49 protein-coding genes (2 of these 49 only partly in view) are annotated in these 57,671 nt (G+C 62.3%); 11 read left to right on the forward strand and 38 right to left on the reverse strand.

The features are described from left to right. Positions 1–2,066, forward strand: the 3' portion of a protein-coding gene (locus GR212_RS13075) for a translocation/assembly module TamB domain-containing protein (RefSeq protein ID WP_163987003.1). Its footprint begins 2,125 nt before the window's first position; only the last 2,066 of its 4,191 coding nucleotides appear in the window; its start codon lies beyond the left edge, outside the window; its stop codon occupies positions 2,064–2,066. Positions 2,067–2,069: 3 nt separating this feature from the next. Here GR212_RS13075 and GR212_RS13080 read toward each other — a convergent pair whose 3' ends face one another. Further along, positions 2,070–2,498: an Lrp/AsnC family transcriptional regulator gene (locus GR212_RS13080; protein WP_112804040.1), complete on the reverse strand. Its 429-nt coding sequence runs from the start codon at positions 2,496–2,498 to the stop codon at positions 2,070–2,072. A gap of 241 nt (positions 2,499–2,739) precedes the next feature. Here GR212_RS13080 and rocF point away from each other — a divergent pair, with 241 nt between their 5' ends. The 3 genes from rocF (at position 2,740) to GR212_RS13095 (ending at position 6,473) form a co-directional block, all read left to right on the forward strand. Continuing rightward, on the forward strand, positions 2,740–3,675 hold the full coding sequence (gene rocF, locus GR212_RS13085) for an arginase (RefSeq protein WP_163987004.1): 936 nt from the start codon (positions 2,740–2,742) through the stop codon (positions 3,673–3,675). 351 nt (positions 3,676–4,026) lie between these two features. Continuing rightward, complete coding sequence (locus GR212_RS13090; protein ID WP_163987005.1) at positions 4,027–4,503, forward strand: chemotaxis protein CheW; 477 nt, start codon at positions 4,027–4,029, stop codon at positions 4,501–4,503. A gap of 296 nt (positions 4,504–4,799) precedes the next feature. Next, a complete protein-coding gene (locus GR212_RS13095) occupies positions 4,800–6,473 on the forward strand; it encodes a methyl-accepting chemotaxis protein (protein ID WP_163987006.1) in 1,674 nt (557 codons plus the stop codon). Between the two features lie 171 nt (positions 6,474–6,644). Here the strand turns inward: GR212_RS13095 and GR212_RS13100 are convergent, their stop codons facing one another. The 8 genes from GR212_RS13100 to GR212_RS13135 form a co-directional block, all read right to left on the reverse strand. Next, positions 6,645–6,911 (reverse strand): formate dehydrogenase subunit delta, encoded by a 267-nt coding sequence (locus tag GR212_RS13100; protein WP_163987007.1) that lies wholly within the window; start codon positions 6,909–6,911, stop codon positions 6,645–6,647. After that, positions 6,901–7,728: a formate dehydrogenase accessory sulfurtransferase FdhD gene (fdhD, locus tag GR212_RS13105; RefSeq protein WP_163987008.1), complete on the reverse strand. Its 828-nt coding sequence runs from the start codon at positions 7,726–7,728 to the stop codon at positions 6,901–6,903. Before fdhD ends, GR212_RS13100 begins: the two co-directional genes overlap by 11 nt. A gap of 187 nt (positions 7,729–7,915) precedes the next feature. After that, on the reverse strand, positions 7,916–10,795 hold the full coding sequence (gene fdhF / locus GR212_RS13110; RefSeq protein ID WP_163987009.1) for a formate dehydrogenase subunit alpha: 2,880 nt from the start codon (positions 10,793–10,795) through the stop codon (positions 7,916–7,918). A 5-nt stretch (positions 10,796–10,800) separates the two neighbouring features. Next, positions 10,801–12,357, reverse strand: coding sequence for an NADH-ubiquinone oxidoreductase-F iron-sulfur binding region domain-containing protein (locus GR212_RS13115; protein ID WP_163987010.1), 1,557 nt, complete (start codon positions 12,355–12,357; stop codon positions 10,801–10,803). Then, on the reverse strand, positions 12,354–12,833 hold the full coding sequence (locus tag GR212_RS13120; protein WP_163987011.1) for a formate dehydrogenase subunit gamma: 480 nt from the start codon (positions 12,831–12,833) through the stop codon (positions 12,354–12,356). The genes GR212_RS13115 and GR212_RS13120 overlap by 4 nt, the downstream gene beginning before the upstream one ends. Before the next feature lie 164 nt (positions 12,834–12,997). Further along, a complete protein-coding gene (locus tag GR212_RS13125; protein WP_163987012.1) occupies positions 12,998–13,891 on the reverse strand; it encodes a LysR family transcriptional regulator in 894 nt (297 codons plus the stop codon). A 70-nt stretch (positions 13,892–13,961) separates the two neighbouring features. Continuing rightward, a complete protein-coding gene (locus GR212_RS13130) occupies positions 13,962–14,300 on the reverse strand; it encodes an ArsR/SmtB family transcription factor (RefSeq protein WP_163987013.1) in 339 nt (112 codons plus the stop codon). 103 nt (positions 14,301–14,403) lie between these two features. Beyond that, complete coding sequence (locus GR212_RS13135; RefSeq protein ID WP_163987014.1) at positions 14,404–15,174, reverse strand: SDR family oxidoreductase; 771 nt, start codon at positions 15,172–15,174, stop codon at positions 14,404–14,406. Between the two features lie 96 nt (positions 15,175–15,270). On the opposite strand from GR212_RS13135, the gene GR212_RS13140 reads away from it, so the two are divergent. Together GR212_RS13140 and glpD are read left to right on the forward strand one after the other, a co-directional pair. Beyond that, complete coding sequence (locus GR212_RS13140) at positions 15,271–16,044, forward strand: DeoR/GlpR family DNA-binding transcription regulator (RefSeq protein WP_163987015.1); 774 nt, start codon at positions 15,271–15,273, stop codon at positions 16,042–16,044. 113 nt (positions 16,045–16,157) lie between these two features. After that, positions 16,158–17,669, forward strand: coding sequence for a glycerol-3-phosphate dehydrogenase (gene glpD, locus GR212_RS13145; protein WP_163987016.1), 1,512 nt, complete (start codon positions 16,158–16,160; stop codon positions 17,667–17,669). Positions 17,670–17,678: 9 nt separating this feature from the next. Here the strand turns inward: glpD and soxR are convergent, their stop codons facing one another. Beyond that, the gene (soxR, locus tag GR212_RS13150; RefSeq protein ID WP_163987017.1) at positions 17,679–18,143 is read right to left on the reverse strand and encodes a redox-sensitive transcriptional activator SoxR; all 465 of its coding nucleotides are present in this window, start codon (positions 18,141–18,143) and stop codon (positions 17,679–17,681) included. A gap of 74 nt (positions 18,144–18,217) precedes the next feature. Here soxR and GR212_RS13155 point away from each other — a divergent pair, with 74 nt between their 5' ends. Continuing rightward, positions 18,218–18,793, forward strand: coding sequence for an NADPH-dependent FMN reductase (locus tag GR212_RS13155; protein WP_163987018.1), 576 nt, complete (start codon positions 18,218–18,220; stop codon positions 18,791–18,793). A gap of 192 nt (positions 18,794–18,985) precedes the next feature. Continuing rightward, the gene (locus GR212_RS13160) at positions 18,986–20,197 is read left to right on the forward strand and encodes an acyltransferase family protein (protein WP_163987019.1); all 1,212 of its coding nucleotides are present in this window, start codon (positions 18,986–18,988) and stop codon (positions 20,195–20,197) included. Positions 20,198–20,336: 139 nt separating this feature from the next. Here the strand turns inward: GR212_RS13160 and GR212_RS13165 are convergent, their stop codons facing one another. The 3 genes from GR212_RS13165 to GR212_RS13175 form a co-directional block, all read right to left on the reverse strand. Then, the gene (locus tag GR212_RS13165; protein ID WP_163987020.1) at positions 20,337–21,458 is read right to left on the reverse strand and encodes a mandelate racemase/muconate lactonizing enzyme family protein; all 1,122 of its coding nucleotides are present in this window, start codon (positions 21,456–21,458) and stop codon (positions 20,337–20,339) included. 62 nt (positions 21,459–21,520) lie between these two features. After that, the gene (locus GR212_RS13170) at positions 21,521–23,020 is read right to left on the reverse strand and encodes an aldehyde dehydrogenase (protein WP_163987021.1); all 1,500 of its coding nucleotides are present in this window, start codon (positions 23,018–23,020) and stop codon (positions 21,521–21,523) included. 1 nt (position 23,021) lies between these two features. Continuing rightward, positions 23,022–24,167 carry an iron-containing alcohol dehydrogenase gene (locus tag GR212_RS13175; RefSeq protein ID WP_163987022.1) on the reverse strand — a complete coding sequence of 382 codons (1,146 nt, stop codon included), beginning with the start codon at positions 24,165–24,167 and terminating at the stop codon, positions 23,022–23,024. Between the two features lie 116 nt (positions 24,168–24,283). On the opposite strand from GR212_RS13175, the gene GR212_RS13180 reads away from it, so the two are divergent. Beyond that, complete coding sequence (locus tag GR212_RS13180) at positions 24,284–25,189, forward strand: LysR substrate-binding domain-containing protein (RefSeq protein WP_163987023.1); 906 nt, start codon at positions 24,284–24,286, stop codon at positions 25,187–25,189. Between the two features lie 410 nt (positions 25,190–25,599). On the opposite strand, the gene GR212_RS13185 is transcribed toward GR212_RS13180, so the two are convergent. From GR212_RS13185 to GR212_RS13230, 10 genes are all read right to left on the reverse strand, one after another. Further along, positions 25,600–26,007, reverse strand: a complete 408-nt coding sequence (locus tag GR212_RS13185; RefSeq protein WP_163987024.1) for a F0F1 ATP synthase subunit epsilon — start codon at positions 26,005–26,007, stop codon at positions 25,600–25,602. A gap of 77 nt (positions 26,008–26,084) precedes the next feature. Then, on the reverse strand, positions 26,085–27,515 hold the full coding sequence (gene atpD, locus GR212_RS13190; protein ID WP_163987025.1) for a F0F1 ATP synthase subunit beta: 1,431 nt from the start codon (positions 27,513–27,515) through the stop codon (positions 26,085–26,087). Positions 27,516–27,538: 23 nt separating this feature from the next. Further along, complete coding sequence (locus tag GR212_RS13195) at positions 27,539–28,423, reverse strand: F0F1 ATP synthase subunit gamma (RefSeq protein ID WP_163987026.1); 885 nt, start codon at positions 28,421–28,423, stop codon at positions 27,539–27,541. A 28-nt stretch (positions 28,424–28,451) separates the two neighbouring features. Continuing rightward, a complete protein-coding gene (gene atpA, locus GR212_RS13200; RefSeq protein ID WP_163987027.1) occupies positions 28,452–29,981 on the reverse strand; it encodes a F0F1 ATP synthase subunit alpha in 1,530 nt (509 codons plus the stop codon). Further along, the gene (locus tag GR212_RS13205; protein ID WP_163987028.1) at positions 29,981–30,547 is read right to left on the reverse strand and encodes a F0F1 ATP synthase subunit delta; all 567 of its coding nucleotides are present in this window, start codon (positions 30,545–30,547) and stop codon (positions 29,981–29,983) included. Before GR212_RS13205 ends, atpA begins: the two co-directional genes overlap by 1 nt. Before the next feature lie 262 nt (positions 30,548–30,809). Further along, positions 30,810–31,193: a DUF4345 domain-containing protein gene (locus GR212_RS13210; protein ID WP_163987029.1), complete on the reverse strand. Its 384-nt coding sequence runs from the start codon at positions 31,191–31,193 to the stop codon at positions 30,810–30,812. A gap of 110 nt (positions 31,194–31,303) precedes the next feature. After that, on the reverse strand, positions 31,304–33,535 hold the full coding sequence (locus tag GR212_RS13215) for a primosomal protein N' (protein WP_163987030.1): 2,232 nt from the start codon (positions 33,533–33,535) through the stop codon (positions 31,304–31,306). A gap of 656 nt (positions 33,536–34,191) precedes the next feature. Further along, positions 34,192–34,899 (reverse strand): uridylate kinase, encoded by a 708-nt coding sequence (locus GR212_RS13220; protein WP_163987031.1) that lies wholly within the window; start codon positions 34,897–34,899, stop codon positions 34,192–34,194. Between the two features lie 59 nt (positions 34,900–34,958). Then, positions 34,959–36,095 (reverse strand): AAA family ATPase, encoded by a 1,137-nt coding sequence (locus GR212_RS13225; RefSeq protein ID WP_163987032.1) that lies wholly within the window; start codon positions 36,093–36,095, stop codon positions 34,959–34,961. Between the two features lie 26 nt (positions 36,096–36,121). After that, a complete protein-coding gene (locus tag GR212_RS13230) occupies positions 36,122–37,066 on the reverse strand; it encodes a GNAT family N-acetyltransferase (protein WP_163987033.1) in 945 nt (314 codons plus the stop codon). Positions 37,067–37,312: 246 nt separating this feature from the next. Between GR212_RS13230 and GR212_RS13235 the strand changes: the two genes are divergently transcribed. Together GR212_RS13235 and GR212_RS13240 are read left to right on the forward strand one after the other, a co-directional pair. Further along, positions 37,313–38,248 (forward strand): tyrosine recombinase XerC, encoded by a 936-nt coding sequence (locus GR212_RS13235; RefSeq protein WP_163987358.1) that lies wholly within the window; start codon positions 37,313–37,315, stop codon positions 38,246–38,248. A 130-nt stretch (positions 38,249–38,378) separates the two neighbouring features. Continuing rightward, positions 38,379–39,470 (forward strand): TraB/GumN family protein, encoded by a 1,092-nt coding sequence (locus GR212_RS13240; RefSeq protein ID WP_163987034.1) that lies wholly within the window; start codon positions 38,379–38,381, stop codon positions 39,468–39,470. Here the strand turns inward: GR212_RS13240 and GR212_RS13245 are convergent. The 15 genes from GR212_RS13245 to GR212_RS13315 form a co-directional block, all read right to left on the reverse strand. Continuing rightward, positions 39,448–39,960 carry a DUF2867 domain-containing protein gene (locus tag GR212_RS13245; RefSeq protein ID WP_163987035.1) on the reverse strand — a complete coding sequence of 171 codons (513 nt, stop codon included), beginning with the start codon at positions 39,958–39,960 and terminating at the stop codon, positions 39,448–39,450. The genes GR212_RS13240 and GR212_RS13245 overlap by 23 nt on opposite strands. Positions 39,961–40,162: 202 nt before the next feature. After that, positions 40,163–43,024: a M16 family metallopeptidase gene (locus GR212_RS13250; protein ID WP_163987036.1), complete on the reverse strand. Its 2,862-nt coding sequence runs from the start codon at positions 43,022–43,024 to the stop codon at positions 40,163–40,165. 114 nt (positions 43,025–43,138) lie between these two features. Further along, a complete protein-coding gene (gene lpdA, locus GR212_RS13255; RefSeq protein ID WP_163987037.1) occupies positions 43,139–44,545 on the reverse strand; it encodes a dihydrolipoyl dehydrogenase in 1,407 nt (468 codons plus the stop codon). A gap of 27 nt (positions 44,546–44,572) precedes the next feature. Beyond that, the gene (locus GR212_RS13260) at positions 44,573–45,211 is read right to left on the reverse strand and encodes a LysE family translocator (RefSeq protein ID WP_163987038.1); all 639 of its coding nucleotides are present in this window, start codon (positions 45,209–45,211) and stop codon (positions 44,573–44,575) included. An 18-nt stretch (positions 45,212–45,229) separates the two neighbouring features. Then, entirely contained in the window at positions 45,230–45,985 is a 756-nt protein-coding gene (locus GR212_RS13265) for an SDR family oxidoreductase (protein WP_163987039.1), read from the reverse strand. Next, on the reverse strand, positions 45,982–46,503 hold the full coding sequence (locus tag GR212_RS13270; protein WP_432444364.1) for a hypothetical protein: 522 nt from the start codon (positions 46,501–46,503) through the stop codon (positions 45,982–45,984). Before GR212_RS13270 ends, GR212_RS13265 begins: the two co-directional genes overlap by 4 nt. 2 nt (positions 46,504–46,505) lie before the next feature. After that, a complete protein-coding gene (locus GR212_RS13275) occupies positions 46,506–47,255 on the reverse strand; it encodes a DUF4241 domain-containing protein (RefSeq protein WP_163987040.1) in 750 nt (249 codons plus the stop codon). Positions 47,256–47,269: 14 nt separating this feature from the next. After that, positions 47,270–48,496: a 2-oxoglutarate dehydrogenase complex dihydrolipoyllysine-residue succinyltransferase gene (gene odhB / locus GR212_RS13280; RefSeq protein ID WP_163987041.1), complete on the reverse strand. Its 1,227-nt coding sequence runs from the start codon at positions 48,494–48,496 to the stop codon at positions 47,270–47,272. A gap of 245 nt (positions 48,497–48,741) precedes the next feature. Further along, positions 48,742–51,726 (reverse strand): 2-oxoglutarate dehydrogenase E1 component, encoded by a 2,985-nt coding sequence (locus tag GR212_RS13285; protein WP_163987042.1) that lies wholly within the window; start codon positions 51,724–51,726, stop codon positions 48,742–48,744. A gap of 175 nt (positions 51,727–51,901) precedes the next feature. Next, positions 51,902–52,804 (reverse strand): succinate--CoA ligase subunit alpha, encoded by a 903-nt coding sequence (gene sucD, locus GR212_RS13290; RefSeq protein ID WP_163987043.1) that lies wholly within the window; start codon positions 52,802–52,804, stop codon positions 51,902–51,904. Positions 52,805–52,810: 6 nt separating this feature from the next. Next, complete coding sequence (sucC, locus tag GR212_RS13295) at positions 52,811–54,007, reverse strand: ADP-forming succinate--CoA ligase subunit beta (protein WP_163987044.1); 1,197 nt, start codon at positions 54,005–54,007, stop codon at positions 52,811–52,813. Between the two features lie 27 nt (positions 54,008–54,034). Further along, complete coding sequence (gene mdh / locus GR212_RS13300) at positions 54,035–54,997, reverse strand: malate dehydrogenase (RefSeq protein WP_163987045.1); 963 nt, start codon at positions 54,995–54,997, stop codon at positions 54,035–54,037. A 180-nt stretch (positions 54,998–55,177) separates the two neighbouring features. Continuing rightward, positions 55,178–56,341 carry a cell division protein ZapE gene (gene zapE / locus GR212_RS13305; protein WP_163987046.1) on the reverse strand — a complete coding sequence of 388 codons (1,164 nt, stop codon included), beginning with the start codon at positions 56,339–56,341 and terminating at the stop codon, positions 55,178–55,180. A 63-nt stretch (positions 56,342–56,404) separates the two neighbouring features. Then, positions 56,405–56,932 (reverse strand): protease inhibitor Inh/omp19 family protein, encoded by a 528-nt coding sequence (locus GR212_RS13310; protein ID WP_163987360.1) that lies wholly within the window; start codon positions 56,930–56,932, stop codon positions 56,405–56,407. Positions 56,933–57,207: 275 nt separating this feature from the next. After that, positions 57,208–57,671 carry the 3' portion of a succinate dehydrogenase iron-sulfur subunit gene (locus GR212_RS13315; protein ID WP_047630647.1) on the reverse strand. 316 nt of this gene lie beyond the right edge of the window, so only the last 464 of its 780 coding nucleotides appear in the window; its start codon lies beyond the right edge, outside the window — the gene reads right to left on this strand; its stop codon occupies positions 57,208–57,210.

The following is a 57,671-nucleotide window of genomic DNA, read 5'->3' on the forward strand; positions in this document are numbered from 1 at the left end:
TCGCCAGCGCCAATGGCAAGATCGGCCTCAAGGTCAACGCCGGCGGCAGCGGCATCCGCCGCGACGATCTCGTGATCAGCAAGCCGGCCGTTGCCCTCACCGTCGACGATCTCAAGGCTTTCTCGGCAAACGGCAGCATCCGCGCCGACGCCATCGCCTCCGGGGCCAACCGCATCGCCGATCTCGGCCTGACCTTCACCCAGCAGGGCAGCCGCACGGATTTCGATCTGAAATCGACCTATGACAACGCGCCGCTGACAACGCGCGGCAGCGTCGAAACATCAGGCGGGCAGACGACCGTCAGCCTCGACTCCTTTGCGGGCGCGCCGCGCACGATCCCGGTGAAGCTCGCCTCTCCGACCAAGATCGTGATCAAGGACGGCATCGCATCGCTGAACGGCTTGACCCTGCAGACCGGGGGCGGTTCGGTTACGGTCGACGGCACCGCCGGCCAGACCCTGAACATCAATGCCAGGATCGCCAACCTGCCGGCCAGCCTCGCCAATGTCTTCGCGCCGACGCTTGCCGCCGAAGGCGTCATCTCCGGAACGGTAGCCGTCACCGGCAAGGCGACCTCGCCCGCCGTCGTATTCCAGACCAATTGGTCGGGGGCAGCAACGAGCCAGACGAAATCCGCCGGGCTTACGCCGCTCGGCATCAAGGCGGACGGCAAGTTTGCCGACAATGTCGTCACGATCAACACCAACCTGACCGGCCAGAGCGGCCTGGCGCTCAATGGCGGCGGCACAGTCGCCATCGCCGGCAGCAAGGCCATGGCACTCAAATTTTCCGGCAATCTGCCCTTCGATGCCCTTGCCGGCCAGCTTGCGGCACAGGGCCTCGTCATGACGGGCACGGCCAGGATCGACATGCAGATCGGGGGCACCACGGCCGCACCCGCCATCAGCGGTTCCATTTCCACCGACGGCGCCAAGCTGGTCGATGTCCGCCGCAACCTGACCCTCAACGGGCTCGCCGTGACGGTGACGCTCGACGGCAAGCAGGCCGTCATATCGCGCCTCAGCGGCAATCTGGCCAGCGGCGGCAGCATATCGGGCAGCGGCACGGTCGGCATTACCCCGGAAAGCGGCTTCCCCGCCGATATCCAGGTGAAGTTCAACAACGCGACCTATGTCGACGGCACGCTGGTGGCCGCGACCGTCAACGGCACGCTCGGCGTCAAGGGCCCGCTGATGACCGCGCCGATGCTGACGGGCAACCTGCGGATCAACAAGGCGTCGATCACCGTGCCCGAAAAGCTGCCGGCGTCGCTCTCCGAAATCAACATCAAGCACAAGAATGCGCCGGCCGCCGTCAGCGCCCAGTTCAAGGATCAGAAGCCGGAAGGGCCAAGGAGCAAATCGACGACGCTCGGCATCGACCTGCAGCTCCAGGCGCCCTCGCAGATCTTCGTGCGCGGCCGAGGCATCGACGCCGAACTCGGCGGCAACATCACCGTGCGCGGCACGGCGGCGGAGCCGGTCGTCTCCGGCGGCTTCACCATGCGTCGTGGACGCCTGACCATCCTCAGCCGCCGGCTCGATTTCACCGACACCAGCAAGATCACCTTCGGCGGTGACCTGACGCCGGCGCTCAACATGGAAGCGACATCGTCGGCCGGTTCCACCACGATCACGGTCGATGTCACCGGTCTCGCGACCGACCCGCAGATCGGCTTCTCCTCTTCCCCTGCCTTGCCGCAGGACGAGGTGTTGGCGCAGCTGATCTTTGGCCAATCCATGTCGAAACTGTCGGCCATGCAGATCGCCCAGCTCGCCGATGCCGCAAGCCAGCTCGCAGGCGGCCGCTCGACCTCGCTGTTCGAGGGCCTGCGCAGCCATCTCGGCGTCGATGACCTCGACATCTCGACGGATGCGAACGGTCAGGCGCAGGTCGGCGCCGGCAAGTACATCAACAAGCGCACCTATATCGAGCTGCAGCAGGGCGCGTCCAACAACACCAAGGCGATCATCAACCTCAATGTCGGGCGCGGCGTGAAGCTGCGTGGCGCGGCGGGCTCGGATGGCGCAGGCGAAGCCGGCATCGTCTACGAGCACGAATATTAAGCCTCAGAATCCCATCTTGCTGGTCTTCAGCAGGATATTGGATTCGGTGATGTTGATGCCATTGATCAGCCTGATCCGCCTGAGCGTTTCGTCGAACGAGGCCAGATCGCGATCTTCCAGTTCGGCAATGAAATCCCATTTGCCGTTGGTGCTGTGCAGGGCCCTGACCTGCGGCAAGCCTCGAAGCTGATCGGCAACCTTGTCGGCCAGCTTGCCGAGCACCTCGATCAGAACGATGGCCCTGACGCCGGCCGCACGGGTTTCATGGCCGGTGCGAATGGTGAAGGCAGCAATGGTGCCGTTCTCCACGAGCCGCTCTATGCGCGCGGCGACGGTCGCGCGCGACGCGCCGGTGGCCGCCGCCAGGGAGGAAACGGAGATGCGCGCATTGTTGCGCAGCGCACTGAGGAGATCGCGGTCGAGGTCGTCCATATGGCTTGTCATTCTGCTAAATCGAATTGATCAATCTGTCGAAACCTAATCGATTTTCGACACTTTTCCATCTTTTTGCTGTCATGCAGACAATCAATAATGCGACTCGACAGCCTCCAGGGCGGTTCGGCACTTCATGGAAACGCCGAACTGCTCTATCTCATTGTTTTATGCAATTCCGCACGGAAAGCCGCCGCGCAGTTCTCCGTCCGGAATTTCTCCAACCCTCGGAGCAATGCCGATGAACACGCAATCCACTCCCGTTACCTTGATCGGCGTTCCCCTGGAGGAAGGCTCCGGCCGCCGCGGCGCCGCAATGGGCCCGACCGCGCTGCGCATCGCCGGCATCGAAACGACGTTGATCGAACTCGGCCACCGTGTCACCGACAGCGGCGATCTGCATCCGGTTCCGGCAGCCGACCTTCCGGAGCATCCCCACGCCCACAATCTGAAAATCGTCGGCGCGTTCACCCGGGCGCTGGAAGCGAAAGTCTACGATGTCGCATCGTCGGGTGGCTTCCCGCTGATCCTTGGCGGCGATCACAGCCTGTCCATGGGCAGCGTTTCCGGCATGGCCCGCCATGCAGCCGAGGTCGGCCGGCCGCTTTTCGTGCTCTGGCTCGACGCGCACTCGGATTTCAATTCGCCCGCGACCTCTCCGTCGGGCAACATTCACGGCATGCCGGTTGCCTACTACTGCGGCGAGGCCGAGATTGAAGGCGTTCTGCCGGCCGGCCGGCCGCTGGTCGACCCGACGAAGGTCTTCCAGGTCGGCATCCGCTCCGTCGATCCGCGCGAGCGCGAGGAGATCCGCGAGCATGGCGTCAACGTCTTCGACATGCGCTCGCTCGACGAACAGGGTGTGGCCGCCATCATGCGCAAGGTGCTCGATACCGTCAGCGCCGCCAACGGCCTTCTGCATGTCAGCTTCGACGTCGATTTCCTCGATCCGGATATTGCGCCGGGCGTGGGAACCACGGTGCCGGGTGGCGCGACCTATCGCGAAGCCCATCTCATCATGGAGATGCTCTCCGACAGCAGTCTCGTCTCCTCGCTCGATCTCGTCGAGCTCAATCCTTTCCTCGACGACCGCGGCAAGAGCGCCCGCGTTCTGGTGGAAATGGCGGCAAGCCTCTTCGGCCGGCGCATCTTCGACCGTCCGACACGGGCCGCCTGAGGGCGTATCCCACCGGCAGAAGGAATCCGGCCGAGAGAGCAGCCTTCCTCTCACGGGGGCCATCCTCGCCCTTCGAGGCTTTGGCCCCTTCGACAAGCTCAGGAGCCTCCGCGCCTCAGGGTGAGGATGGGACGGCTTGGCCCCCGATACGGCTTGCCTCCTGGGGGCCGCGGAACGACAAGATCAGTCCTCATGGTGAGGTGGCGCGCAAGCGCCCTCGAACCACGAGAACGGGTGGCCAGCCCCCTTACTCGAAATCCCTTGTATGGATTTAGGTTTGAGCAATGTTCTTACTCTATCGTGACCTCAACGCGCCGCATTTGGCGTCACGGTTCAATGGGAAGAACGTTCATGGCCACGATCAATTCCACCAGCTTCAGCGGCGAAACTCTGGAGATCATTGCCTTCCGGCTACATGACCAGGAATTCTGCGTCAAGACGACCACGATCCGCGAAATTCGCGGATGGGCGCCGTCTACGCCGATCCCGCACGCACCGGCCGACGTCATCGGCGTCATGAACCTGCGCGGCTCGGTCATCCCGATCATCGACCTCGCCTACAAGCTCGGCATGCAGAGCACGGTTGCCAACGAGCGCAGCGCCATCGTCGTCGCCGAAGTGCACAACATGGTCATCGGCATGCTGGTCGACCGGGTCTCCGACATCCTGACAATCGCCTCCAGCCAGGTCCAGCCGGTGCCGGAAGTCACGGCTTCCTTCGACCGCGCCTATTGCGAAGGTATCATCGCCACGGAGAATGGAATGATCTGCTTCCTGAACCTCGCCAAGATGTTCAAGGAAAACGAAGTAGAAGAACTGGCCGCGTAACTTCGCGCTATAGCCTTTTTGAAAGCCGCCGCCTTATCAGTGGCGGCTTTTTTATTGGAGTAAATTTTAGATAATTATATTTTATTTAAGTTGTAATTTCTAATACACTTAATTTTACTTAAAATTAAGGGGTTTTAATCATCATCGTTTCCGAAGCGAGGAAAGAAGAAACGATCTCAACATTCCGACCATCCCGTGCGGAGCGCCGTCTTTCGGCGTACCGACGAGCGCGGCCGCCCGCTTCGATGCCATGGATCGACGCCCGTCAAGCGTGAGCCTTCTGAGAGGGAATAGGAATGTTCAGTCTTTCATCGGATACCAGCCGCATTCTTTCCGCCGTTTCCAAATCGCAAGCCATCATCGAATTCGACCTTCAAGGCAAAGTGCTGACCGCAAACGAGAACTTCTGTCGCGCGCTTGGCTATGAGCTGAAGGAAATCGTCGGCAACCACCACCGGATGTTCTGCGAACCGGCCTATGTCGCAACATCGGCCTATCAGGATTTCTGGGCGCGCCTCGGCCGTGGCGAATATGAAGCCGGCACCTACAAGCGGCTCGCAAAAGGCAATCGGGAAATCTGGATCCAGGCATCCTACAACCCCGTTTTCCGCAACGGAAAACCGGTGAAGGTTGTAAAATTCGCCGTCGACGTCACCGAAGCCAAAAGAAAGGCGATCGACGATGCCGGCAAGCTTGACGCCATCTCCCGCTCGCAGGCCGTTATCGAATTCCTGCCGACCGGCGAGATCCTGACGGCGAACGAGAACTTCTGCAACGCCATGGGCTATACGCTCGGCGAGATCGTCGGCAAGCATCACAGCATCTTCTGCGAACCGGCCTATGCCCGCACCGAGGAATACAAGCGCTTCTGGCAGCGCCTGGCGCAGGGCGAGTTCATCGCCAACGAATTCGTCCGATACGGCAAGGGCGGCAAGGAAATCTGGATCCAGGCCGCCTACAATCCCATCGTCGGCGCCGACGGCCAGGTCTACAAGGTCGTCAAGTTCGCGACCGACGTGACCTCGCGCATGAGCGCCATCGGCGAACTCGGCGGGGCGCTCCGCAGCCTGTCGGAAGGCGACCTGACCAAGACGCTCGAACATGCCTTCGTGCCGTCCATGGAGCAGCTCCGCCACGATTTCAACGCAACGATCCACAGGCTCTCCGAGACGCTGACCACGGTCGGCGACAATGCCAGCGCCATCGCTGCCGGATCCCGCGAGCTCGGCGATTCGGCGGAAGCCTTCTCGAGGCGCACCGAGCAGCAGGCAGCCTCCGTGGAGGAAACCGCCGCCGCCCTGGAAGAGATCACCACCACGGTTGCCGATTCCAGCCAGCGTGCCGAGGAGGCCGGGCGTCTCGTTGCCGAGACCAAGCGCGGTGCCGAGCAATCCGGCACGGTGGTTCGCAGCGCCGTCGCCGCCATGGACCAGATCGAGAAATCCTCGCGCGAGATCACCAACATCATCGGCGTCATCGACGACATCGCCTTCCAGACCAACCTCCTGGCATTGAATGCCGGCGTGGAGGCGGCACGCGCAGGCGAAGCCGGCAAGGGCTTCGCCGTCGTGGCGCAGGAAGTGCGCGAGCTGGCGCAACGCTCGGCGAGTGCCGCCAAGGAGATCAAGGCGCTGATCACCGCCTCCAGCGAACATGTGAAGAGCGGCGTCGGCCTTGTCGGCCAGACGGGCAAGGCACTGGAGCAGATCGTCACCCAGGTTGGCGATATCAACACCAATGTCGCCGCCATCGTGAAGGCATCGAAGGAGCAGACGATCGGCCTCCGGGAAATCAACTCCGCGATCAATTCGCTGGATCAGACCACGCAGCAGAATGCCGCCATGGTCGAGGAGAGCACCGCGGCAAGCCTCAGGCTCGCCAATGAGGCGGACGCTCTGCACACGCTGCTCGCACAGTTCCGCCTGGCGGACTCGATGATCCGCGGTATGGTGATGCGCCGCGCGGCGTGAACTCCGTCACCATTGCTTGTGCTACAGGAAGCCGCCGCGACCGCCGAGGCGGCTTCTCCATTTCTTGCACGCGCAGTCAGCCGAACTACGCAAGCGCCATCCAACTCGCCCGAGAATGAGACTACCTCTGTGAATTGGCAATAAGCCCAAAAGCCCTTGCGGACTTCGATACTAAGCCGGCTTAACTTCCTCGACCGGTGCCGGCTTATGAATGAGTGGGGCCGCCTCCAGCACCAACGGACTCAACCCGCTGTCCCCATGATCGATGATGGCAAACAGCTGCCGCCGCATGCGCGGCTCCCAGAATTTGTTGATGTGCGTCGCCACGCCCTCCACCGCCTCGTCCGCCGGCTGCGTCTTGAAGAAGGTGGCGATCTGGTTCGCCATGTAGACGAGTTTGGCTTCGGTCTTGCCGTGCGGCGTTTCGTCAGGCGACATCGGCGATGCTCTCCAGAGTGATGCGATGCGGGTGGGTAAAAATCTCGAAGTCATCGCCACGCACCAGCGCCACCAGCGTCATGCCGGCTTCATCGGCGGTGCGGATGGCAAGCGCGGTCGGCGCGGAGATGGCGACGAGCACGGCGCTGCCCAGTATCGCCGCTTTCTGCACCATCTCGACCGACAGCCGGCTGGTGACGGCAACCACGCCTTCGGCTCCTTTGCGACCGGAGCCGATGACCGCGCCGCAGAGCTTGTCCAGCGCATTGTGCCGGCCCACATCCTCGCGCACCGCAAGCAATCCCTCGGCCGGAATATAGAACCCGGCGCCATGAACGGCGCGTGTCTCGCGATGCAGTGGCTGGGCGTCGTTGAGGAGAGCGATCGCGCTGACAATATCCTTCTGCGTCAAGGCGAGTTCGACCTTGGAGACATCCGGCACCTTGCGCACGGCCTGCTCGATCGATTCGATGCCGCACAGGCCGCAGCCGACCGGCCCCGCCATATGGCGGCGGCGCAACCGCAACGCATCGGCCACTTCGTCGACCAGAATGATCTGAACGTCGATCCCCTGCTCGTCTTCGATCGGCTCGATCGCCGCGATCTGACCGATATCGGTGATGATGCCCTCGGTCAGACTGAAACCGATGGCGAAATCCTCGATGTCGGCGGGCGTTCCCATCATGACGGCGTGCGACGTGCCGCCATAGGAAAAGGCGATCGGCACTTCCTCGGGAACGATGCGCGAACCAGAGCGCAGCAGGCCGTTACGGCGGGCAGTCTCGGGGACGGTGGTCGTGGGGGTGAACCTGGTCATTGTCCGAACTCCCCTTCTCCCCGCCGGGGAGAAGGTGGCTCAAAGCGTCGGATGAGGGGGGCAAGGCGCGGCAGTTCCGCGCGTCCGGAGCGCAAGCGAAGAATATTTCCTTTTGCGAGAAAATACCCCCTCATCCGCCCTTCGGGCACCTTCTCCCCGAGGGGAGAAGGGGAAAATCCACCCAGCCTCACTCCGCAGCCTCCATCTTCCCGAGTATCCGACGAGACTGCTTGGCCTGTTCGTCGTACTCGACCTGCCACTGCGACGGACCGTTCGACGGCGAGACCTGCACCGCCGTCACCTTGTATTCCGGGCAGTTCGTCGCCCAGTCGGTATAGTCCGTCGTGATGACGTTAGCCTGCGTGTCCGGGTGATGGAAGGTCGTGTAGACTACGCCGGGAGCGACGCGGTCGGTAATCAATGCCCTGAGCGTCGTGTCGCCGGAGCGGCTGCTGAGCCTGATCCAATCGCCTTCGCGGATGCCGCGCTGCTCCGCATCGTGCGGATGGATCTCCAGGCGGTCCTCCGCATGCCAGACGACGTTTTCGGTGCGCCGCGTCTGGGCGCCGACATTGTACTGGCTGAGAATGCGCCCGGTGGTCAGCAGCAGCGGGAAGCGCGGGCCTGTTCGTTCGTCGGTCGGTACATATTCCGTGCGGATGAACTTGCCCTTGCCGCGCACGAAGCCATCGATATGCATGATCGGCGAGCCGAGCGGCGTCTTCTCGTTGCAGGGCCACTGCACCGAGCCCATCTTCTCCAGATAGTCGTAGGAGACCATGGCGAAGCTCGGCGTCGTCGCGGCGATCTCGTCCATGATCTCGGACGGATGCGTGTAGTGCCAGTCAAGCCCCATGGCCTGCGCCATCTTCTGCGTCACTTCCCAATCGGCATAGCCGTTGCGCGGGGTCATGACCTTGCGCACGCGGTTGATGCGGCGCTCGGCATTGGTGAAGGTGCCGTCCTTTTCGAGGAAAGTCGAACCGGGCAGGAAGACATGGGCGTAATTGGCGGTCTCGTTCAGGAAGAGATCGTGGACGACGACGCATTCCATCGCCGCGAGGCCGGCGGCGACATGCTTGGTGTCCGGATCGGACTGGAGAATATCCTCGCCCTGGATGTAGAGGCCCTTGAAGCTGCCGTCGACGGCGGCATCGAGCATGTTCGGGATGCGCAGGCCGGGCTCGTTGTTGAGCTTCACGCCCCAGAGCTTTTCGAAGATATCGCGGGTCGCGTCGTCGGAGACATGGCGATAGCCAGGCAGCTCGTGCGGGAAGGAGCCCATGTCGCAGGAGCCCTGCACGTTGTTCTGCCCGCGCAACGGGTTCACGCCGACGCCCGGACGGCCGATATTGCCCGTTACCATGGCGAGATTGGCGATTGCCATGACCGTGGTCGAGCCCTGGCTATGCTCGGTGACGCCGAGGCCGTAATAGATCGCGCCATTGCCGCCCGTGGCAAAGAGACGAGCCGCACCGCGCACGAGATCGGCGGGAACGCCGGTGTATTTCTCCGTCTCCTCCGGGCTGTGCTGCGGTTCGGCAACGAAGGCTGCCCAATCCTCGAATTCAGACCAGTCGCAGCGTTCGCGGATGAACTTCTCGTCGAACAGGCCTTCGGTGACGATGACATGGGCGAGCGCCGTCATCATCGCGACGTTGGTGCCCGGCTTCAGCGGCAGATGATAGCTGGCCTCGACATGCGGCGTGCGCACCAGATCGATCCGGCGCGGGTCGATGACGATGAGCTTGGCGCCCTGGCGCAGCCGCTTCTTCAGCCGCGAGCCGAACACCGGATGGCCGTCCGTCGGATTGGCGCCGATGACCAGAACCACATCGGAATGCTCGACACTGTCGAAATTCTGCGTGCCGGCCGAGGTACCGAAGGCCTGCCCGAGCCCGTAACCGGTCGGCGAATGACAGACGCGGGCGCAGGTATCGACATTGTTGTTGCCGAAGCCGGCGCGCACCAGCTTCTGCACGAGGAAGGTTTCCTCGTTGGTGCAGCGCGACGAGGTGATGCCGCCGACGGATTCGCGGCCATACTGATATTGCAGACGCTTGAACTCGGTGGCGATATGGGCAAAGGCCTCGTCCCAGGTCACCTCGCGCCAGGGGTCGGTGATCTTTTCGCGCACCATCGGGTTGAGGATGCGGTCCTTGTGGGTCGAATAACCATAGGCGAAGCGGCCCTTGACGCAGGAATGGCCGCGATTGGCCTGGCCATCCTTCCACGGCACCATGCGCACCAGTTCCTCGCCGCGCATCTCGGCCTTGAAGGAACAGCCGACGCCGCAATAGGCGCAGGTGGTGACGAGCGAATGCTCGGGCTGGCCGATCTCTATCACCGACTTCTCCGTCAGCGTCGCGGTCGGGCAAGCCTGCACGCAGGCGCCGCAGGAGACGCATTCCGAGTCGATGAAATGCTCGTGCATGCCGGGCGAGACGCGCGAGCCGAAGCCACGACCCTCGATGGTCAGCGCGAAGGTGCCCTGCACTTCCTCGCAGGCGCGCACGCAGCGCGAGCAGACGATGCACTTCGAAGGATCATAGGTGAAATAGGGATTGGACTCGTCCTTCGGCATCCATTTCAGATTGATGTCGCCGTTGTTGCGCGCCTTGACGTGATTGTCGCCCTCATAGCCGTAGCGAACGTCGCGCAGGCCGACGGCACCGGCCATGTCCTGCAGCTCGCAATCGCCGTTGGCGCCACAGGTCAGACAATCGAGCGGGTGGTCGGAGATGTAGAGCTCCATGACGCCGCGACGGATGTCCTTCAACCGGCCGGTCTGTGTATGGACGACGATGCCCGGTGCGACCGGTGTCGTGCACGAGGCCGGCGTGCCGTTGCGGCCTTCGATCTCGACGAGACAGAGCCGGCAGGAGCCGAAGGCATCCACCATGTCGGTAGCGCAGAGCTTCGGCACCTGAATGCCTGCTTCCATCGAGGCCCGCATGATCGACGTTCCCTCGGGCACGCTGATCTGGCGGCCGTCGATGGTCAGCGTCACCATGGTTTCGGAGAGGGAGGCGGGCGTGCCGTAATCGATTTCTGGAACGAGGGACATGGCTCTTACTCCGCCGCTTCAATCAAGGGAGCCGGAGAAAAATCCTCCGGGAAATGGGTCATCGCGCTCAGGACGGGATAGGGCGTGAAACCGCCGAGCGCGCAGAGCGAACCGAACTTCATCGTGTTGCAGAGATCGGCGAGCAGCACCCTGTTCTTCTCAGGCTCGATGCCGCGCGCGATCTTGTCGGCCGTTTCGACGCCGCGCGTCGAGCCGATGCGGCAAGGCGTGCACTTGCCGCAGCTCTCGACCGCGCAGAATTCCATCGCAAAGCGCGCCTGCTTCAGCATGTCGGCGGTATCGTCGAAGACGACGAGGCCGGCATGGCCGATGAGACCGTCCTTGGCCGCAAAGGATTCGTAGTCGAACGGCGTATCGAACAGAGCGCGCGGGAAATAGGCCCCGAGCGGCCCGCCGACCTGCACCGCCTTGACCGGCCGCCCCGTTGCGGTGCCGCCGCCGATCCTGTCGACGATATCGCCAAGCGACAGGCCGAAGGCCGTCTCGTAGAGGCCGCCATGCTTGACGTTGCCGGCGATCTGCAGCGGGATCGTGCCCCGCGAACGGCCCATGCCGAAATCACGATAGAAGGCAGCGCCCTTGTCCATGATGACGGGCACGGAAGCGAGAGAAATGACGTTGTTGATGACGGTGGGACAGTTGAACAGCCCCTTGTGCGCCGGCAGCGGCGGCTTGGCCCGCACGATGCCGCGCTTGCCCTCAAGGCTGTTAACCAGCGCCGTTTCCTCGCCGCAGACATAGGCGCCGGCGCCGGTACGGATCTCCATATCGAACACCTTGCCGGAACCCAGAACCGAAGCCCCGAGAATGCCGGCCTTGCGGGCGATCTCGACGGCTGCGGTCATCGCGGCGATCGCATGCGGATATTCCGAACGCGTATAGACGAAGCCCTTGGTCGCGCCGGTCGCAAGACCGGCGATCGCCATGCCCTCGATCAGCACGAAGGGATCGCCTTCCATAATCATCCGGTCGGCGAAGGTGCCGCTGTCGCCCTCGTCGGCGTTGCAGACGATATACTTACGGTCGCCCGGCGCATCGAGCACCGTCTTCCATTTGATGCCGGTCGGAAAGCCGGCGCCACCACGGCCGCGCAGGCCGGAATCGGTGACGTCCTTAACGATATCGCCAGCCGCCATGCCGATGGCGCGGCGGAGCCCCTTGAGGCCGCCATGGGCTTCATAATCCTGCAGCGAAAGCGGATCGGTGATGCCGCAGCGGGCAAAGGTCAGGCGGGTCTGTTCTTTCAGGAATGGGAGGCTTTCGACCTCCCCAAGACAGAGCGGATGCTCGCCGCCTTCTGCGAGCCCGGCGTCGAAGAGATCAGGCACATCCCCGGCCTTCACCGGCCCATAGCCGATGCGCTTGCCGTCGATCTCGACTTCGACCAGGGGTTCGAGCCAGAACATGCCGCGCGAGCCGTTGCGCACGATGCGCGCATCGAGACCGCACTTGGCAACTTCCTGAGCTACCGCCTTCGCCACTTTCTCCGCACCAAGCGATAGGGCAGCGGCATCGCGGGGGATATAGATGGTGAGCGTCACTGGCGCGCCTCCTTCACGAGGTCGGCGGCGCTCTCGTCGTCGAGCCTGCCGTGAAGTTCGCCATCCAGCATCGCCGCCGGCGCGCAGGCGCAGAGCCCGAGACAGTAGACCGGCTCAAGCGTCACGCTGCCATCCAGCGTCGTCTGATGAAAATCGATACCGAGCAGGCTTTTGATATGTTCGGCAACGTCATCGCCGCCCATGGACTGACAGGCTTCGGCGCGACAGAGCTTGAGGACATGGCGTCCGGCAGGATGGTCGCGATAGTCATGATAGAAAGTCATGACGCCGTGCACTTCGGCGCGCGAAAGGTTCAGGGCCTTGGCGATCAGCGGCAGCGCATCCTGCGGCACATAGCCGAACTCCTCCTGAATCCCGTGCAGGATCGGCAAAAGCGGCCCCTCCATCGATTTCATGCTATCGATGATGGTCCCGGCGCGGTTTGCGACATCGCCCGCGGCCTGATTCAAACTCATTGGCAGCCTCCCACGCATAGCTCCGAAAAATTGAAGGCGAATCTTCGGAAAGGGCTTATGCGGCATTTCCTCCGTGGCGCGCGATCGACACGCCCGAAGATAAGGTCGCAGGGAGATGATAAAGGATCAATAAGGCAGTCTCGTTGCTTGATAGAAAATTTCTATCAAGCTTCGCTACCTTCCGCGAGCAATCTTGCCTCATGCAACAGAGCGGAAACCAGCGGCGTGAAGGGTTCGCGATGCGTGGCGACCAGGCCGACAAGATGCTCGGCATCAGGTTCCGTGATCGGAATCTTGTGAATATCGACGGGGAAACCGAAGGAATCGGCGATATTCTTCGGCATGATGCTCGCCCAACGCCCGGTCTGCACATGCGAGAACAGCACGATCATCGAATTGGATTCGAGCGTCGGCTTGGCCGTAACGCCTGCTTCGGCCAGGTGCCGGTTGATGATGCGGCGGTTCTGCATGTCGGCGGTCAATAGACAAAGCCTAAGATCGCCGACCTCTTTCCACGTCACGGTTTTGCGTTCGGCGAACGGGCTGCCCGCCGCCGTGATCAGGTGGTAGCGTTCGGCATAGAGCGGGACGCTGGTGACGCGACCGAGCGGCTCGTTTTCCAGATAGGTGATGCCGGCATCGATCTCGAGATTTTCGAGCAGGCTCAGAACCTGCAGCGAGTTGCGCGACAAGATGGAGAAGGTGACGTCCGGGTGCCTTTCCTGGAAAGGCGTGGTGATTTTCTGCACCATGGCGAGCGCCGTCGGAATGGCCGCGATCCGGATATGGCCGGCAAGGCCCTTGCGCGCGGCCCGCATCTCCTCGCGCATGGTGCGGCTGTCGCCGACGATGCGCCGTGCCCATTCCAGCACGCGCTGCCCCTCCGGCGTCAGTCCCTGAAAGCGCGAGCCGCGGCTGACGAGCATCACGCCGAGCTGATCCTCCAACTGCCTGATTGCCGCGGACAAGGTCGGCTGCGTCACGCCGCATTCCTCGGCGGCGCGGCCGAAATGCTTCTGATTCGCCAGCGCGATGAAGAACTCCAGCTTTTCGATCATCACACTCTCCCGCAGCGAAAGAGTTAGACCGCCAGCCCGGTAAGCGCAACATGCAAAGCCGGTTCAAACCTCAACGCTCGCCCTGGCAGAAGGCCTTTTGCAGGGAATCGACGACGGCACAGAGTTCCGACCGCGCGACGGCATAGTGAATAAGCCGGCCCTCGCGGCGCGTATCGACCAGCTTGTCCAGGCGAAGACGGGCCAGATGCTGCGAAACGACAGCCTGCGGCAGGTCGAGAAGCGCCTCGAGCTCCATCACCGTCTTCTCGCGTTTGGCGAGCGTGAACAGGATCGCCAGACGGGTCTCATGGGAGAGCGCTTTCAGCAGCGCGCTCGCCTTTCGCGCCCTTCCCGTCATTTCCTCGATATTATGTTCTGCTGCACCGCCTTGTGGTGGAGACGACGACATATCACAGCCTCTAGTGAGAACTCACCTAGTGGTATGCTTATAATATTGTCGAACCACAAGCTGACTGAAAAAAGACATGTAAAACCAAAAAAGGTCCGTTTTATCAGCAGATAAGCTGGCCGCCGTTGATCTCGATCACCTGGCCGGTGATGTAGCCGGACAGTGTCGGGGCCGCGAGGAAGAGATAGGCCGGCGCGCAATCTTCCGGGGTGCCGAGCCGTTGAAGCGGAATCGACTTGCGCGTCTGCTCCAGCTTTTCCCTGGACGAATAGCGCTCATGGAAATCCGTCGATATCGTGCCCGGCGAGACGCAGTTCACCCGGATGCCATCCGGCGCCAATTCGCGCGCCAGGGCCTTCGAATAGGTCGAGACGAAGGCTTTCGAGGCGGAATAGATCGCAGAACCGGGGCTGCCGCCGGTGAGCGCGGAAATCGAAACCGTGTTAATGATCGCGGCCTCCCCCGCCGCGCGCAGCAAGGGCAGCAGTCCTCTCGTCACTTCCATGACGGAGGTCTGGTTGAGATGCACGATCCTCTCATACTGCCCATCCGTCAGCTCGCCGGCAGGAAAACGCCCGACCATCGTGCCGGCGTTGTTGACCAATGCGTGGATGCGATCGAAACGCTCGCCGGCCGCGCTGACGAAATCCCGCGTCCCGTTGCCGGCAGCGAAATCGCCGGCAATGAGAAAGGCGCGGCGGTCGGCTTCCGCCTCCATCAGGAAATCGGGCAATTCGCGATCGGCATCGCGGCCGACATGGACGAGGACGTGGGCGCCGCAATCGAGAAACTGCCTCGCGACCTCCAGTCCGATGCCGCGGCCGGCACCGGTGACCACGACATTGCGATTTTCGAATAGCTTCGGATGAAACACCAGGACCTCCTCAACCGCACAATTCGCGCGCCGGTAATTGCGGAATTTTCACTTTATCATATGATGACGAAAAAACGAAAGAAAGGGAGCGAAGCCATGTTCCTATCCGGACGCCAGACCGAAATCCTCGAAATCGCCAAGGCGGAGGGGCGCGTGCTGGTGGAAGAACTGGCGTTGCGCTTCTCCGTCACCCCGCAAACCATCCGCAAGGATCTCAACGATCTCTGCGACGGCCGCGTGCTGTCGCGGGTGCATGGCGGCGCGATCTTTCCCGGCGGAACCGAGAATGTGAAATACGAGGCGCGCCGCTCGATCGCCGCCCTCGAAAAGCAGGCGATCGGCCGCGCCGCCGCCAGCATGATCCCCAACAACAGCTCGCTTTTCATCAATATCGGCACAACGACGGAAGCCGTCGGCGAAGCGTTGCTCGGCCATCACGAGCTGATGGTCATCACCAACAATATCAACGTTGCCAATAAGTTGCGCATTTTTCCATCCATCGAGGTCGTCATTTCCGGCGGTGTCGTGCGCGGCTCGGATGGCGGTATCGTCGGTGAAGCGGCGGTCGATTTCATCAAGCAGTTCAAGGTCGACTATGCCGTCATCGGCGCCTCCGCGATCGATGCCGACGGCGCACTCCTGGACTACGATTTTCGCGAAGTGAAAGTGGCGCAGGCCATCATTGCCAATGCCCGGCACGTCATTCTCGTCGCCGACAGCACCAAGTTCGAACGAACCGCGCCGGTTCGCATCGGCCATCTGTCGCAGGTTCATACCTTCGTCACCGACGTATGCATCATGGAATCCGTACGCTCCATCGCGGCGGAACATGACGTGCATCTGGTGGAAACCTCCGCGCGACAAGGCTGACTGCTCGCCTTCCGTCAACAAACGTTCGTTTGACATTCGTATCTGTTTCACTTTAGATGGTTTAGTTTCGATTTTCCGCCTTCGTGGAATGGCGAAGCTTTGCGGAGGGACGGGTGAGCGATCAGATCTATGACATTTTCGTTATCGGCGGCGGCATCAACGGCTGCGGGATCGCCCGTGACGCCACGGGGCGCGGCTACAAGGTCGCGCTCGCCGAGATGAACGACTTTGCCTCCGGCACATCCTCCGGCGCCACCAAGCTTATCCATGGCGGCCTGCGCTATCTCGAACATTACGAATTCCGCCTCGTGCGCGAATCGCTGATGGAGCGCGAAGTGCTCTGGGCGATGGCTCCGCATATCATCTGGCCGATGCGCTTCGTCCTTCCCTATCACAAGGGCGGCATCCGCCCGGCCTGGCTGATCCGCCTCGGCCTTTTCCTTTACGATCATCTGGGCGGCCGAAAGCTGCTGCCGCCGACGGCAACGCTCGACATGAAGAGGGATCCCGCCGGCAAACCGCTGAAGGCACTCTTCACCAAGGCCTTCGAATATTCCGACGGCTGGGTGGACGATGCCCGCATGGTGGTGCTGAACGCGCGCGACGCAGCTGACCGCGGCGCGACGATCATGCCGCGGACGAAGGTGATTTCCGCCCGCCGCGAAGGCGCCCTGTGGGCCATCGAAACGGAAAATACGCTGAGCGGCGAGAAGCGGCAATTCCGCTCGCACATGCTGGTCAATGCCGCCGGCCCTTGGGTCGATCATGTGCTGTCCGATGCCTTCGGCAAGAACCAGGTGCACAATGTCCGCCTCGTCCAGGGCAGCCACATCATCGTGCGCAAGAAGTTCGACGATCCCCGCGCCTATTTCTTCCAGAACCCGGACAACCGCATCATCTTCGCCATTCCCTACGAGCAGGATTTCACGCTGATCGGCACCACGGATCGCGACTACAGGGACGATCCGAAGGACGTGAAGATCACTGAGGATGAAACCCAATATCTGTGCAACGCCGCCAGCGAATACTTCAAGGAGCCGGTGCGACCCGAGGATATCGTCTGGACCTACTCCGCAGTCCGTCCGCTTTACGATGACGGGGCTTCCAAGGCGCAGGAGGCAACGCGCGACTACGTGCTGAAGGTCGAAGGCGAAGAGGGCCAGGCGCCGCTACTGAATGTCTTTGGCGGCAAGCTCACCACCTATCGCCGCCTGGGCGAACACGCGCTGGAGAAGATCGGCGAGGCCATCGGCCTGAAAGGCACGCCCTGGACCGCCGGGAGCTCGCTGCCGGGCGGGGACTTTCCGGTGCGCGGCTATGATGCCGAAGTCTCCAAGCTGAAGTCGCGCTATCCCTTCCTGGCCGATCAGCACGCCCGCCGCCTCGTTCGCCGCTATGGAACGCGCGCCGCCCGGATCCTTGGCGATGCCAAGGCGCTGGCCGATCTCGGCCGCTGTTTCGGCAGCGATCTCTATGAAGCGGAAGTGCGCTATCTGATGGAGCAGGAATGGGCCTACAGCGCCGCCGACATCCTCTGGCGCCGCTCCAAGAAGGGCCTTTACCTCTCGAAGGAAGAGGCCTCGGCGCTTGAAGACTACATGGCCGACAGCCGCGTCCACGCCTGAGCCTTAGGCTCATTCCTCTGGATCGAGCAATCGCGGCCCTGCGCCCTCTTCGGAAAGCCGGTCCCACGGATTTCTCAGCGGACAATTGCCCAGCGACAGGCAGCCGCAGCCAATGCAGCTGTCCAGCTGATCGCGAAGGCCCTGCAGGCGTTCGATCCTGGCATCGAGATCGCTCTTCCACAATGCTGAAAGCCCCTTCCAGTCGGCCGCTGTCGGCGTGCGTCCCTGCGGCAAGGCTTCGAGCGCCGCCTGAACTTCGGCCAGCGGAATGCCGACCCGCTGCGCGACCTTGATGACGGCGACCCGCCGCAGCACTTCGCGGGGATAACGCCGCTGATTGCCGCGGCTGCGGTGGCTCTCGATCAAGCCTTTCGCCTCATAGAAATGCAGCGCCGATACGGCTACCCCGCTGCGGGCCGCGACCTCCCCGACCGTCAGCAGCCGGGAAATTTGAGCAGGACCGATTTTTCCCATATTCTCTATTGACCTCAACCATACTTGAGGTTTTATAACCCCAGCTCCGAAGCGCGTAAAGGCAGGAGCACGACATGACTGAACCAACCCGGCTGGCAATCATCTATGGCAGCACGCGCCCGGGCCGCCTCTGTGACAAGGTGGTCAATTGGGTCGCGCACGAACTGGCGCATTATCCCCTCATCGACATCGACCTGATCGATCCCCTCGAATTCGATCTGCCATTCCTGCATGACCGCGAGCACGCCGGCGTGACAGCCCTTTCGGAGCGGCTTTCGAACGCCGACGCCTTCATCGTCGTCACGCCGGAATACAATCACAGCTTCACGGCCTCGCTGAAATTTCTGCTCGATCTGGTCTACGAGCCGTGGCACGGCAAGCCGGTCGCTTTCGTCTCGTATGGCGGCATCTCCGGCGGCCTGCGCGCCGTCGAACAATTGCGCCTGGTCTTTGCGGAGCTGCATGCCGTGACCGTGCGCGACACGGTGAGCTTCGCCAATCCCTGGGGCCGGTTCGCCGAGGACGGCTCGCTCGACAATCCGATCGATGCCCGCCAATCGCTGGTCCGCATGATCGCCCGGCTGCAATGGTGGAGCAATGCGTTGAAGCCGGCGCGCGCCGTGCGCCCCTATCGCTCCGTCGCCGCCTGATTCGCCTCCGACAACAATCGAATCCGGTCTTTCGTTTCTGGCAGGTGCGAAAGACCGGCTTGACGCCCGGACCTGGCACCACGGGTCCGGGCGTTTGTTCCCCTCCGTAAATCATCCCTGCCGGATAGCCGCGCTTGCCGAAGCCGCTTCGATGACCTAACCCAATAGGGAGGCAGTTTCGACGGTGTGGGAATGGAGAACGACAAGCGTCTGGGAGGAGCGGACTTCATGCGCGCCGTCGCATGTCTGATGGTGCTTGTTCACCATCTCGTGCTCCGGATGAATTTCAACAAGATCCCCCCGACTTTGGATCTAACCTTCATACTGGCGCGCTTCGGCAATCACGGCGTCTCGGTCTTCTTCGTGCTCAGCGGCTTTCTTCTTTCGCGCCCTTTCTGGCTGGCGCTGGACAGGGACCAGCCGTTGCCGTCGCTGAAAATCTACGCCATGCGCCGCGCCGCGCGTATCCTGCCGGGCTTCTGGGTCGCCCTGACGGTCGGCTTCGTGATCAGCTTCACGGTCTATGGATTTCCGCTCGATGCCGAGCTGATCGGCCGCTACATCGCAGGCTTCTTCCTGATGAGCCAATGGCATTGGCGCACCTTCTTCCCGGTGCAGGGGGATGGGCCCTTGTGGTCGATCCCCTTCGAGGCGACCTGCTATGTTCTTTTGCCGATCGGCTTTTTACTGCTGTTTCATGCGAGGCCGAGGTCGCGCCCGGTTCTCGCCAGCCGCCTGCTCTGGATCGGCATCATCGCGGCGGCACTCATAGGCCACTGGCTTGTTGTCACCTACCTGCCGACCGACAGCGTCGGGCGGGGATGGCAATACGGCTTCCAGGGCGGCGCCAAGGAATGGATGCCGCGCTATAATCCCGTCGGCTTCTTCGCGATCTTCGCGATCGGCGCGCTGGCGGCCGGAATCCAGACCGTCATCCCGGCCCGCCGCTCGGCAATCTACGATATCATCGGAGCGCTCGCGATCGTCATGGGCGCGTGGCAGCTGCCGCAATCCATCGGCGGCCCGGGAGAAGGCTATGCCTGGCTCGGCATTCCCTATCAATTCCCGCTGTTTCCCCTGGCGGTCGCCATCGCGCTTTGTGCGCTTCCGCAATCGGTGCTGCTGGCAAAGCTGCTCGACAACCGCTTCAGCCGCTATGTCGCCACCGTCTCCTTCGGCGTCTATATCTGGCAGGATATCGTGCTGACACTGATGCAGCAGCTCTTTCCCTGGACCTTCGGCACCGGCTCGGATGACGTGCTTGGCGGCTGGATCACATCAAGCCTCATAGCAATCGCCATCATCTTCGCCATCGGCACGCTGAGCTATGTCCTGCTCGAACGTCCCATGATCCATTGGGCCCGCAATCGGGAAAATACGTCAACACGACCCGCTACCGCGTAACGGGCCGACAAGAGATAGGGCGCAGGCTGCAGCTTCCCTAGAGCTTTTCCGCTTTTCCTCGAATCGCAAAAACGCTCTATCCTTTTGTTTTTACGCAATTCCGGACGGAAAACCGCTATGCACTTTTCCTGGAATTGCTCTAGATGCGCGTCGCCTTCAGTCGCTCTTCATCGAGAACGATGCCGAGCCCCGGCGCGGTGCCGAGATCCAGCCAGCCGGCATCGTGCTTGAGCGGCAAGGCCATCGGATAGTCGCGGCGCGCTTCGCTCCACTCCGGATTGTCGTAAGGGTATTCGAGCCACGCGGCATCGCCGACGCCGGCGGTCAGATGCGCGTTGGCCAGCACGCCGATGCCGTTCGTCCAGGAATGCGGCGTGAACTGCACGCCGGCTTCGCGGGCCTGATAGACCAGACGCCGGCAGCCGGTGATGCCGCCGACCAGCGCGACGTCGGGCTGCACGACATCGAAGGCACGCTCTTCGATGATATCGCGAAACTCGTAGAGTTCGCGGGTCATCTCGCCGCCAGCGATCCGCACCGAGGTTGCCTGCTTCAACTCCTTCATGCCCTTGCGGTCCGAGCGGTAAAGCGGCTCTTCCATCCAGTACACACCGAGCCGCTCCAGCTCCCTGGCAACGGCCAGCGCATCCTTGAAGGTCCAGGGCAAGGTCGTATCCCAGGGCATGCGCCAACCCTGATTGCAATCGACCATCAGCTCCAGCCGGTCGCCGACGCGGGCGCGGATCGCTTCCAGCGCCTTGACGTCCTCCCGCCAGCCGCCGCGGCCGCCCGAAGACGAGGAGAAGCGCACCTTCATGGCCGGGAAACCTTCGTCGATATAACGCTCGGCCTGAGCGGCCATGGCGGACGGCTCGCGCAGCACACCGGAAGAGGCATAGAGCCGCACGCGGCTGGCGCGACCGCCGAGCATCCGCCAGACCGGCTCGCCGGTGATCTTGCCGGAGAGATCCCACAGCGCCAGGTCCATCGGCCAGCAGCGGCCGTAGTGGAAGTTGATATGCGACAGGACTTCATAGTGCCGTTCGACGTGCCGCGGGTCCTGCCCGATGAACAGATCTTCGTGCCCCTCAAAACCCTTCATGAGATCGCCGGAGCCGATGCCTTCGCGGCCCTCGTCATCCCTGACGCGAACGATGGTCGCATCGAAATGCCGGCGCGGACGGCCGTCCCAGCTTGCCTTGAACGCCGGATCGAGCGGCAGGCGGTGATGGGTGATTTCGATGGAAACGATCTTGCTCATGCTGGCTCCCCTTTATCCTCCGGGCACGATCCTTCGAGAAGGATCATGCCGATTTCAATCTCTCAGCCGAACTGCTGCCAGATCGTCTTGTAGTCGCAATATTTGTCGATCGCGTGCACCGAACGGTCGCGGCCGAAACCGGACTGCTTGAAGCCGCCGAACGGCGTGGCGAAGTTCGACATGTCATAGGTGTTGATCCACACCGTACCCGCATGGATCTCTTCCGAAAAGCGGTGAGCACGATCCATGTCCCTGGTGAAGACGGCGCCCGCAAGCCCATAGATCGTGTCGTTGGCGATCTTGAGCGCTTCCTCCTCCGTGTCGAAGGGAATGGCAGCGAGCACCGGGCCGAAGATTTCCTGCCGTGCCAGGCTCATGTCGTTGGTCATGTCGACAAAGACGCCCGGCGACACATAGTAGCCGCCGGTCTCGCTCAAGACGCGCTCGGCGCCGAAAGCACGGCGCGCGCCTTCCTTCTCGCCGGCCGAGATCATCGCCAGCACCTTGTTCATGTGCTCTTCCTCGATCAGGGCGCCGATCTGCGCCGAGGGATCGAGCGGGTGCTTGAGCGCGATATCGGAGCGGGTCACTGCCTCGATCTTCTCGATCAGCCTGTCCTGCACCGAGCGCTGCACGATCAGCCGCGTCGAGGCATGGCAGGTCTCGCCTGAATTGTAGAAGCAGCCCCACGCAGCGGCCACGGCGGCGGCATCGAGATCGGCATCTTCGAACACGACCAGCGGCGACTTGCCGCCAAGCTCCAGCGCCACGCGCTTGACATTCGACTGCGCCGCATAGCCCATGATCAGCTTGCCGACTTCGGTCGAGCCGGTAAAGGCGATCATGTCGACATCCATGTGCAAGGCCAGCGGCTTGCCGGTTTCCTCGCCATAACCCGTGACGACGTTGAAGACGCCGGCAGGCAGGCCCGCTTCGAAGCCGAGTTCAGCCAGGCGGATCGCCGAGAGCGAGGATTGCTCGGCCGGCTTCAGCACGACGGAGTTCCCGGCAGCGATAGACGGCCCGAGCTTCCACGCGGCGATAATCATCGGGTAGTTCCAGGGCGTGATGGCACCGACGACGCCGAGCGGCACCTTGCGCACCAGCGCGCGGGCATTCGGGCCGGTCGGGGCGATCTCGTCATACATCTTGTCGATCATCTCGCCGTAGAACTGGATGCCGTCGGCGCAGAGGCGCACATCGACACCGAGCGACGCCATGACCGGCTTGCCAACGTCGATCGTTTCCAGCATGGCGAGTTCATCGCCGTGGGCGCGAATGAGCTCGGCCCATTTCAGCATGATCCTCTTCTTTTCCAGCGGCTCCTTCCTGCGCCAGACACCGCTCTCGAAGGCGGCGCGAGCGGAGGCGACGGCAGCATCGATATCGGCGGCATTGCCGCGCGCCAGCTGCGCACCGGGCTTGCCGTCCATCGGGCGGATGCGGGTGAAAGTCTCGCCGGAGGAAGCGGCGCGATGGGCACCGTTTATGAAGTGGCGCCCCTCAGGCTTGAGATTGGAGAGAACGCCTTCCCAATAATCGCGCGTGTATTCCTTGGTCATCTCAGATTCCTTTCGGCAGCGCCATGACGGCGGCGGCAAAGCGGTCGATATCGGCATCCGTCACGTCGCGGATCGTCGAGCGCCGCATGGGCTGGTTTTCGGTCGCCCGCATCTCGCGGGCGAGATCGGCGGCATCGAACGGCTTGAAGGCAGCTGGCAGCGAGCGCGTGATGCCGCACCGATCCATCCAGCCGGAGACGAAAGCGGGGAGATCAGCGGCACTGGCGACACCGCATGCCTTGGCCGCTGCATTCAGCTCGGCGGTATCCGCTTCGACGAGCCACAAGAGCGTCGCCTCAAAACCGAGAGCCGTCGCAAGCCCATGATGAACCGGGCCAAGGCCCGCCAGCGCATGGCTGATATTGTGGGCGATCGCCGTGCCGCAATTATCGATGGCGATGCCGGCAAAGCAGGAGCCGAGCAGCACATCGCCGCGCGCAGCCATATCGTCGGGCTGCTTGACGGCGGTTTCCAGAGCGCCGGTGATCAGCCGCAGCGCCTGATGCGCATAGAACTGAGCGCCGCGATGGGTGTTGCGGTTGGTTGCCGCTTCGAAGGCATGGATGAAGGCATCGAGGCCGCACCATGCCGTCAGATTGGCGGGCAAGGTCTTCGTCAGCGCCGGATCGAGAATGACGAGATCGGCCTTGGTCTCCGGTCCCCAGATCCAGAGCTTCTTGCCTTCGGGGCCGGCAAAGATATTCGTGGCCGAGGTCTCCGATCCCGTGCCGGCCGTCGTGGGCACCATGATCTTCTTCAGCGGATTCTTCGGCAGCGGGTTGGCGGCAAGCGCATAGTGCATAGGATCTTCGCCGGAGGCGATGCAGCAGGCGACGATCTTGCCGATATCGAGCGCCGAGCCGCCGCCGATGCCGATCACCATATCCGCGCCCTGCCCCGCCGCGATCGCGGCATGAAGATGCGCAAGCTTCGGCTCACCGGCAAAATCGGAAAAGACCTGTGTCTTCACGCCCGCTTCGGCAAGCTCGGCACTGACCTTGGCAGCCAGGCCCGATTGCGCCAGGAAGGCGTCGATCACGAGCAGAACGGCGCCGACGCCATCGAAGGATTTGACCGCAGCGGGAAGGCCAGAAAGCGCACCCTCGCCGAAACGGATGTCAGGAATGGCGGAAATGGAAAAGGACACGAGGGATACCCTTGGGAAACGACTGATATGATGCCTGCGATCCTGCATCACAATTTCAGATCTTCAAATCCGGGCAATTATCGGGAATATTGATGATCTGAAGTCATGGAGAGCCGATGCTAGAAAAAATACCGCTGGAGGCCTTCCGCGTTTTCGACGCGGCGGCGCGTGCCATGAACTTTTCCCGGGCCGGCCGCGAGCTGAACATCACCCAGGCCGCCGTCAGCCGCCGCATCAAGGGGCTTGAGGATCACCTCGGCGCGACGCTGTTTACGCGGCGCGGCCGAAATCTCGCGCTGACACCGGATGGCGAGCGGTTGTTCCAGCGCGTGCGCGCGACGCTCGAATATCTCGAGGAAAGCCTGGAGCCGTTTCGCGCCGGTACGGGCGAAATCATTTCGATTGCGGCGAGCGGCTCGATCTCGCATCTCTGGCTCGGCCAGCGGCTCCGGGATTTCGGCAAGGAAAGCCCCGGCATCTCCGTGCGCTTGCTGACGACGGACGTCCATTCCGAGCTTGCTTCGGAGAACAACGATCTCATCATCATCTATTCGACGGGCGAACATCCGCGCTGGAGCCTGACGCCGCTGATGAAGGAGGTATTGGTACCTATCGCATCACCGGATTACCTGGCAATCCGTGGCCTCGACCCCAAGACCCTGACGGCAGTCGATATCGCCGGTCTCGATCTCATCGACTATGAGCGCGCCAACGCCCACTGGATCAGCTTCCGTCAATGGTTCGGCCGCATCGGCGATCCCCTGAAAGGCAAGCCGCCAAGGCCGCGCCTTTCCTTTTCGACCTACATCATGGCGGTGGAAGCGGCGTTGAGGGGCGAAGGCATCGCGCTCGGCAGTCTCGGCCTCATCGAAGAGTACCTGCAATCCCACGCACTCGTCACCGTCGGCAGTGACAGCGTCGAGAGTGGCTTCGGGTACTATCTCGGCGCACCGCGTTTTCGCTCACTCTCTCCCGAGGCAGGGCAGCTGCACCGCTTTCTGTTACAGGGGCAACAAGTCTGATCGGGGTATCGCGGCGCCTTGGCGGTGAGAGGTCGGGGATTTGAAGGATACGTCGCCACCCGCCCTCGTGGTTCGAGACGGCCTTGCGGGCCTCCTCACCATGAGGACTGATCTTGCGTGCCTCACCACGGGGCTCTTGCCTGCCTCGCCACAAGGCACGCTCCACCTCATGGTGAGATGCAGCGCAGTTAAGCGGAGCGAAAACGGTGATGCCTCGAACCACGAGGTGGCCTGGGTTTGCGCCGGAAGTTACCCAGCCTTGAAATTCGCTCCATCCTCACCCTGAGGTGCGCAGGCTCCAGAGCTTGTCGAAGGAGGCGAAGCCTCGAAGGGCGAGGTTGGCCCGGGCACTATAACAAAAAAGCGGCCCATAGGACCGCTTTCATCTTATTCACTGCTTCCGGATCGCATCAATCCTGAACGATCGAGCCGCGCAAATGCGAGAGTTCCATGATGAAATGCTCGAGGCGCGACTTGTGCTCGTGATGCTCGGCATCCTCAAGCTCGGTCTTGGCGGCATTGATGCGGCGGTCCAGCTCGTCGCGGCTCATGTCTTCCACCGGAACGGCGGATTCGGCGAGCAACGTGCAGCCGGTCGGCAGGATATCGGCGAAGCCGCCGAAAACGACGTAGTCCTGCTTCTTGCCCGAAGCCGAATGCACCTTGACGACGCCCGGCTTGATCGTGGTCATGGTCGGCGCATGATGCGCCATGACGGTCATCTCGCCTTCGGTGGCAGGAATGACGACATCGATGACCTGTTCCGACAGCAGCAGGCGCTCCGGAGAAACCAGTTCGAAATTGAAATTGTCAGCCATGGCCCGTCACTTCTCGATTGTCTTATTCGCAAGGCAAGGGCGCGCGGGCAATGCCGCGCGCCGATGGATTGGCCTGATTAGGCAGCCAGCTTCTTGGCCTTTTCGATCGCTTCTTCGATCGAGCCGACCATGTAGAATGCAGCTTCCGGCAGATGATCGTATTCGCCGTTGACGAGGCCCTTGAAGCCCTTGATCGTGTCTTCGAGCGCAACGAGCTTGCCCGGCGAGCCGGTGAAGACTTCGGCGACGAAGAACGGCTGCGACAGGAAGCGCTCGATCTTGCGGGCGCGGGCAACAGCCAGCTTGTCGTCTTCGGAGAGTTCGTCCATGCCCAGGATGGCGATGATGTCCTGCAGGGCCTTGTAGCGCTGCAGCGTCGACTGAACCTTACGGGCGATTTCGTAGTGCTCTTCGCCGACGACCATCGGGTCGAGCATGCGCGAGGTGGAGTCGAGCGGATCGACGGCCGGGTAGATGCCCTTTTCAGCGATCGAGCGCGACAGAACCGTCGTTGCGTCCAGGTGGGCGAACGAGGTTGCCGGTGCCGGGTCGGTCAAGTCGTCGGCCGGAACGTAAATGGCCTGAACCGAGGTGATCGAGCCCGTCGTCGTCGTGGTGATGCGTTCCTGCATCTGGCCCATGTCGGTGGCGAGCGTCGGCTGATAACCCACGGCCGAAGGAATACGGCCGAGCAGAGCCGACACTTCCGAACCTGCCTGCGTGAAGCGGAAGATGTTGTCGACGAAGAACAGAACGTCCTGGCCTTCATCGCGGAAGTTTTCGGCAACCGTCAGACCGGTCAGAGCGACGCGAGCGCGGGCGCCCGGCGGTTCGTTCATCTGGCCGTAAACCAGCGCAGCCTTGGAGCCTTCGCCGCCGCCGTGCTTGTTGACGCCCGATTCGATCATTTCGTGGTAAAGGTCGTTGCCTTCGCGGGTACGTTCACCCACGCCTGCGAAGACCGAGTAACCACCGTGCGCCTTGGCGACGTTGTTGATCAGTTCCATGATGAGAACGGTCTTGCCAACGCCGGCGCCGCCGAACAGGCCGATCTTGCCGCCCTTTGCGTAAGGAGCGAGCAGGTCGACGACCTTGATGCCGGTGACGAGGATCTGCGCTTCCGTGGACTGCTCGACGTAGGACGGAGCATCCTGGTGGATGGCGCGCTTCTTGGCAGTGTTCAGCGGACCCGCTTCGTCGACCGGCTCGCCGATGACGTTCATGATGCGGCCCAGCGTCTCATGTCCGACCGGAACCGAGATCGGTGCGCCGGTGTCGCTGACCTTTTGTCCACGAACCAGACCTTCGGTCGAGTCCATGGCGATCGTGCGGACGGAATTTTCGCCGAGGTGCTGTGCGACTTCGAGAACCAGACGATTGCCGTTGTTGTCGGTTTCAAGCGCATTCAGGATCGCCGGGAGTTCGCCTTCGAAAGCAACGTCCACAACGGCGCCGATAACCTGCGTAACCTTACCGACAGAACCTGCGGGGGTAGCTGCGTCAGCCATATTCTTACCCTCTTTTCCTAACCTCAGAGCGCTTCCGCGCCCGAAATGATTTCAATCAATTCCTTGGTGATCTGTGCCTGGCGCTGGCGGTTGTAGCTCAGCGTCAGCTTGTTGATCATCTCACCAGCGTTGCGCGTCGCATTGTCCATCGCGCTCATCTTGGCGCCCATCTCGCCGGCGACGTTTTCGAGCAACGCGCGGAAGATCTGGACGGAGATGTTGCGCGGGATCAGGTCCGCGAGGATCGCAGCCGCATCCGGCTCGTATTCGTAGACGGCGCCCTTGTGGGCCGCATCTTCTTCGACAGCGGCCGGAGCCGAAGCCGGAATGAGCTGCTGTGCCGTCGGCACCTGGCTGATCACCGACTTGAATTCGGAGTAGAACAGCGTGCAGACGTCGAACTCGCCGGCCTCGAACATATCGATGATGCGCTTGCCGATGGCGTCGGCATTGTCGAAGCCGATGCGCTTGACGTCGCGCAGTTCCTTGCGCTCGACGATCAGCGATGCGTATTCACGGCGCAGCACGTCATAGCCCTTCTTGCCGACGGTGAAGATCTTCACCGTCTTGCCTTCGGCCTGAAGCTTGCGGACGTGATCGCGGGCGAAACGCGAAATCTGCGAGTTGAAACCGCCGCAAAGGCCACGCTCGGCCGTGCAGACGACGAGCAGATGGACATCGCTCTTGCCGGTTCCGGTCATCAGCAGCGGAGCGCCGTCGGCATCGCTGACGGCAGCCGAGATGTTGGCCAGAACAGCGGCCATGCGCTGCGAATAAGGCCGGGCGGCCTCGGCCGCCTCCTGCGCACGCCGAAGCTTCGCCGCGGCGACCATTTTCATCGCCTTGGTGATCTTCTGCGTCGCCTTGACGGAGGCGATCCGGTTTTTCAGATCCTTGAGTGAAGGCATCCTTGGTCCGTCCTAGAGCTTAGCCCGATTACGTGAAAGACTTGACGAAGCTGTCGAGAGCAGCGGTGAGCTTGCCCTTCGTCGCATCGCTGATAGCCTTTTCGGTGCGGATGGTGTCGAGGATTTCCTTGCCTTCCGAACGGAGGTAGGACAGGAAGCCTTGCTCGAACTTGCCGACCTGCGCGACAGGCAGCTTGTCGAGGTAGCCGTTGACGCCGGCGAAGATGACCGCGACCTGCTCTTCCGTCTTCAGCGGCGAGAACTGCGGCTGCTTCAGGAGTTCAGTCAGGCGCGAACCGCGGTTCAGCAGGCGCTGCGTTGCGGCATCGAGGTCGGAACCGAACTGGGCGAAGGCGGCCATTTCGCGATACTGGGCGAGCTCGCCCTTGATCGAACCGGCAACCTGCTTCATCGCCTTGATCTGAGCGGACGAACCGACGCGCGAAACCGACAGACCGACGTTAACGGCCGGACGGATACCCTGATAGAACAGGTCGGTTTCGAGGAAGATCTGGCCGTCGGTGATCGAGATCACGTTGGTCGGAATGAAGGCGGAAACGTCGTTGCCCTGGGTTTCGATAACAGGCAGAGCGGTCAGCGAGCCGGCGCCCTTCTCGTCGTTCATCTTGGCAGCGCGCTCGAGGAGACGCGAATGCAGATAGAAAACGTCGCCCGGGTAAGCTTCGCGGCCCGGCGGGCGGCGCAGCAGCAGCGACATCTGGCGGTAGGAAACGGCCTGCTTGGAAAGGTCGTCGTAACCGATCAGGGCATGCATGGCGTTGTCGCGGAAGTATTCGCCCATGGCGCAACCAGCGAACGGAGCCAGGAACTGCATCGGAGCCGGATCGGAGGCCGTAGCGGCAACGATGATCGAGTACTTCAGCGCACCGCGCTCTTCGAGCACCTTGACGAACTGTGCCACGGTCGAACGCTTCTGGCCGACGGCGACGTAGACGCAGTACAGCTTTTCGCTGTCCGGACCGGCATCGTGGATGGCCTTCTGGTTCAGGATCGTGTCGAGAATGATGGCGGTCTTGCCGGTCTGACGGTCACCGATGACGAGCTCGCGCTGGCCGCGGCCGACCGGGATCAGGGCGTCGATGGCCTTGAGGCCGGTCGACATCGGCTCATGAACCGACTTGCGCGGAATGATGCCCGGAGCCTTGACGTCGACGCGCGAACGGCGGGTCGCATTGATCGGGCCCTTGCCGTCGATCGGGTTGCCGAGCGCGTCGACAACGCGGCCGAGCAGTTCCGGACCGACCGGAACGTCGACGATCGCGCCGGTACGCTTGACGGTGTCGCCTTCCTTGATGTCGCGGTCGGAGCCGAAGATAACCACACCGACGTTGTCGGCTTCAAGGTTCAGCGCCATACCACGGATGCCGCCCGGGAATTCGACCATTTCGCCGGCCTGGACGTTGTCCAGACCGTAGACACGGGCGATACCGTCACCGACGGAGAGAACCTGGCCGACTTCGGAGACTTCAGCTTCCTTGCCGAAGTTTTTGATCTGATCTTTCAGAATTGCGGAAATTTCCGCGGCGCGGATATCCATCAGCCGACCTCTTTCAATGCAAGCTTAAGGGTGGAGAGTTTGGTGCGAAGGGACGTATCGATCTGGCGCGAGCCGACCTTGACGATCAGACCACCGAGAATCGACGGATCGACCGTGACTGATATCGCCACGTCCTTGCCGGTGACGCCCTTCAGCGCCGCCTTCAATTCATCTTCCTGCGCAGGGGTAAGCGCATGGGCCGAGGTTACCTCGGCGGAAATCTCGCCGCGATGCTTCGCAGCGATGATGCGGAAAGCCTTGATCATGCCCGGCAGCGCAAAAAGGCGCCGGTTGCTGGCCACAAGCTTCAGAAAATTGGTGACATAGGCACCAAAGCCAGCCTTCGCTGCCAGCGCCTCTATGGCACGGACCTGCTCTTCAGCCGAAAAGACCGGACTGAGGACGAAGCGCTTCAGATCTTCGCTTTCGTCGAACATGGCTTGGAACCGATCGAGATCGGCGGTCACTGCCGGCACGGCGCTTTCTTCAAGAGCCAATTCGAACAGCGACGAGGCATATCGTTCTGCAACGCCAGAAACATGCTGGGATGTGTCTGCCACGGGCACAAAATTCCCTGATTTCAACCCAAGAACCGGGCTTCCGGGTGACGGAAGCCATATGCCCTTGAATTCGTTTTGATTTCCCCCAGAAATCAGCAGGAGCGCGCTCCTGCCTCATCCGAAATTCGGGGTTCGTCTAACATAGGATATTGAGACTCGCAACACGCGTATTCGACGAATACGCCATTCGGGCGAATTTATGATGTCAAAATTCAAAAAGCATGGGGATAGCACAGGCAAAAAAGGCCTGGCCGAAGCTGTTTTCGGCTCAAATATAGCCGAGCCCGTAGAGAAACGGTAGCGCAGCCAGAATCGCCTGTACAACCAGAAGGAGAAGACTCAACGCTATACTGCCACGATCGGACATGAGCGACAGGATGCGGCCGAAAGCCGCGACGCCGAAGGACGCGCCGAGCGCGAGATAGATCATCGGCTGCGCCAGCAGGATCGACACCAGCCCGAAACCGACCATGAAGCCGCCGGCCGAACGAGCCTCGGCATAGGCTTCGGAACGTCCCTCTTTCACCTGCAGCCTGAGGAAGCGATAGGCGTAGCCCGGTGCGAACATGAGAAAGAGACCGATGATCGCGGTGACCACGGCCGAGCAATAGGCAAGCTGCTCGCCGAATTCGGTCGGAAAATAAAGCTCCATCGGTCGCCCTCAAAATCAGCCCGCGCGCAAATCGCGCCATTGAAACGGCCGACTTATGGCATGATCCGCGCCGCAAGGGGAAGGCACAGCCAAAATATCTGCCGCGTCAATCACAGAAAGCTTTGCGGATCGATATCGAGCTGCACCTGTACCGAGCCACGCTCTTTCGGCGATTGCGCCAACAGGGCGCGCAGGAAGCCCTGCATGTCGGAATTGCGCCGGCCATGCACCAGCAGACGGAAGCGATGCCGCCCGCGCACCAGCGCGATCGGCGCTTCGGCCGGGCCGAGCACCGAAATGCCCGAGACCTGCGGGGCCGCATTGCGCATGCCGCGAGCGTGGGCCTCCGCGTCCTGCCGGGTATCGGCCGAGACGATGATCGAGGCGAGCCGGCCGAAGGGCGGCAGGATGGCCCTTTCACGCTCGGAAATCTCGCGCTCGTAAAAGGCACCGGCATCGCCTGAGACGATCGCCTGCATCACGGGATGCTGCGGCTGGTAGGTCTGCAGCAATCCATGGCTCTTGAGGCCGGTTCGCCCGGCACGTCCCGTCACCTGCGACAGCAGCTGAAACGTCCGCTCGGCGGCGCGCGGGTCGCCATTCGCCAGGCCGAGATCGGCATCGACGATACCGACCAGCGTCATCAGCGGAAAATTGTGTCCCTTGGCGACGAGCTGCGTGCCGATGACGATGTCAGCCTCGCCGTTGGCGATCGCGTCGAGCTCCAGCCTCAGCCGCTTGACGCCACCCATGATGTCGGAGGAGAGCACGATCGTGCGCGCCTCGGGGAAATGCCGCTCCACCTCCTCGGCGATGCGCTCGACGCCCGGCCCGCAGGCGACGAGATGATCGAGCGTGCCGCATTCGGGGCAGGCCTCGGGGGTACGCTCGGCATAGCCGCATTGATGGCACTGGATCTGGCCGCGAAAGCGGTGCTCCACCAGCCAGCTCGAGCATTGCGGGCACTGGAACCGGTGGCCGCAGACCCGGCAGAGCGTCAACGGCGCGTAACCGCGCCTGTTGAGGAACAGCAGCGCCTGCTCGCCCTTGGCAACCGTCTTGCCGATCGCGCGGATCATGACCGGCGAAAGAAAGCCGCCACGCTCCGGCGCGTGTCTGCGCATGTCGATCAGATGTAGGTCCGGAAGCGCCGCATCGCCGTAGCGCGTCGGCAGGTGGATCGTGGTGTAGCGCCCGCTCTGGCCGTTGACCTGGCTCTCGACCGACGGCGTGGCCGAAACGAGTACGACCGGGAAATCGCCGATGCGCCCGCGCACCACGGCCATGTCGCGCGCATTGTAGTAGACGCGATCCTCCTGCTTGTAGGCGGGATCGTGTTCTTCGTCGACGATGATCAGGCCGAGATCCTCGAAGGGCAGGAACAGCGCCGAGCGCGCACCGGCCACGACCCGCACGTCGCCCGTCACGGCCTGCCGCCAGACCTTTTCACGCATGCGCGGCGCAAGATCGGAATGCCATTCCGCCGGCTTGGCACCGAAGCGATCCTGAAAACGTTCGAGGAAGCTTGCCGTCAGCGCGATTTCCGGCAGCAGGATCAGCACCTGCTTGCCGCGTCTCAGCGTTTCGGCGATAGCCTCGAAATAGACCTCCGTCTTGCCGGAGCCGGTGACGCCGTCGATCAGCGACACCGCGAATTCGCCCTTGCGCACGTCGGCCAGGATCTCGTCGGCCGCATCCTTCTGCGGCCCCTGCAGCCGCGAGGGGATGAATTCGGGATCGGGCCTGGCGACGACGGGCGGGGGCGGCAGAAAGATGGTCTCGAAAATGCCCTGCGCGATCAGCCCGTCAATGACGCTGGTGGAAACGCCGGCCGCATGCGCGAGCCCGGTGCGCGTCCACGACAATCCGTCAGCGGCAATCTCCATCACCTTGGCGCGGGCCGGCGTCAACCGCTCCGGCTGGCCGCCGACGAAGCGCAGGCCCTCGACCATCGGTTCAGGATCGAAGGCGGCCGGCGCCCTGAGCGCCATGCGCGCCACCAGCCCGGGCGGCGACAGCGTGTAAGTGGCGACCCAATCGATGAAATCGCGCATATGCTTGCCGAGCGGCGGGCAGTCGAACACATGGCTGATGGGCCGAAGCTTCTTCGGGTCGACCCCGCCGTCGTCATCGCCGTCCCAGACGACGCCGATGACCTGCCTTGGCCCGAGCGGCACCTGCACGACCGAGCCCGGCTCCACCGCCATGCCCTCCGGCACGGCATAGGAATAGGCCCTCGGCGCCGGCATCGGCACGAGAACGGGAACCGTACGGCTCATCACAGGCTTTGCGGGCGCCGCCTCGAAAAGCGCACCGAACAGATCGGAAGAATCTCTACTCATTGCGCCAGACCATGCCCCGGACGGGCACAAAAGAAAACCGGCTTTTGGCGCAGCATTGCCCTGCCTGCAAATCAAAATCTACCGATAACGTGTGAACAGCGCACCGCGCGCCATGAACTTAGCCGTTTGAAAATCTCTCGCTTACCAAGTGAAACGAGGCCCGAAAGAACCATAGGAACCCGGTGCCGACCCGCTTGGATCCAGCTGATTATCGCGTTGGACCCTGTCTTCCCACCGCCGGCGGTCGGCTGCTTTCTCCTTGGCGGATTCTGTGGATTTGCTGGCGGTTGTCGAACGCGATTGATCGCCAGCTCCGCCAACCGTCGAGCAGGACACAAAGAAGATAGCAGGAAAAACAATCAGTGTGCCTAAGGCAGCTGCTCTCGTGAGCCCGTAGTAGATCGGCTGCATCGATATCCCCAACGTTCCCTGGCCCTTTGCAATAAACAAAGATTATTCGATTTTGCATCGAGTGGAAACCTGAGGCTGTTCGGATTTCCGCGTGATGGACAGCAACCAATGTACCAGCCCCACACGGCCCACGCCGCCGGCATTGGGAGGAGAACATGCTGTTCATTGCGGGTTTTGCGGGCGCCGCCTCAAAAAACGCACCGAGCAGATTGGAAGAGCTCATCTGCTACAAAACTTCAGTAATGCTAGAGATTGTTTTGCACCGCAGACAACCTCCCACCCTCGCGAATGCGAAGCGCCGGCCGATCGAAATCGTCATTGTTGAAAATCGCATCGGCGGCGAGCGCGGGCGCGGACAGGCTTTCATAGAGAGCAAAAGCGGGGCGATATCGATCGGCATAGAGCTGGCGGGTCGCATCCGTTCCGCCCAGAAGCTGGGTGTCGCGCGCAATGCCGCGCTGCTCGGAGACATGTTCCGCGGTTTCGACGAAGATCGTGAGGTCCCAGCCCTCACGCAACTCCGGTCGCTGCAGAAAGGTGCCGTCAATAATGAGGATCGCGTCATCGGGCGCGAATTGCGGGTGCTGTGCGATCGGCACGTCATTGTGCAGATCGAAGGATGCCGTGCGATACCATTGATCGCCGCCCGGCCCCAAAGGCTTCAGAAGCAGCGCGTTGATCGCGGATAAATCGCGCGCATCGTGGTAATAACCCTCGGCCGAGTGCCGCCCGCGCGCATAGCGCTCCACCTTGGGCCGATGGAAGCCATCGATCGAGGTGCGGATGATCTCTCGCCCGCTGGCCTTGAGGCATTCGGCCAGTTCGTTCGCCAGCGTGGTCTTGCCCGACGCCGTGCGGCCGTCGATCGCAATGCGGATCGGCCGCTCCGAGCCGAGGTTCGCAATCATAACAGCCAGCTCGTTCAGCAAAGCGGCCCTGCTTGAAGAGGTCATGTCAAAACGTCCATTTGGAATGCTTCCATGCCGTAAAAAGAGAGAACGCACCACGGCTGCTATTCATCGTCATCGTCGATTTCGCCGGTCAGCCGCATGCCGTCGATCCAGGTGGAGCCATCCTCACGGATCACGCGGCGCGGTCGCGCGCCGCAGCGCTCGCGCACGGCCTCGGCCAAACGTTCGGAATGGGTGACGATCCAGATCTGGCTGGTCTTTGCCGCCTCAGCGATCATATCGGCAAGCGGCGGCAGCATGTCGGGATGCAGGCTTGCCTCCGGCTCGTTGAGCGCGATCAGCGGCGGCAGGCGATAGGACATCAGCGCCGCTGCAAGCCCGAGGAAGCGGATCTGGCCATCGGACAGCTCGCGCGGCTGGAAGACGCGGTTGGGAAATTCCGGCAGCATCAGGCCGAAATCCGCCGTTTCCCGCGGTTCCGGCACGACAAGGCACGCTCCGCCAAGTGCGGCCGCAACAACCCGGTCAAGCTCGACGGTATCTTCGCGCGTGTGGACGAGCGTGGCGAAGACGGCGGCGATATTGGCGCCGTCCTCATCGAGCATGGGCGCGGTGACCGCAAGACATGGCGCACGCAGCGGCGAACCGCGATCGGTGCGGAAACCATGATAGAACCGCCAGGCATCGACGGCGCGGCGGAAGGTGCCGACCTCGGGAAAATATCCGGCATCGCCGAGCAGCGCGATCGCGGTCTCCGAGGTCAAGGCCTGCTCGCGGTGCTGCTCCATGCGGCCGGTCTCTCCGCGTACGGAAATGCCGGGACCTTCGCGCTTCATCATCGTCACCGGCCGCCGCCCGGTCTCGAGCGACAGTTCCTCGGCCTTGACCTGCGGCTCCAGCGGAAATCCGGCGGATGCGCAGGGCGGACGCATGCCCGCTTCGATCCAGTAACGGAAGGTCGCCGCTCTTTCCGGATCGAGCAGCTCGACGTCGAAGCGGATGCGGGCGGAATCATGCGACCGCCGCTTGCCCGACCACATGGCCGAGAACATGCCGCCCTCGCTGGAAATCTCATGCGCCATCCGCCCCCGAACCGCCGCCTGCACGAGCTGCAGCGAGCGATAGAGGTTTGATTTTCCGACACCGTTCTCGCCGATGAACAGGTTGACGTCGGACAGATCCATGCGGATCGAGCGCAGGGAGCGATAGTTCCGGGCAGACATGGAGCGCAGTTGCATGCCCCGGGGTTTAACCGATTCCGATATTAAAGAGAATGCGAAACCAGGGTCTCGTCCTCTTTGGAAGGCGCAAGCGGCGAGAAGGTTGCATTGCCGTCGGCCGCAAGGTCGAGGACCGTGTGCCTCTCCAGCGCCTTCGTCACCTCGTTGACGTCGCCGTCCAGATGCTCGACGGGAATAAGGTTGCCGATGAGAAAATCGAAGCGGTCGCCACGCTTGTTTAGCAGCTCGTGAAACACCGTCATGTCGCGCAGCTCGGTCGACCATTTGGCGAACCAGTAGAACAGGCCGGAATTGCGCGCCGTCAGGTGAACGGGCAGGATCGGCAGGTTGTATTTGCGCGCCAGGCCCACGGCCGAGGTCTTCCAGGGGCGCTCGTTCAGCTTGCCATTCGCCCAGTAGGCGATGCGACCGGATGGAAAAAGCACGGTGACCTTGCCTTCGGCGACGGCTCGGTTGGTCAGCTGCAGCGTCTCGCGCGTCTTCGGCTTGCTTTTGTATTCCTCGCGCCATTCGACCGGGATAATCATCTCGGCGAAGCGTGGATTGACCCGCACGGCATCGCGATTGGCGAAGATCATCATGTCGGGCCGGCGCGACTTCAGGAGATCGAAGACGGCGACGCCATCGGCGATGCCTGTTGGATGATTGCTGACGAGAATGAAGCCGCCGGACGCCGGAATACGATCGTCATGGGTGACGCCGATGTCGAGCCGCAGCAGGTCGCTCATGTATTCGAAGCACTGAAAGCCCGAAAGCTTGGCGACGTCATCGGCGAATTCGATTGCCTTGTTGTAGCGCAGCAGCGTGTAGAGAAAGGGGCGCATGACCGGCCATAGCGGATTGCGGACGATCTTCTGCCCGCGCTCGGCAATCAGCGTATCGACGATGTGTCCCGGCTGGCCCTGGGACACCAAAGCGATCGCCTCTGCAAGCTGTCCCAGTGCAGTTATCGAACCGCGGCGTGCCATGAAGGGTCCTGAATGGTTGGGATATATTCTATCGCAATCGAATATGATCGAAGCATGACAAGCGCCTCGCACATGGCCGCCGAACCATCCGGGATCCGGGGTCGGCCCATATGCCGTTTCCTTCCAAATGCAGCCGCGCAGGCAGTACGATGGAAAACGTACCGGAAGCAGCGGGAAAGTTAGCGATTCCATAACCTTCCTTCCTCCAAAGTGGCAGAAGGAATCCGAATTTCAAGGGGTTTTCCACTGAACGAGTTGTTGATCATCGCCGACCCAAGGTTGATGGCCGAGCGCAGCCGCTGGCTCGACACGCTGGGTCACGAGCGGCGGCTTTCGGCCCATACGCTGAATGCCTATGAGCGCGACACCCGGCAGTTCCTGGCCTTCCTGACCGGCCATCTCGGCGGTCCGGCAACGATCGAGGATATCCACGCACTTCGCCCTGCCGATTTTCGCGCCTTTCTGGCCGCACGCCGAAAGGATGGCGCCGGGGCGCGCTCGCTGGGGCGCAATCTCGCCGGCCTTCGTTCACTTTTGCGCTACCTTGAGAAGAAGGGCCTGGTGAATGCCGCCGGCGCGGCCGCGGTGCGTTCACCCAAGCAGCCGAAATCGCTTCCCAAGCCGCTGTCCGACAAGCAGGCGATCACAGTCGTCAGCGACGAGGCGCAGCTGCACGAGGAACCATGGATCGCCGCGCGCGACGCGGCCGTTCTGACCCTGCTTTACGGCTGCGGCCTGCGCATCTCCGAAGCGCTGGATCTGAAACCGCAGGATTTTTCGCCGGGCGCGACCTCGCTGCGCATCACCGGCAAGGGCAACAAGACGCGGCTGGTGCCGCTGCTGGCGATCGTCGTCGAGGCGGTGGATCACTACCGCGCGACATGCCCCTACCATCTCGATGCCGACGGCCCGCTCTTTCGCGGCGCGCGCGGCGGCAAACTGCAGCCGGGCATCATCCAGCATGGCATGCAGAAGCTGCGCGGCGCATTCGGGCTGCCCGACACGGCAACGCCCCACGCGCTTCGCCACTCGTTCGCTACCCATCTGCTGGCCGGCGGCGGCGACTTGCGCACCATCCAGGAATTGCTCGGCCATGCCAGCCTATCGACCACGCAGGTCTATACCGGCGTCGATTCCTCGCGGCTGCTCGAAGTCTACGACCGCGCCCATCCACGCGCGTAAGGAAAGATTAACCTCTCGCGTTAAGGGAATCTCCGTCTCGAACGAATAGAGCAGAAGGCTGTGCCGGCATGCCTCCCGAAAGCCGCTTTCGAGCGCTAGGAGTCGTGCCCTCTGCGAACGGAAGGTTTTGATGATTTCTGCCCTTGGATCCAAGACGATGCGGTCGACGAAGCCGACGCGCGGCGATATCTTCCTTTGGCTTGCCACAGCCTTTCCGTTGATGCTGGCTATCGTGCTGCTCGTGACCCTGCTGACGCTGCAGCCGGCCCATGCCGAAGGCGGGGTGTCCGACAGCTGCGGCGGCAAGGATCTCATGGCGGAACTTCAGAAGACCGATCCGGCAAAATACGCCTCGATCATCGCCGCCGGCGACAAGGTGGAAAACGGCAAGGGCATTTTCTGGAAGATCGAGAAGCCCGGCCTGAAGCCGTCATGGCTGCTCGGCACCATGCACGTCTCGGATTCGCGCGTGCTCACCTTGCCGAAGGGTGCGGCAGACGCGGTTGCCGCGGCCGACACGATCGTCGTCGAATCCGACGAAATCCTGGACGACAAGAAGGCGGCGGCCGCCCTCTTCGCCAATCCGTCGCTGACGATGCTGACCGATGGTTCCACCATCAGCGAGCATCTGTCGCCGGAAGACAATACCCGCCTTGAGGAGGGATTGAAGGCACGCGGCCTGACGCTGGCCGCCGTCTCGCGCATGCAGCCGTGGTTGATCTCGAGCTCCTTCGAAATGACGGGCTGCGAGGTTCGCCGCAAGGCCGGCGGCGCAAAATTCCTCGATCAGAAGCTGGCGACCGATGCCGCAGCCGAGGGCAAGCAGGTCAAGGGTCTGGAAACGCTTGCCGAACAGGCCAAGGCCATGAGCGACCTGCCGATCGCGCTGCACCTGAAATCGCTGATGCAGACGCTGGAACTGGGCGACAAGATCAACGACGTCAACGAAACGATGACCGACCTCTATCTCGACGGCAATATCGGCGCGATGATCCCGATGCTGAAGGTGATCGAGCCGGACCAGACGATCACGGACGACGATACCACCGCCTTCGAGCAGCGCATCATCCTCGACCGCAACAAGATCATGGCCGAGCGCGCAGCGCCGGTTCTCGACAAGGGCAACGCCTTCATCGCCGTCGGCGCGCTTCATCTCGTCGGCGATCAGGGTCTCGTGGCGCTGCTGCGCGGTCAGGGTTTTACGGTAACGGCCGCGAACTGACCGCCCGCATGCGCTTGCCTAAATCGGCAAGCATCGTCGCGACGATCAGCCGATGGAACGGCGCGATCAGAGCGATATAGATCCGGCCAAGCAATATCTTGCGCCTGACGAGCGTGGTCGTATCCACAAGCCGTCGGCCCTGCTCGTCATTCCGCACATCGATGACGACCCGAAAATCCAGATGCCGATCGTCGAAGCCAAGCACGATCTGGCTGTCGGATTTGCTGACGACCGGAAAGAACCCGATCTTTTCCAGTCCATCCGCCTGATGGCTGCTGGAGGACCTCAGCCCGAACGGACCGGTCGCCGCGTCGCGCAATCGCAACAGGAGCCGTACCCATAGCGGAAAACGGGTGAGCATGCTCCGTGCGGCGGCACCGGCGGTAAGATCCGATGTCGGGATCTGGAGTTCGAAGCAATCCGCCCAATCGGCATCCGGCAAAGCGGGATGCGGCATATTCGGTTCCACCATCAGAGGTCTTGCAGACATCGCGTCATCCGTTGATTTGCAGTCACCGCACTCTAGCACAGGCTGCAAATCGACCCGAATCACAAACGCCGGATGCGGCAATTTGGCCGGCTGATCACGGCCACGGCAATTCCAGTAAAAGTGCTGCGCACTCTTCCATCCGGAATCGCGCAGAAGCAAAGAGATAGGGCAATTCCGCGCTTCGATGAAACGCGGAATCGCTTTAGCGAACGGCCGACCCGTTAACCGGCAATATCTTCAATCGCCAGGAGGCATCCGGCTTCAGATATGTGGTTGCGATGGTGCGGACATCCTGCGCGGTTACAGCCTCATAACCGCTGATGCTGCTGCGGATCCGCTCCAGGCGCCGGGGATCCGTCTGGGCATTGCGAAGGTTCTGAAGCCAATAGCCGTTGGTCTGTTGCGAACGCTTTACCGCTTCGACGATCGGAACCTTGGCTCGCGTCAACTCGTCGGGAGAAACGTCTCCATTGCGCAGCTCGTCGGTAATCTTGTCCACCAGCTGGAAGAAATGATCCACCTTGGCGGGGGTAGTCTCGACATAGGCATAGGCAAAGCCATAGCCGGGAATCGACCGGGAGAGATCGACATCGCCCTGAGGGCTGTACGTTGCCCCTTCCGCGAGGCGGAATTGCTCGATCAGGCGGTTCTGCAGGATGGCTCCGGCCACATTGGCCACAGCCGCTCTCGGCAGATCGGAGAGGAAATCGCCGATCGGCATGGCGACGGCGGCGCCGGCACTATCGTTTCGCCCATCGTGCAGCCGGACGACCGGTTCGGACGTTGGCGCGGGAAAATGCACGTCGGCCCCATCCGTTTTACTCTTCTCGTCGCCACGCGCCGGCAGCGCGCCAAAAGTCTGCGCGGTCATGCGGATGGCGTCATCGACTTCGACGTCGCCCGCGATGATGACTTCGATCTGTCCCGTTGCAAGAAGCGGCCGCAGGAGCGCCTCGAAATCTTCCGGCTTGGCATCGAGCAATTGCGTCCGGTCCGGAAATGTCCAGCGCGGATCATCGGAATGCAGAAGACTCGAGAAATCACGCTGGAGCACGGTGCCCGGCGTGGCCTGAAGCTGCGTAAGAGTATTCAGATAGGCTTGCTGGACCCGCTTGAAGACATCGGGACGGTAAGCCGGATCGGAGACATAGGCCGTCAGAAGCTGTAACTGCGTCTGCAGGTCTTGCGGACGTGTGGCACCTTCGAACTTGAAGTCCGAATCCTGAATGGAGAAATCGCTGCCGACAACCTTTGCCGCAAAGGCCTTCTGCATGTCGTCGTAGCTGATGGCCTTCAGGCCGGACAGCGGCAGCGCCGGCGCAGCCCATATCGGCAGCAGGCGATCGTGTGGCAGGTCCAGCCGGCCATGGCCGATATTGGCGCGCACGAGCACCTCGTCCTGCCGGTACTTGGTCGGCTTGACGGTCAAGCGGACTCCATTGGCGAAACGGACCATCGTAATGCCGAGATCATCGACCGCACGTCGTTCGACGACATCGCCCGGCTTTCCGAAATCGGTATAGGGCCATGCGACGGAGGCCGCATATTCCGGCGCCTTCACCGCTACGGCGCGGGAAGCGGCATAGACCTTTTCGACAGCCGCATCGCCGCCATCGGGCATTTGTGGAACCTGCAGCACGAGTTGCGGACCGTTGCCGGCGAAGACGCGCTGAAGAGCTTGGTTGACGTCATCCGCAGCCAGGCCTTTCATCGCGGTATCGAACAAGGCGAGGTCTTCCGCGGGCGAGGTGAAGACCAGGTTCTCGCCGGCGCTCCAGTTGAGCGTGCCGGCAATGTCCGGGCTCGTGCGCGTTGCCGCTCCGCCAGCCGCGGCCTGCAGCATCGAACGATATTCGGCGATTTCACGGTCGATCTCGCTCTGGTCGACGCCGAACAGCGCGATGCGGCGCTGCTCCTGGTCGATTGCGGCAAGCGCGGCCTGCCACTTGGCGGGATCGCTATCGGCCGCAATCATCGCGATACGGGCCGATTTGAACACATCCTGGGCGCCGGCTTGCGCGCTGACGAAGGGCGGATTGGGCTGTTGCGCCAACACCGACAGGCGCCGGTTGAGAACGGCAAGACCGATGTCCTCGACCAGCTGCGCGCGGCGCTTGGCAGCCGTATCCGGCGAGGCGTCATAGGGCCGCGTCCATACGATCTGAACGCGGGTCGCACCGCCGGGCACGACGACCGTGCCGACACGCTCTCCGTGCTTTTCAGGCGTGCCGAGGTCAGGATCCGCCGGTGCGGCGGTGGCTGCGGTCCAAGTGCCGAACCGGTTGCGGATATCGGCCTCGACGGCGGCGGCATCGATATCGCCGACGACGATCAGGGTGGCGCGATCCGGTCGATAATAGGTTCGGTAAAAGTCCCGCACCAGATCGACCGGAGCGTTGCTGATGATATCGGTCTTGCCGATGGGCGAGCGCTGCGGCACGAGCTGGCCCGGCAGCACCTGATCGAGGAAACCGATCCCGCCGCGATATTGCGGCGTGTCGCGCAGCTTCTCTTCCGAAAGAATGACGCCGCGCTCGCGGTCGAAGGCGCCCGCATCGAGCTTCAGCTCGCTGGCGGTTTCGCGCATCAGCATCAAACCAGTCGAAACGGTCTCGGGATCGGCCTCCGGCAGATCCAGCGCATAAACGGTTTCGCCATAGCTCGTGGAGGCGTTGGTATCCGCGCCGAAGGCAAGGCCGAGGCGCTGGAGGATGCGCACCATCTCGCCTTCGGGAACATGGGTCGAACCCTTGAAGGCCATGTGCTCGAGAAAATGCGCCAGGCCGCGCTGGTCATCGCGCTCCTGGAGGGAGCCGGCGCCGATGCGGAAGCGGATCGCCACCTGACCCGAGGGCGTCGCATTGTGCATGACGGCAAAGCGCATGCCGTTCGGCAGCGTACCGAAACGGATCCCCTGTTCCACCGGCAGGTCGCTGACCGCCTGCGGCCAGCCCGCGACGGGCGCTTCGGCATGCGCGGGCGCCGCAACGGTGACGAGGAGCGCGAGCGCGCTCGCAACGAAAAGTTTTACGGATGGGTGAGCGGCTGGGATTTGACGTGACATGCTTGCTTTGTTGATGAGAACGAGTCGATGATGCGATGCACGGGGGCCCCGTTCATCGCATCATCGGGCAAGCATTGCAATCCTGGCGCGGAACCCGGCGGAAACCGCCGGATCTTACATGTGGATCGGCTTGAAGAAGGTCGCGAGCGCTGCTTCCTTCACGGCTTCCGACATGGTCGGATGCGCATGGCAGGTGCGGCCGAGATCTTCCGAAGAGCCGCCGAATTCCATCAGCACGGCAATCTCGTGGATCATCTCGCCGGCGCCGAAGCCGACGATATGGCCGCCGAGAACCCGATCCGTTTCCTTGTCGGCGAGGATCTTGACGAAACCGTCCGTCGCCAGCATGGCGCGGGCGCGGCCGTTGGCGGAGAACGGGAACTTGCCGACCTTGTAGGCGATGCCCGCTGCCTTGAGCTCTTCCTCGGTCTTGCCGACGGAGGCGACTTCCGGCTGCGTATAGACGACGCTCGGGATGACGTCATAGTTCACATGGCCGGCCTGGCCGGCGAGGATTTCGGCCAGCGCCACGCCCTCGTCTTCCGCCTTGTGCGCCAGCATCGGGCCCTTCACCACGTCGCCGATGGCATAGATGCCGGCAACATTGGTCTTGAAGTGGCCGTCGATCTCGACGCGGCCGCGATTGTCGAGCGCAACGCCAGCCTCTTCGAGGCCAAGGCCTGCCGTGTAGGGCTTGCGGCCGGTCGCAACCAGCACGACGTCGGCATCGAGCACGACCTTGTCGCCGCCCTTGACCGGCTCGAAAGTAACCTTCGCGCCGTTGCCGGATTTTTCGACGCCGACCACCTTGGCGCCGAGATGGAATTCAATGCCCTGCTTGGCCAGCATGCGCTGGAACTGCTTGGAAACTTCGCCGTCCATGCCGCCGAGGATGCTGTCGAGATATTCGACGACAGTCACCTTGGCGCCGAGACGCGACCAGACCGAGCCAAGCTCGAGGCCGATGACACCACCGCCGACGACGATCAACTTGCCCGGCACCTTGTCGAGCGCAATGCCGCCGGTCGAGGAGATGATGACCTTTTCGTCGATTTCGAGCGGAACGCCCGGAATGCCGGCAACGTCGGAGCCGGTGGCGATGACGATGTTCTTGCCCTCGATCTCGGTCACCTTGCCGTCGTCGGCCGTTACGGCAACCTTGCCGGCGGCAACGATCTTGCCGGTGCCCTGGAAGGCGTCGATCTTGTTCTTCTTGAAGAGGAAGGCGACACCGTCGACGTTCGACTTCACGGTCGCATCCTTGTGCGCCATCATCTTCGGAAGATTGAGCGTCGGCGCGGCAACCTCGACGCCGAGCGCATCCATGCCGTGGCCGGCATGATGGAACATTTCGGAAGCGTGCAGCAGCGCCTTGGACGGAATGCAGCCGATGTTGAGGCAGGTGCCGCCGTAGGTCGCGCGCTTTTCGACGACCGCGACCTTCAGGCCGAGCTGCGCTGCCTTGACTGCGCAGACATAGCCGCCGGGGCCGGTTCCGATAATGATCACATCGTAGGACATGTTTGCTTTCCTTGTTCTATGTATTTGTTAGTCAGTCGCCCGTGCCAAGGCGAGGCGGATGCCGAAGCCGACGAGCGCCGCTCCGGTGATGCGGTTGAACCATTTGCCGCCGGCGATGAAGCGATCGCGGACCGGCTTGACGGTGAAGAAGGTGGAGACGCCGGCAAACCAGGCGACGAGCGCCGTTGCCATGCCGATGCCGTAGCTGAACTGGATGAGCGCCGGCGTGTCGTGATGGACCAGCGTCGAAAACAGCGACAGGAAGAACAGCACCGGCTTCGGGTTGAGCGCATTGGTGACGAAGCCCGTCGCAAGGCAGCGCCAGACGGAAACCGGCTTGCGGTCTTCCTCGGTGATCTCGACATCCTTCACCTTGAAGCCCGGCTCGCGGAAGGACTTGATGCCCAGGTAGACGAGATAGAGGACGCCCGCCCACTTGATCATGCTGAACAGCATCAGCGACTGCGACACGATGAGCCCCAGGCCGAGAATGGTGTAGCTGATGTGGAACAGCAGCGAGAAGCCCATGCCGAGCCCGGTCATCATGGCGGCGCGGCGGCCATGTACGATGCTCTGGCGCAGGATCACGGCAAAGTCCGCGCCGGGAACGACGATGAAGATCGAGAACACCGCCATCAGGCCGAGGAATTCGAGAATATACTGCATGTCACTTGTCCATTCTGATCAGCGGCCGCCGCTCACGTCGAGCAGAGCACCCGTAATATAGGATGCGTGAGGACTGAGGAGGTAGAGGATGGCGTCGGCAACCTCGTCGGACGTTCCGGCACGCTTCATCGGCAATTGCGGCGCGATGTCGCGCGCCCGATCCGGCAGGCCGGCGGCGGCATGGATATCCGTATCGATGATGCCGGGCCGGACCGCGTTGACGCGGATGCCTTCCGACGCTACCTCACGCGCAAGGCCGACCGTGAACGTATCGATCGCTCCCTTGGAGGCGGCATAGTCGACATACTGGCCGCCGCCGCCGAGCGTTGCGGCCATGGAGGAGACGTTGACGATCACCCCGCCCTTGCCCCCGTGGCGGGTCGACATGCGGCGCACGGCCTCGGCCGCGACCAGCATCGAGCCGGTGACGTTGATGCGGAACATGCGGTCGAGCCGTTCCGGCGTCATCTCGTCCAGGCGCTGGATGACATCGACGATGCCGGCATTGTTGACGAGGCCGTCGATCCGGCCGAAATACGCGTCGACCTTGGCGAAGACGGATTTGATATCCTCGGGCTTGCCGATATCGCCGGCAACCGCGATCGCCTCGCCGCCGGCGTCGCGGATCGTCCCCACCACGGCCTCGGCCGCATCCTTGTTGGACGCGTAGTTCACCGCCACGGCCCAGCCATGCTGGGCGGCGGCCAAGCACACCGCGGCACCGATGCCGCGGCTACCACCGGTTACGAGAAGAACAGCAGCACTCTCGGTCATTGGTAGCATCCTTTCAGACTGAGGACATCCCAAGGTGCGACGGTCGCCTTTCCCTCGCCCCAGAGAGACGACTTCTGGATCGAAGGTCCAAGCGCCGGCAGGAAAAGCCGGTCCGCCGCGTTCTCGCCTTCCGCTGGCAGTGCGCGGATATGGCCCGTCAGATCGGAGGCATAGACCATGCCCTGCCAGACGGTGCAGGCTCTAAGATCGGCCCCGGTTACGTCGCCTTCGGGGCATTCGAACATGATGCGGCCATCGGCGCGCAATTGGTCGTCGCTGCGCATGACGACGCCATCGGCAACGACGGCGGTGTTGCGCACCGCAAGCTTGAACCTGTTGCTGACCGCCGACTCCGATCCCATCGGCTCGAACCGCAGCTCGTAGGCATTGTCCATATCGACGTAGACGGCCTTTTCCTGCATGCATTCGTCAGCATAGGCAGATACCGGATTGATCGCGAAGGCCAGCATCATCCAATGCGTCGAGGCCAGTCGTGCCATCGTGCTTTCAGCCAGCATGGTCACTCCCCTCCCGGCTCGCGCCGGCCATCGGCATTTTCGGTCACGCCGAAATCCGTGAACAGAACCAGCGGCCTGCCGTCGGCATCAAGGCCCCAGAAAACCGGATAGAAACCGTCGCCCCAGCCGCTCCAGAAAACGGCGACATTGCCACGCTTGCCCGGTATCGGCCGATGCATGGCGTATCTGTCGTCGTTCACTCCGAGTTCGGAGGCCAGGACGTCGTCATAGTAATTGATATCGGGCGACGCCTTCTCTGCCCGAACCTGCGTTTCGCGCTCCTGGATCAGAGCATAGGTCTCGGCATCCATATAGCAGCCGAGACCGGCATCGACCGGATAGCCGAAGAATTCGTCGCCCTTCAGCGAACCGATATCCTGGCCCGGGATCAGCGCCAGTTCCCAGCGCACCGGCCTGCCCTCGGCAAAGCGCATGCCGGCAGCGGCGATGCGGCCGAAGGCTTCGTAGAGCGTGACGGGATAGTCGCCGGGAGGAACCGTCCGGACAAACGCCGCGCGATCGGGCCCGACGAGCGGATCGCTGGCGACGACGCGCCCGGAGGTCAACTCCACCTTGCCGACATGGAGAGCCTTGATCGAGCGGGCGGCGAGATCGGCGTCGCTGAGCGACGCCAGATCGAAGTTGCTGCTGAGCCTGGAAATGTCGAGCTCACCCGCGCCGGCGGACGATGGTATCCATGCGGCGACAGCGCACAACAATCCGTGCAGCGTCCGCATGGGCCATGTCGACATGATCCACCGCTCCCTTAGAGATCGAGAACCAGACGTTCCGGATCTTCCAGGCTTTCCTTGACGCGCACGAGGAAGGTAACCGCTTCCTTGCCGTCGACCATGCGATGGTCGTAGGAAAGCGCCAGATACATCATCGGACGGATGACGACCTGACCGCCGATGGCGACCGGACGTTCCTGGATCTTGTGCATGCCGAGAATGCCCGACTGCGGCGCGTTCAGGATCGGCGAAGACATCAGCGAACCGTAGACACCGCCGTTGGTGATGGTGAAGGTGCCGCCCTGCATGTCGGCCATCGACAGCGTTCCGTCGCGGGCAGCCTTTGCCAGACGGCCCAGCTCCTTCTCGACCTCGGCGATCGACATCTGGTCGGCATCGCGGATAACCGGAACGACGAGACCCTTGTCGGTGCCGACGGCCATGCCGATGTGGCAGTAGTTCTTGTAGATGATGTCGGTGCCGTCGATCTCGGCGTTGACAGCCGGCAGTTCCTTCAGCGCGTGGGTGACGGCCTTGGTGAAGAAGCCCATGAAGCCGAGCTTCACGCCATGCTTCTTCTCGAAGATGTCCTTGTACTTGTTGCGCAGGTCCATGACGGCCTTCATGTCCACCTCGTTGTAGGTGGTGAGCATGGCGGCGGTGTTCTGCGCATCCTTGAGGCGGCGAGCGATCGTCTGGCGCAGGCGGGTCATCTTGACACGCTCTTCGCGGCTGACGTCCTCGACGGCGGTCGGCGCGCGCGCTGCGACCGGAGCAGCCGGTGCGGCGGCAGGAGCCGAAGTGGCCTTGGCAACGGCGGCGATGACATCGCCCTTCAGCACCTGGCCGCGCTTGCCGCTGCCCTCGACCTGATCGGCGGAGAGATTGTTTTCAGCGAGCAGCTTGGCGGCGGCAGGAGCCGGCGGCATGGAAGAAGCCGGAGCGGAAACGGCGGGCGCCGCAACCGGAGCGGCAGCGGCAGGGGCCGGAGCAGCAGCCTGCGCCGGAGCGGCGGCAGCGCCGTTGCCGGCGGAGATCTGGCCGAGCAGTGCGCCGAGGCCTACGGTCTCGCCGGCCTGGGCAACGATTTCGGACAGGGTGCCGGCCGACGGTGCGGGGACTTCGATCGTCACCTTGTCGGTTTCAAGCTCGAGAAGCGGCTCATCGGCCTTGATGGCATCGCCGACCTTCTTGAACCAGGTGCCGACGGTCGCTTCGCTGACGGATTCGCCGAGGGTAGGAACGCGGATTTCAGTGGCCATTGTTCAAATCCTGATTTTCGTCATTATGAGTTAGATGGAATTCCGGCGACAGACGGCCGGGGGACGGGTGATGCGCCGTGACGCAATCGCCCGGACGACGACAGTGGCCGACCGGGCATTTGCTTGATCCTGGCGATAGGCGGCATGTTTCTGCATGGCGGCCATCTTCTCCCCCGTCGCATCATGCGGAAGGCTGGGACGCGACGACGCAATCTTCAAACGAAAACCGGTCATCGCGCAACCCCTCAACCGCCGAGCGCGTCCTCGAGGAACGCCGCAAGCTGCGACAGATGCTTGGACATCAGGCCCGTCGCCGGAGAGGCGGCGGCCGGACGGCCGGTGTAGCGAACGCGCTGGTACTTGGCATCGATGTGGGCGAGCACCCATTCCAGATACGGATCGATGAACGACCATGCGCCCATGTTCTTCGGCTCTTCCTGGCACCAGACCATTTCCGCGTTGCGGAAGCGGCTGAGCTCGTTGATGAGCGCCTTGGCCGGGAACGGATAGAGCTGTTCGATGCGCAGCAGGTAGATGTCGTCGATGCCGCGCTTCTCGCGCTCTTCCAGCAGATCGTAGTAGACCTTGCCCGAGCAGATGACGACGCGACGGATCTTGTTGTCCTTCTGCAGCTTGATCGGGCCGTCCTTGATCAGTTCGGCATCGTCCCACAGCAGGCGATGGAACGAGCTTTCGCCCGCCATTTCCGCCAGCGTCGACACGGCGCGCTTGTGGCGCAGCAGCGACTTCGGCGTCATCAGGATCAGCGGCTTGCGGAAGTCGCGCTTCAGCTGACGGCGCAGGATGTGGAAGTAGTTCGCCGGCGTCGTGACGTTGGCGACCTGCATGTTGTCCTCGGCGCAGAGCTGCAGATAGCGTTCCAGGCGGGCGGAAGAGTGTTCCGGACCCTGGCCTTCATAGCCATGCGGCAGCAGGCAGACGAGGCCGGACATGCGCAGCCACTTGCGTTCGCCCGACGAGATGAACTGGTCGAAGACGACCTGCGCACCGTTGGCGAAGTCGCCGAACTGGGCTTCCCACAGGGTCAGCGCGTTCGGACGGGCCAGCGAATAGCCGTATTCGAAGCCGAGAACCGCTTCTTCCGACAGCATCGAGTTGATGACTTCGTAACGGGCCTGGGTCGGCGACAGGTTGGCGAGCGGGATGTAGCGCTCTTCGGTCTCCTGATCGTAGAGAACCGAATGACGCTGCGAGAAGGTGCCGCGTTCGCAATCCTGACCGGACAGGCGGATCTTGTGGCCTTCGACGACGAGCGAACCGAACGCCAGGGCTTCCGCCATGGCCCAGTCGATGCCCTCGCCGGTCTGCACCATGTTGGCGCGGTTTTCCATGAAGCGCTGGATGGTACGGTGCGCATGGAAGCCTGCCGGGATTTCCGACAGCTTGCGGCCGATATCCTTCAGCGCCTTCATCGGCACGGCAGTCTTGCCGCGGCGCTGCTCGTCGGCATTGTCGGCCGTGTGCAGGCCGGACCACTCGCCATCCAGCCAGTCGGCCTTGTTCGGCTTGTAGGACTGGCCGGCCTCGAACTCCTGATCGAGATGGGCGCGCCAGTCGGCCTTCATCTTCTCGACTTCGCCTTCGGTCAGCACGCCTTCGCTGATCAGCCGCTGCGAATAGATCTGCAGCACCGTCTTGTGGGCGCGGATGACCTTGTACATGTTCGGCTGCGTGAAGGACGGTTCATCGCCTTCGTTGTGGCCGTAGCGGCGGTAGCAGAACAGGTCGACCACGACAGGCTTGTGGAACTTCATGCGGAATTCGGTTGCGATCTTCGCAGCGTAAACCACGGCTTCCGGATCGTCGCCGTTGACGTGGAAGATCGGCGCTTCGATCATCTTGGCGACGTCGGACGGATAGGGCGACGAGCGCGAGAAGGCCGGATTGGTGGTGAAACCGATCTGGTTGTTGATGATGACGTGCATCGTGCCGGCAACGCGATGACCGCGCAGGCCTGACAGGCCGAGGATTTCGGCAGTTACGCCCTGACCGGCGAAAGCCGCGTCGCCGTGGATCAGCAAGGGCACGACCTTGGCGCGTTCCGACAATGGGATGATGTCGCCATCCCATTGGGTGGCGCCCATATCCTGCTTGGCGCGGGCCTTGCCCATGACGACGGGATTGACGATTTCCAGATGCGACGGGTTCGCCGTCAGCGAGACGTGCACCTTGGCGCCGTCGAAATCGCGATCCGAGGAGGCGCCGAGATGGTACTTCACGTCGCCCGAACCTTCGACTTCGTCGGGAGCGTAGGAGCCGCCCTTGAACTCGTGGAAGATGGCGCGATGCGGCTTGCCCATGACCTGGGACAGCACGTTCAGACGGCCGCGATGGGCCATGCCGAACACGGCTTCCCGGAGGCCGAGCTGGCTACCGCTCTTGAGAATCTGCTCGAGCGCCGGGATCAGCGATTCGCCGCCGTCTAGGCCGAAACGCTTGGTGCCCTTGAACTTGACGTCGAGGAACTGTTCATAGCCCTCGGCTTCGATGACCTTCTGCAGGATGGCCTTCTTGCGCTCGGGATTGAAAGCGATCCCCTTGTCGACGCCCTCGATGCGTTCCTGAATCCATGCCTTCTCTTCCGGATTGGAGATATGCATGAATTCGACGCCGAGCGTCGAGCAGTAAGTGCGCTCGAGGATCTCGATCATCTCGCGCACGCTGGCATATTCAAGGCCGAGCACGTTGTCGATGAAGATCTTGCGGTCGAGGTCCGCCTCGGTGAAGCCGTAAGCTTCCGGCGACAGTTCCTTATAGTCTTCGACGGGAGCGGCGATGCCGAGCGGGTCGAGCTTGGCATGCAGATGGCCGCGCATGCGATAGGCACGGATCATCATGATGGCGCGGACGGAATCGCGCGTCGCCTGCAGGACGTCGGTCGTGTCGGCCGGGGTACCGGCGACTTCGGCCTTCGCCTTCAGCTTGGTCTCGATGACCTTTTCGACAACGCCCCAGTCGCCGTCGAGCGCGGACACCAGGTCGCCCTTCGCCGGGATCGGCCAGTTCTTGCGCTGCCAGGAGGCGCCCTTGGCCGCCCTCTTCACGTCGTCGGGGCTATCCTCGAGCGCCTTGAAGAAAGACCGCCATTCGTCGGAGACCGATGAAGGATCGTCCTCATAGCGCGCATAGAGCTGCTCGATATAGGCAGCGTTAGCGCCATCCAGGAACGAGGTGATCTGAAACTGCTCGTTGGCTTCTTGCCTTGCCATGGTGAATCTGCGGACGCTTTCGCCCGTCTCCCAACTTGTTTGCATTGCCGGTTTTCGGATCCCCGGCGACCGTATTTCACTTGAGGCCGTCAAGGCCGTACGTCAGCATCTGCGAATTTCGAAACCGGACGGGACGAGATAGCCGCCACCCCGTCCGGCCTTGCTATAGGTAGGGTCAGCCCTTGAGGACTTCCACCAGAGTCTTGCCGAGACGCGCCGGCGATGGCGACACGCGGATGCCTGCCGATTCCATTGCCGCGATCTTGTCTTCCGCGCCGCCCTTGCCGCCGGAGATGACGGCGCCGGCATGGCCCATCGTGCGGCCGGGAGGTGCCGTGCGGCCGGCGATGAAGCCGACCATCGGCTTCTTGCGGCCCTTCTTGGCTTCGTCCTTGAGGAACTGGGCCGCGTCTTCTTCAGCCGAGCCGCCGATTTCGCCGATCATGATGATCGACTTGGTTTCGTCGTCTGCGAGGAACATTTCCAGGATGTCGATGAATTCCGTGCCCTTGACCGGGTCGCCGCCGATACCGACGGCCGTCGTCTGGCCGAGGCCTTCGTTCGTGGTCTGGAACACGGCTTCATAGGTCAGCGTGCCGGAGCGCGAGAGAACGCCGACGGAGCCCTTCTTGAAGATGGAGCCCGGCATGATGCCGATCTTGCATTCGTCCGGCGTCAGGACGCCCGGGCAGTTCGGCCCGATCAGGCGCGACTTGGACTTGATGAGGCGATCCTTGACCTTGACCATGTCGGCGACCGGAATGCCTTCCGTGATGCAGACGATGAGCGGGATCTCGGCTTCGATCGCTTCGAGGATCGCGGCTGCGGCGCCTGCCGGCGGCACGTAGATGACCGAGGCGTTGGCGCCGGTGGCTTCCTTGCCTTCGGCGACCGACTTGAAGATCGGCAGCTTTTCGCCCTTGGAGCCAGTCCAGGTCTCGCCACCCTTGGAGGGGTGGATACCGCCGACCATCTTCGTGCCGTGATAGGCAAGCGCCTGCTCGGTGTGGAAAGTACCGGTCTTGCCGGTCAGGCCCTGAACCAGAACCTTCGTATCTTTGTTGATGAGGATCGACATCTTGCCTCAGGCTCCCTTGACTGCCTTAACGATCTTCTGGGCGGCATCGTCCAGGTCATCGGCAGAGATGACGTTGAGACCGGATTCGTTGATGATCTTCTTGCCGAGCTCGACGTTGGTGCCTTCGAGGCGCACGACGAGCGGAACCTTCAGACCGACTTCCTTGACGGCCGCAAGCACGCCTTCGGCAATGACGTCGCACTTCATGATGCCGCCGAAGATGTTGACCAGAATACCCTGGACGGCCGGATCGGCAGTGATGATCTTGAAGGCGGCCGTGACCTTTTCCTTGGTAGCGCCGCCGCCGACATCGAGGAAGTTCGCCGGCTCGGCGCCATAGAGCTTGATGATGTCCATGGTCGCCATGGCAAGGCCGGCGCCGTTGACCATGCAGCCGATGTTGCCGTCGAGCGCGACATAGGCGAGGTCGTATTCGTGGGCCTGGATTTCCTTCTCGTCCTCTTCCGAGGTGTCGCGCAGGGCGCGGATGTCTTCGTGACGGAAGAGCGCGTTGCCGTCGAACGAGACCTTGGCGTCGAGGACGCGGAGGCGGCCGTTGGTCATGACGATCAGCGGGTTCACTTCCAGCAGCGCCATGTCCTTTTCGACAAAGGCCTTGTAGAGGATCGGGAAGAGCTTGGCAGCGTCTTCGCGGGCAGCCCCTTCGAGCTTCAGCGCGTCGGAAAGAGCAGCCGAGTTGGCGGCCGTGACGCCCGTCGACGGATCGATGGCGACGGTGATGATCTTTTCCGGCGTATCGTGCGCGACGGTCTCGATGTCCATGCCGCCTTCCGTCGAAACGACGAAAGCGACCTGACCGACCGAGCGGTCGACCAGGATCGAGAGATAAAGCTCGCGATCGATATCGGCGCCGTCTTCGATGTAGAGGCGGTTGACCTGCTTGCCGGCCGGGCCGGTCTGCTTGGTCACCAGCGTGTGGCCGAGCATTTCCTTGGCGTTGGCGACGACATCGTCAACCGACTTGGCCAGGCGAACGCCGCCCTTGGCGTCCGGGCCGAGTTCCTTGAACTTACCCTTGCCGCGGCCGCCAGCATGGATCTGGCTCTTGACGACGTAAAGCGGACCTGGAAGCTGCTTGGCAGCGGCGGCGGCCTCATCGGCGGAGAAGATGGCAACGCCGTCCGCGACGGGTGCGCCATAGGTCTTCAGCAGCGCCTTGGCCTGGTATTCATGAATGTTCATGGACTTATCCCTGTTGGAACGCGGAAATTACTTCAGCGACGGCGCGATGGTGGCGCAAGCTTCGCAAAGACCGGCAACGGCCGCGACCGACTTGTCGAAGGCTTCCTTCTCGGCCTTGTTCAGATCGATCTCGATGACGCGCTCGATACCGCCGGCACCGATGACGGTGGGAACGCCGACATACATGTCCTTCACGCCGTACTGGCCGTCGAGATGCGCGGCGCAAGGCAGGACGCGCTTCTTGTCCTTGAGGTAGGATTCAGCCATCGCGATGGCCGAAGCGGCCGGAGCATAGTAGGCCGAGCCAGTCTTCAGCAAGCCGACGATCTCGGCGCCGCCGTCACGGGTGCGCTGGATGATCTCTTCGAGGCGCTCGGCAGTGAGCCAGCCCATGGTGACGAGGTCGGTCAGCGGGATGCCGGCAACGGTGGAGTAGCGGGCGAGCGGAACCATCGAGTCGCCATGGCCGCCGAGAACGAAAGCGGTGACGTCTTCGACGGAAACGTTGAATTCCTTGGCGAGGAACAGGCGGAAGCGCGAGCTGTCGAGCACGCCGGCCATGCCGACGACCTTGTTGGTCGGCAGACCCGAGAACTTCTGCAGCGCCCACACCATGGCGTCGAGCGGGTTGGTGATGCAGATCACGAAAGCGTTCGGGGCATACTTCTTGATGCCGGCGCCGACCTGTTCCATGACCTTGAGGTTGATGCCGAGCAGATCGTCGCGGCTCATGCCCGGCTTGCGGGCAACGCCGGCGGTGACGATGCAGACATCGGCGCCTTCGATCGCGGAATAGTCGCTGGCGCCGGTCAAGTTGGCGTCGAAACCTTCAACCGGAGAAGACTGGGCGATGTCGAGACCCTTGCCCTGGGGAATGCCGTCCGCGATGTCGAACAGGACGATGTCGCCCAGTTCCTTCAGGCCGGCGAGATGCGCCAGCGTGCCACCAATCATGCCAGAACCAATAAGTGCGATCTTGTTGCGCGCCATTTCGGTGTATCCTTTGCGATCAAAATCCGTGGCGGGACACCGTGACAGGCATCCACAATAGCCGTCAATCGCATAGACCCAAAGGGTGAAATTGGCAATTGATTATTTTGAGATCAGGAATTTCAATCGGTTAGATACAAAATATCTTACGTAAACGTAAGATTTTCTGTCACCGAATTGTTACTCGGCAGCGCGCCTGGCCGGAGTCTGGGCCAGATATTCGGCGCTGCGCATCTCGAAAAGCCGCGACGCCGTGCGGTCGAATTCGAAGCCTTCCGTCCCTCGCCGCTCCTCCAGCAGATCCTCCGGCATGGCGGCCGCGGACACGTAGAGGCGGATATTGTGATCGTAGAGCGTGTCGATAAGAATGATGAAACGCTTCGTCTGGTTGCGCTTGTCCGGGCCGAGCTTCGGCACATGATCGAGGAAGATCGTGTCGAAGCGCTCGGCGATGGCGAGGAAATCGGCGGGGCCCAGCGGCGCATCGCAAAGATCGGCGAAGGAGAAGCGCGCCATGCGATCGACGGCGAGCGGCACATGAATGGAGCGCCCTTTCATCGGGATCTCCGTCGGCAGCGCCTTGCGTCCATGCAGCGCCTGCATCCAGGAGGCATCCATCGCCATATCGGCACGCTGGTCGAGCGGCGTCAGATAGACCGGCTGGCTGTTCAGCTTCTCCATGCGGTAGTCCGTCGGCGAATCCAGCGTCACCACATCGACGTACTTTTTCAGGAGATCGATGAAGGGCAGGAACAGGCCGCGGTTGAGGCCGTCACGATAAAGATTGTCCGGCTCCACGTTCGACGTGGCGATCAGCACGCAGCCGAGCGAGAACAGCTCGGAAAACAGCCGCGACAGGATCATCGCATCGGCAATGTCGGTAACGGTGAATTCGTCGAAGCAAAGCAGTTCGGCCTCGGCGTAGAGGTCGGCGGCAACCGGCGGGATCGGGTCGGCCTGCTTGGTCTCGCCGTTCTTGAACTTCAGCCGCTGCGCCGCGATGCGGTTGTGCACATCGGTCATGAACTCGAAGAAATGCGCCCGGCGCTTCTTCTGGCAGGGCGCCATGGCGAAGAACATGTCCATCAACATGGTCTTGCCGCGTCCGACACTGCCGTGAATGTAAAGGCCCTTGATCGTCTCGACCGACTTCTTGCGTGCGGCAAACATCCAGCCGAGCGCGCTGGATTTGGCGGCAGGCCGCTTCCGCTTGAGATCGGCAAGCACGCGGTCCAGCATTTTCGCCACATCCATCTGCGCCGAATCCACCTGGAGGGACCCGGACGCCGTCAGCGCCTTTAGCTGTTCGCAGACGCTGATCGAGTAATCTGGCATGGGCTGCATGGGGAAATATCCGCCTGTGCGAACAGGAGCGCACCCAACGGGTGCTGCACCTTTCAAATATGCTTATCGGCTGAGGCTGAGCGGCTGGCCGGACGCGGTCGAGCCGTCAAAGCGCGAATCCGCCGTCTTGTAGACCGTGCCGATCGTCGAGCCGTCACGATTTTTCAGGAGAACCTGCTTGCCCGAAACTTCCCAGGAACCCATCGCGGTGAGTTCGCCCGCGCAACCGCGCGTACCGCCGCGCGAGCCGCTGCCGAGGTTCGTCAACGTCAGGAACATGTCGCAGCTTGATCCGCCATTGCTGACCTTCCAGCTGCCGACCATTGATTCCTTCGTGACATCCATGGCGGATGCCGCCATCGCCTGCTGTTGCTGCGGATTGCCCGCATTCGCCGCGCCCGTTGCCGGAGCAGCCGGAAATTGCGAACCGTTGCCGGCGCCTGCGGGCGGAAGCTGGCTGGATTGAACGGAAGGAACAGGCTGGGCCTGCAGTGGCGGGGCAGAATAACTGTCGTTGTTGTATGCCGTGCGCTGGCAACCGGCAAGCGACAGACCAATCGCCGCAGCCGTCACTGCATATCTAAACTGCATCATCACACTCCTAAATGATTGTCCACCGCTGACATCTGCAAAGATATGTTTAATGATGTCCGAATTATCGTATTTCACTTTGGTTAATCAAGTCGATACCGTCACAAATTGCCGTAGGCCATAGCTGGACAAGAATCGGGTGGTTTCAAGGCGATACGCCGAACCTCTCCTAAAATGGAGGGAAGCCGCGAATTTCGGCATCCTCTCCGATCCATGTGCCTTATCAAGGACCTATCAAATATCGCCGGCACCGCGGGAGTGACCGGAACGGCGGGTTAGACCCGCCGCTCAACCATCATCTTCTTGATTTCGGCGATTGCCTTAGCCGGGTTCAGACCCTTCGGGCAGGTCTGGGCGCAGTTCATGATCGTGTGGCAGCGATAGAGACGGAAGGGATCCTCGAGATTGTCGAGGCGTTCGCCCTTGGCTTCGTCTCTGGAGTCGATGAGCCAGCGATAGGCCTGCAGCAGGACGGCGGGACCGAGATAACGGTCGCCATTCCACCAGTAGCTCGGACAGGAAGTCGAGCAGCAGGCACAAAGGATGCACTCGTAAAGACCGTCGAGCTTCAGGCGGTCCTCGTGGCTCTGCTTCCACTCCTTGGCCGGCGGCGGCGATACCGTCTTCAGCCAGGGCTCGATGGATCGGTGCTGAGCGTAGAAATTCGTCAGGTCCGGCACGAGGTCCTTGACGACGGGCATGTGCGGCAACGGATAGATCTTCACCGTGCCCTTGATCT

Origin of the sequence: Martinezella lusitana, assembly GCF_010668395.1 — a bacterium.
In the GTDB taxonomy this organism is placed as follows: domain Bacteria; phylum Pseudomonadota; class Alphaproteobacteria; order Rhizobiales; family Rhizobiaceae; genus Rhizobium; species Rhizobium lusitanum_A.

Excerpts from the sequence above, each read along its gene's own strand:
- GR212_RS13080 (WP_112804040.1), bottom strand. The coding sequence starts at position 2,498 with ATGGACGACCTCGACCGCGATCTCCTCAGTGCGCTGCGCAACAATGCG.
- rocF (WP_163987004.1), top strand. The coding sequence starts at position 2,740 with ATGAACACGCAATCCACTCCCGTTACCTTGATCGGCGTTCCCCTGGAG.
- GR212_RS13090 (WP_163987005.1), top strand. The coding sequence starts at position 4,027 with ATGGCCACGATCAATTCCACCAGCTTCAGCGGCGAAACTCTGGAGATC.
- GR212_RS13095 (WP_163987006.1), top strand. The coding sequence starts at position 4,800 with ATGTTCAGTCTTTCATCGGATACCAGCCGCATTCTTTCCGCCGTTTCC.
- GR212_RS13100 (WP_163987007.1), bottom strand. The coding sequence starts at position 6,911 with ATGTCGCCTGACGAAACGCCGCACGGCAAGACCGAAGCCAAACTCGTC.
- fdhD (WP_163987008.1), bottom strand. The coding sequence starts at position 7,728 with ATGACCAGGTTCACCCCCACGACCACCGTCCCCGAGACTGCCCGCCGT.
- fdhF (WP_163987009.1), bottom strand. The coding sequence starts at position 10,795 with ATGTCCCTCGTTCCAGAAATCGATTACGGCACGCCCGCCTCCCTCTCC.
- GR212_RS13120 (WP_163987011.1), bottom strand. The coding sequence starts at position 12,833 with ATGAGTTTGAATCAGGCCGCGGGCGATGTCGCAAACCGCGCCGGGACC.
- GR212_RS13125 (WP_163987012.1), bottom strand. The coding sequence starts at position 13,891 with ATGATCGAAAAGCTGGAGTTCTTCATCGCGCTGGCGAATCAGAAGCAT.
- GR212_RS13130 (WP_163987013.1), bottom strand. The coding sequence starts at position 14,300 with ATGTCGTCGTCTCCACCACAAGGCGGTGCAGCAGAACATAATATCGAG.
- GR212_RS13140 (WP_163987015.1), top strand. The coding sequence starts at position 15,271 with ATGTTCCTATCCGGACGCCAGACCGAAATCCTCGAAATCGCCAAGGCG.
- soxR (WP_163987017.1), bottom strand. The coding sequence starts at position 18,143 with ATGGGAAAAATCGGTCCTGCTCAAATTTCCCGGCTGCTGACGGTCGGG.
- GR212_RS13155 (WP_163987018.1), top strand. The coding sequence starts at position 18,218 with ATGACTGAACCAACCCGGCTGGCAATCATCTATGGCAGCACGCGCCCG.
- GR212_RS13160 (WP_163987019.1), top strand. The coding sequence starts at position 18,986 with ATGGAGAACGACAAGCGTCTGGGAGGAGCGGACTTCATGCGCGCCGTC.
- GR212_RS13165 (WP_163987020.1), bottom strand. The coding sequence starts at position 21,458 with ATGAGCAAGATCGTTTCCATCGAAATCACCCATCACCGCCTGCCGCTC.
- GR212_RS13170 (WP_163987021.1), bottom strand. The coding sequence starts at position 23,020 with ATGACCAAGGAATACACGCGCGATTATTGGGAAGGCGTTCTCTCCAAT.
- GR212_RS13180 (WP_163987023.1), top strand. The coding sequence starts at position 24,284 with ATGCTAGAAAAAATACCGCTGGAGGCCTTCCGCGTTTTCGACGCGGCG.
- GR212_RS13185 (WP_163987024.1), bottom strand. The coding sequence starts at position 26,007 with ATGGCTGACAATTTCAATTTCGAACTGGTTTCTCCGGAGCGCCTGCTG.
- atpD (WP_163987025.1), bottom strand. The coding sequence starts at position 27,515 with ATGGCTGACGCAGCTACCCCCGCAGGTTCTGTCGGTAAGGTTACGCAG.
- GR212_RS13195 (WP_163987026.1), bottom strand. The coding sequence starts at position 28,423 with ATGCCTTCACTCAAGGATCTGAAAAACCGGATCGCCTCCGTCAAGGCG.
- atpA (WP_163987027.1), bottom strand. The coding sequence starts at position 29,981 with ATGGATATCCGCGCCGCGGAAATTTCCGCAATTCTGAAAGATCAGATC.
- GR212_RS13210 (WP_163987029.1), bottom strand. The coding sequence starts at position 31,193 with ATGGAGCTTTATTTTCCGACCGAATTCGGCGAGCAGCTTGCCTATTGC.
- GR212_RS13215 (WP_163987030.1), bottom strand. The coding sequence starts at position 33,535 with ATGAGTAGAGATTCTTCCGATCTGTTCGGTGCGCTTTTCGAGGCGGCG.
- GR212_RS13220 (WP_163987031.1), bottom strand. The coding sequence starts at position 34,899 with ATGACCTCTTCAAGCAGGGCCGCTTTGCTGAACGAGCTGGCTGTTATG.
- GR212_RS13225 (WP_163987032.1), bottom strand. The coding sequence starts at position 36,095 with ATGCAACTGCGCTCCATGTCTGCCCGGAACTATCGCTCCCTGCGCTCG.
- GR212_RS13230 (WP_163987033.1), bottom strand. The coding sequence starts at position 37,066 with ATGGCACGCCGCGGTTCGATAACTGCACTGGGACAGCTTGCAGAGGCG.
- GR212_RS13240 (WP_163987034.1), top strand. The coding sequence starts at position 38,379 with ATGATTTCTGCCCTTGGATCCAAGACGATGCGGTCGACGAAGCCGACG.
- GR212_RS13245 (WP_163987035.1), bottom strand. The coding sequence starts at position 39,960 with ATGTCTGCAAGACCTCTGATGGTGGAACCGAATATGCCGCATCCCGCT.
- GR212_RS13250 (WP_163987036.1), bottom strand. The coding sequence starts at position 43,024 with ATGTCACGTCAAATCCCAGCCGCTCACCCATCCGTAAAACTTTTCGTT.
- lpdA (WP_163987037.1), bottom strand. The coding sequence starts at position 44,545 with ATGTCCTACGATGTGATCATTATCGGAACCGGCCCCGGCGGCTATGTC.
- GR212_RS13260 (WP_163987038.1), bottom strand. The coding sequence starts at position 45,211 with ATGCAGTATATTCTCGAATTCCTCGGCCTGATGGCGGTGTTCTCGATC.
- GR212_RS13265 (WP_163987039.1), bottom strand. The coding sequence starts at position 45,985 with ATGACCGAGAGTGCTGCTGTTCTTCTCGTAACCGGTGGTAGCCGCGGC.
- GR212_RS13270 (WP_432444364.1), bottom strand. The coding sequence starts at position 46,503 with ATGCTGGCTGAAAGCACGATGGCACGACTGGCCTCGACGCATTGGATG.
- GR212_RS13275 (WP_163987040.1), bottom strand. The coding sequence starts at position 47,255 with ATGTCGACATGGCCCATGCGGACGCTGCACGGATTGTTGTGCGCTGTC.
- odhB (WP_163987041.1), bottom strand. The coding sequence starts at position 48,496 with ATGGCCACTGAAATCCGCGTTCCTACCCTCGGCGAATCCGTCAGCGAA.
- GR212_RS13285 (WP_163987042.1), bottom strand. The coding sequence starts at position 51,726 with ATGGCAAGGCAAGAAGCCAACGAGCAGTTTCAGATCACCTCGTTCCTG.
- sucD (WP_163987043.1), bottom strand. The coding sequence starts at position 52,804 with ATGTCGATCCTCATCAACAAAGATACGAAGGTTCTGGTTCAGGGCCTG.
- sucC (WP_163987044.1), bottom strand. The coding sequence starts at position 54,007 with ATGAACATTCATGAATACCAGGCCAAGGCGCTGCTGAAGACCTATGGC.
- mdh (WP_163987045.1), bottom strand. The coding sequence starts at position 54,997 with ATGGCGCGCAACAAGATCGCACTTATTGGTTCTGGCATGATTGGTGGC.
- zapE (WP_163987046.1), bottom strand. The coding sequence starts at position 56,341 with ATGCAGCCCATGCCAGATTACTCGATCAGCGTCTGCGAACAGCTAAAG.
- GR212_RS13310 (WP_163987360.1), bottom strand. The coding sequence starts at position 56,932 with ATGCAGTTTAGATATGCAGTGACGGCTGCGGCGATTGGTCTGTCGCTT.